Origin of the sequence: Pseudomonas sp. Pseusp11, from assembly GCF_047304405.1 — a bacterium.
In the GTDB taxonomy this organism is placed as follows: Bacteria; Pseudomonadota; Gammaproteobacteria; order Pseudomonadales; family Pseudomonadaceae; genus Aquipseudomonas.
The window spans coordinates 1-43,377 of record NZ_JBGLZF010000047.1; the positions used below are offsets into that span (position 1 = coordinate 1).

37 protein-coding genes and 3 tRNA genes are annotated in these 43,377 nt (G+C 60.3%); 21 read left to right on the forward strand and 19 right to left on the reverse strand.

Annotated features, from left to right (window positions below; translation table 11 throughout):
* The first annotated feature begins 129 nt into the window (after positions 1-129).
* The 10 genes from ACCC96_RS26005 to ACCC96_RS26050 all read left to right on the forward strand — a co-directional run bounded on the left by ACCC96_RS26005 (position 130) and on the right by ACCC96_RS26050 (position 10,488).
* A tRNA-Leu gene (locus ACCC96_RS26005) sits at positions 130-214 on the forward strand.
* Between the two features lie 78 nt (positions 215-292).
* A tRNA-His gene (locus ACCC96_RS26010) sits at positions 293-368 on the forward strand.
* A 400-nt stretch (positions 369-768) separates the two neighbouring features.
* Entirely contained in the window at positions 769-2,079 is a 1,311-nt protein-coding gene (tig, locus tag ACCC96_RS26015) for a trigger factor (RefSeq protein ID WP_019580008.1), read from the forward strand.
* Positions 2,080-2,172: 93 nt separating this feature from the next.
* Positions 2,173-2,808: an ATP-dependent Clp endopeptidase proteolytic subunit ClpP gene (gene clpP / locus ACCC96_RS26020; RefSeq protein ID WP_007940402.1), complete on the forward strand. Its 636-nt coding sequence runs from the start codon at positions 2,173-2,175 to the stop codon at positions 2,806-2,808.
* Positions 2,809-2,919: 111 nt separating this feature from the next.
* The gene (clpX, locus tag ACCC96_RS26025) at positions 2,920-4,203 is read left to right on the forward strand and encodes an ATP-dependent Clp protease ATP-binding subunit ClpX (RefSeq protein WP_019648407.1); all 1,284 of its coding nucleotides are present in this window, start codon (positions 2,920-2,922) and stop codon (positions 4,201-4,203) included.
* Between the two features lie 232 nt (positions 4,204-4,435).
* Positions 4,436-6,832, forward strand: coding sequence for an endopeptidase La (gene lon / locus ACCC96_RS26030; protein ID WP_007940400.1), 2,397 nt, complete (start codon positions 4,436-4,438; stop codon positions 6,830-6,832).
* A 151-nt stretch (positions 6,833-6,983) separates the two neighbouring features.
* Complete coding sequence (locus ACCC96_RS26035) at positions 6,984-7,256, forward strand: HU family DNA-binding protein (protein WP_002552737.1); 273 nt, start codon at positions 6,984-6,986, stop codon at positions 7,254-7,256.
* Between the two features lie 53 nt (positions 7,257-7,309).
* Positions 7,310-7,386, forward strand: a tRNA-Asp gene (locus tag ACCC96_RS26040).
* A gap of 102 nt (positions 7,387-7,488) precedes the next feature.
* Positions 7,489-9,360, forward strand: coding sequence for a SurA N-terminal domain-containing protein (locus ACCC96_RS26045; protein WP_019648408.1), 1,872 nt, complete (start codon positions 7,489-7,491; stop codon positions 9,358-9,360).
* A 282-nt stretch (positions 9,361-9,642) separates the two neighbouring features.
* Positions 9,643-10,488 carry a DUF2242 domain-containing protein gene (locus ACCC96_RS26050; RefSeq protein ID WP_413697304.1) on the forward strand — a complete coding sequence of 282 codons (846 nt, stop codon included), beginning with the start codon at positions 9,643-9,645 and terminating at the stop codon, positions 10,486-10,488.
* A gap of 352 nt (positions 10,489-10,840) precedes the next feature.
* On the opposite strand, the gene ACCC96_RS26055 is transcribed toward ACCC96_RS26050, so the two are convergent.
* Positions 10,841-11,881 carry an AraC family transcriptional regulator gene (locus ACCC96_RS26055; RefSeq protein WP_019648410.1) on the reverse strand — a complete coding sequence of 347 codons (1,041 nt, stop codon included), beginning with the start codon at positions 11,879-11,881 and terminating at the stop codon, positions 10,841-10,843.
* A gap of 3 nt (positions 11,882-11,884) precedes the next feature.
* A complete protein-coding gene (locus ACCC96_RS26060; RefSeq protein WP_413697305.1) occupies positions 11,885-13,015 on the reverse strand; it encodes a carbon-nitrogen hydrolase family protein in 1,131 nt (376 codons plus the stop codon).
* A 208-nt stretch (positions 13,016-13,223) separates the two neighbouring features.
* Between ACCC96_RS26060 and ACCC96_RS26065 the strand changes: the two genes are divergently transcribed.
* Both ACCC96_RS26065 and ACCC96_RS26070 read left to right on the forward strand, forming a co-directional pair.
* The gene (locus ACCC96_RS26065; RefSeq protein WP_413697306.1) at positions 13,224-15,263 is read left to right on the forward strand and encodes an FAD-dependent oxidoreductase; all 2,040 of its coding nucleotides are present in this window, start codon (positions 13,224-13,226) and stop codon (positions 15,261-15,263) included.
* A 202-nt stretch (positions 15,264-15,465) separates the two neighbouring features.
* The gene (locus ACCC96_RS26070) at positions 15,466-16,398 is read left to right on the forward strand and encodes a 1-aminocyclopropane-1-carboxylate deaminase/D-cysteine desulfhydrase (protein WP_413697307.1); all 933 of its coding nucleotides are present in this window, start codon (positions 15,466-15,468) and stop codon (positions 16,396-16,398) included.
* Here ACCC96_RS26070 and ACCC96_RS26075 read toward each other — a convergent pair.
* The 3 genes from ACCC96_RS26075 to ACCC96_RS26085 all read right to left on the reverse strand — a co-directional run bounded on the left by ACCC96_RS26075 (position 16,395) and on the right by ACCC96_RS26085 (position 19,117).
* The gene (locus ACCC96_RS26075) at positions 16,395-16,943 is read right to left on the reverse strand and encodes a cytochrome b (protein WP_019648414.1); all 549 of its coding nucleotides are present in this window, start codon (positions 16,941-16,943) and stop codon (positions 16,395-16,397) included. The two genes, ACCC96_RS26070 and ACCC96_RS26075, sit on opposite strands and share 4 nt — an antisense overlap.
* 191 nt (positions 16,944-17,134) lie before the next feature.
* The gene (phnX, locus tag ACCC96_RS26080) at positions 17,135-17,962 is read right to left on the reverse strand and encodes a phosphonoacetaldehyde hydrolase (protein WP_019648415.1); all 828 of its coding nucleotides are present in this window, start codon (positions 17,960-17,962) and stop codon (positions 17,135-17,137) included.
* Positions 17,963-18,007: 45 nt separating this feature from the next.
* Positions 18,008-19,117 carry a 2-aminoethylphosphonate--pyruvate transaminase gene (locus ACCC96_RS26085; RefSeq protein WP_413697308.1) on the reverse strand — a complete coding sequence of 370 codons (1,110 nt, stop codon included), beginning with the start codon at positions 19,115-19,117 and terminating at the stop codon, positions 18,008-18,010.
* 113 nt (positions 19,118-19,230) lie between these two features.
* On the opposite strand from ACCC96_RS26085, the gene ACCC96_RS26090 reads away from it, so the two are divergent.
* Positions 19,231-20,094, forward strand: coding sequence for a LysR substrate-binding domain-containing protein (locus ACCC96_RS26090; protein ID WP_413697309.1), 864 nt, complete (start codon positions 19,231-19,233; stop codon positions 20,092-20,094).
* A gap of 105 nt (positions 20,095-20,199) precedes the next feature.
* Here ACCC96_RS26090 and ACCC96_RS26095 read toward each other — a convergent pair whose 3' ends face one another.
* Positions 20,200-21,630, reverse strand: coding sequence for a type VI secretion system Vgr family protein (locus ACCC96_RS26095; RefSeq protein ID WP_413697310.1), 1,431 nt, complete (start codon positions 21,628-21,630; stop codon positions 20,200-20,202).
* A gap of 231 nt (positions 21,631-21,861) precedes the next feature.
* Between ACCC96_RS26095 and ACCC96_RS26100 the strand changes: the two genes are divergently transcribed.
* Positions 21,862-22,566 carry a YebC/PmpR family DNA-binding transcriptional regulator gene (locus ACCC96_RS26100; protein ID WP_007940960.1) on the forward strand — a complete coding sequence of 235 codons (705 nt, stop codon included), beginning with the start codon at positions 21,862-21,864 and terminating at the stop codon, positions 22,564-22,566.
* A gap of 154 nt (positions 22,567-22,720) precedes the next feature.
* Here ACCC96_RS26100 and ACCC96_RS26105 read toward each other — a convergent pair whose 3' ends face one another.
* The 9 genes from ACCC96_RS26105 to ACCC96_RS26145 form a co-directional block, all read right to left on the reverse strand.
* On the reverse strand, positions 22,721-24,025 hold the full coding sequence (locus ACCC96_RS26105) for a leucine-rich repeat-containing protein kinase family protein (RefSeq protein WP_413697311.1): 1,305 nt from the start codon (positions 24,023-24,025) through the stop codon (positions 22,721-22,723).
* Between the two features lie 81 nt (positions 24,026-24,106).
* On the reverse strand, positions 24,107-25,234 hold the full coding sequence (zapE, locus tag ACCC96_RS26110; RefSeq protein WP_413697312.1) for a cell division protein ZapE: 1,128 nt from the start codon (positions 25,232-25,234) through the stop codon (positions 24,107-24,109).
* Between the two features lie 221 nt (positions 25,235-25,455).
* On the reverse strand, positions 25,456-26,502 hold the full coding sequence (locus tag ACCC96_RS26115) for an ABC transporter substrate-binding protein (RefSeq protein WP_413697313.1): 1,047 nt from the start codon (positions 26,500-26,502) through the stop codon (positions 25,456-25,458).
* Positions 26,503-26,520: 18 nt separating this feature from the next.
* The gene (locus tag ACCC96_RS26120) at positions 26,521-27,636 is read right to left on the reverse strand and encodes an NAD(P)/FAD-dependent oxidoreductase (RefSeq protein WP_413697314.1); all 1,116 of its coding nucleotides are present in this window, start codon (positions 27,634-27,636) and stop codon (positions 26,521-26,523) included.
* Positions 27,633-28,985 (reverse strand): FAD-dependent oxidoreductase, encoded by a 1,353-nt coding sequence (locus tag ACCC96_RS26125; protein WP_413697315.1) that lies wholly within the window; start codon positions 28,983-28,985, stop codon positions 27,633-27,635. The genes ACCC96_RS26120 and ACCC96_RS26125 overlap by 4 nt, the downstream gene beginning before the upstream one ends.
* Before the next feature lie 121 nt (positions 28,986-29,106).
* On the reverse strand, positions 29,107-29,397 hold the full coding sequence (locus ACCC96_RS26130) for a (2Fe-2S)-binding protein (protein ID WP_413697316.1): 291 nt from the start codon (positions 29,395-29,397) through the stop codon (positions 29,107-29,109).
* Between the two features lie 7 nt (positions 29,398-29,404).
* Positions 29,405-30,199 carry an ABC transporter permease gene (locus ACCC96_RS26135; protein ID WP_413697317.1) on the reverse strand — a complete coding sequence of 265 codons (795 nt, stop codon included), beginning with the start codon at positions 30,197-30,199 and terminating at the stop codon, positions 29,405-29,407.
* A 6-nt stretch (positions 30,200-30,205) separates the two neighbouring features.
* Positions 30,206-31,075 carry an ABC transporter permease gene (locus ACCC96_RS26140; RefSeq protein WP_019648426.1) on the reverse strand — a complete coding sequence of 290 codons (870 nt, stop codon included), beginning with the start codon at positions 31,073-31,075 and terminating at the stop codon, positions 30,206-30,208.
* Entirely contained in the window at positions 31,072-32,097 is a 1,026-nt protein-coding gene (locus ACCC96_RS26145) for an ABC transporter ATP-binding protein (protein WP_064618870.1), read from the reverse strand. The genes ACCC96_RS26140 and ACCC96_RS26145 overlap by 4 nt, the downstream gene beginning before the upstream one ends.
* 241 nt (positions 32,098-32,338) lie before the next feature.
* Between ACCC96_RS26145 and ACCC96_RS26150 the strand changes: the two genes are divergently transcribed.
* Complete coding sequence (locus tag ACCC96_RS26150) at positions 32,339-33,175, forward strand: IclR family transcriptional regulator (RefSeq protein ID WP_018925445.1); 837 nt, start codon at positions 32,339-32,341, stop codon at positions 33,173-33,175.
* Positions 33,176-33,187: 12 nt separating this feature from the next.
* Here ACCC96_RS26150 and ACCC96_RS26155 read toward each other — a convergent pair whose 3' ends face one another.
* On the reverse strand, positions 33,188-33,940 hold the full coding sequence (locus ACCC96_RS26155; protein WP_413697318.1) for an anti-sigma factor family protein: 753 nt from the start codon (positions 33,938-33,940) through the stop codon (positions 33,188-33,190).
* Entirely contained in the window at positions 33,937-34,443 is a 507-nt protein-coding gene (locus ACCC96_RS26160) for an RNA polymerase sigma factor (RefSeq protein ID WP_019648429.1), read from the reverse strand. The genes ACCC96_RS26155 and ACCC96_RS26160 overlap by 4 nt, the downstream gene beginning before the upstream one ends.
* Before the next feature lie 258 nt (positions 34,444-34,701).
* On the opposite strand from ACCC96_RS26160, the gene ACCC96_RS26165 reads away from it, so the two are divergent.
* The 5 genes from ACCC96_RS26165 (at position 34,702) to ACCC96_RS26185 (ending at position 40,208) form a co-directional block, all read left to right on the forward strand.
* Positions 34,702-36,300, forward strand: coding sequence for an amino acid adenylation domain-containing protein (locus ACCC96_RS26165; protein ID WP_413697319.1), 1,599 nt, complete (start codon positions 34,702-34,704; stop codon positions 36,298-36,300).
* Entirely contained in the window at positions 36,297-37,631 is a 1,335-nt protein-coding gene (locus ACCC96_RS26170; RefSeq protein WP_413697320.1) for a hypothetical protein, read from the forward strand. The genes ACCC96_RS26165 and ACCC96_RS26170 overlap by 4 nt, the downstream gene beginning before the upstream one ends.
* 56 nt (positions 37,632-37,687) lie before the next feature.
* Positions 37,688-38,452: an enoyl-CoA hydratase-related protein gene (locus tag ACCC96_RS26175; protein WP_413697321.1), complete on the forward strand. Its 765-nt coding sequence runs from the start codon at positions 37,688-37,690 to the stop codon at positions 38,450-38,452.
* A gap of 122 nt (positions 38,453-38,574) precedes the next feature.
* Positions 38,575-39,666 carry a catalase family peroxidase gene (locus tag ACCC96_RS26180; RefSeq protein ID WP_413697322.1) on the forward strand — a complete coding sequence of 364 codons (1,092 nt, stop codon included), beginning with the start codon at positions 38,575-38,577 and terminating at the stop codon, positions 39,664-39,666.
* On the forward strand, positions 39,663-40,208 hold the full coding sequence (locus ACCC96_RS26185) for a cytochrome b (protein WP_413697323.1): 546 nt from the start codon (positions 39,663-39,665) through the stop codon (positions 40,206-40,208). Before ACCC96_RS26180 ends, ACCC96_RS26185 begins: the two co-directional genes overlap by 4 nt.
* Positions 40,209-40,308: 100 nt before the next feature.
* On the opposite strand, the gene ACCC96_RS26190 is transcribed toward ACCC96_RS26185, so the two are convergent.
* A complete protein-coding gene (locus tag ACCC96_RS26190) occupies positions 40,309-41,535 on the reverse strand; it encodes an MFS transporter (RefSeq protein WP_413697324.1) in 1,227 nt (408 codons plus the stop codon).
* Between the two features lie 96 nt (positions 41,536-41,631).
* On the opposite strand from ACCC96_RS26190, the gene ACCC96_RS26195 reads away from it, so the two are divergent.
* Positions 41,632-42,078 (forward strand): winged helix-turn-helix transcriptional regulator, encoded by a 447-nt coding sequence (locus ACCC96_RS26195; RefSeq protein WP_258669597.1) that lies wholly within the window; start codon positions 41,632-41,634, stop codon positions 42,076-42,078.
* Between the two features lie 60 nt (positions 42,079-42,138).
* Here the strand turns inward: ACCC96_RS26195 and ACCC96_RS26200 are convergent, their stop codons facing one another.
* On the reverse strand, positions 42,139-43,290 hold the full coding sequence (locus ACCC96_RS26200; protein ID WP_019648437.1) for a M14-type cytosolic carboxypeptidase: 1,152 nt from the start codon (positions 43,288-43,290) through the stop codon (positions 42,139-42,141).
* Between the last annotated feature and the right edge of the window lie 87 nt (positions 43,291-43,377).

A 43,377-nucleotide genomic window follows, 5' to 3' on the forward strand; every position in this document is an offset into this window, starting at 1 on the left:
GGCGTAGCTCAGTTGGTAGAGCACGGGATTGTGACTCCCGTTGTCGTGGGTTCGATCCCCATCGTCCACCCCATATTTCGAAAGGCGCCAGATTAACAGTCTGGCGCCTTTGCTTTAACAGCTTCAACTGCGGATGTGGTGGAATTGGTAGACACACTGGATTTAGGTTCCAGCGCCGCGAGGCGTAAGAGTTCGAGTCTCTTCATCCGCACCAAATAAAGCTTCACTCATGCCACTTGGCTTGATTGGGGCACAACAAAGAAGTTGTTTGGCTTCTTTGTCACGCAATATGGTGGGCGTAGCTCAGTTGGTAGAGCACGGGATTGTGACTCCCGTTGTCGTGGGTTCGATCCCCATCGTCCACCCCATATTCCGAAAGGCGCCAGATTTAACAGTCTGGCGCCTTTTTTGTTTCAGTGGTTTGAGTGTCGGCGGCTGCAGGTTGTGGGCCGCAGGGGCAGGTCGCTTCGTCGTATTTATGTTTCTCGATGATGCTCGATTTGCCCGCCGATCCCCTCGCGGGGTTGGCTGTCAGGGACGGATTGCCGAATCCTTCTATATATAGGAAGGTGGGTGCAGAGCCCTGGCTTGATTGGCTGTATTTGCTAACAGGGCGAGGCACAACCGTTTGTCCCCGCCTATAAATTGCCTGCTGTTTTTTTACCCGTTTTCAGTAGGGTGACTTCTTGAGTTTGACCCACTAGAATGCATGCCCTTGATTCTGGGGTCGGAAACGGCCGGCTAACGTCTGTGCAACGAGGAATATCCATGCAAGTTTCTGTTGAAAATACTTCTGCTCTTGAGCGCCGCATGAGCATCACCGTGCCGGCTGAGCGCATCGAGACTCAGGTCAACAAGCGTCTGCAGCAGACTGCCCAAAAGGCCAAGATCGCTGGCTTCCGTCCAGGCAAAGTGCCAATGAGCGTGATCCGTCAGCGTTTCGGGGCTGATGCGCGTCAAGAAGCTGTGGGCGACGTGATCCAGTCTTCCTTCTACGAAGCTGTCGTCGAGCAGAAGCTGAACCCGGCTGGTTCGCCTTCGATCGAACCTAAAACCCTGGAAGCGGGCAAGGACCTGGAATACGTAGCTGTATTCGAAGTGTTCCCTGAGTTCACCGTTGCCGGTTTCGAAGGCATCACCGTCGAGCGCCTGAGCGCCGAAGTGGCTGACGCCGATCTGGACAAGATGCTGGAAGTCCTGCGCAAGCAGAACACCCGTTTTGAAGTGGCCGATCGCGCTGCCCAGAACGAAGACCAGCTGAACATCGATTTCGTCGGCAAGGTCGACGGTGAAGTGTTCGCAGGCGGTTCTGCCAAGGGTACTCAGCTGGTGCTGGGTTCCGGCCGCATGATCCCTGGTTTCGAAGACGGTCTGGTTGGCGCTAAAGCCGGCGAAGAGCGCGTTCTGAACCTGACCTTCCCAGAGGACTACCAGAACCTCGACCTGGCAGGCAAAACTGCTGAGTTCACCGTGACCGTGAACACTGTTTCCGAGCCTAAACTGCCAGAGCTGACCGAAGAGTTCTTCGCTCAATTCGGCATCAAGGAAACCGGTCTGGAAGGCTTCCGCACCGAAGTTCGCAAGAACATGGAGCGCGAACTGCGTCAGGCGATCAAATCCAAGGTCAAGAATCAGGTGATGGACGGTCTGCTGGCCACCAACCCGATCGAAGTGCCCAAGGCTCTGCTGTCCAACGAAGTCGACCGTCTGCGCGTGCAGGCTGTTCAGCAGTTCGGTGGCAACATCAAGCCTGACCAACTGCCGGCCGAGCTGTTCGAAGAGCAAGCCAAGCGCCGCGTCGTGCTGGGTCTGATCGTGGCTGAAGTGGTCAAGCAATTCGACCTCAAGCCTGACGAAGCCCGCGTTCGCGAGATGATTCAGGAAATGGCTTCGGCCTACCAAGAGCCTGAGCAGGTTGTGTCCTGGTACTACAAGAACGACCAGCAACTGAACGAAGTCCGTTCGGTTGTGCTGGAAGAGCAAGTTGTGGATACTGTTCTGCAGAAAGCTAGCGTGACCGACAAATCGGTCTCTTACGAAGAAGCAGTCAAGCCGGTAGAAGCTCCACAAGCCGACTGATCGTTTTTGCGGTAAGAAGCACACACCATAAGCCAGCCTTCGTGCTGGCTTATGCGTATTCAAGACATAACTATTTGGGAGTGACTGCAGAGCATGTTCCGTAATTCGTATATTCAGCAGAACTCAGATATCCAGGCCGCAGGCGGCCTGGTCCCGATGGTTGTCGAGCAGTCTGCTCGTGGCGAGCGCGCCTATGATATTTACTCGCGTCTTCTCAAGGAGCGAGTGATCTTTCTGGTTGGTCCGGTAGAGGACTACATGGCTAACCTGATTTGTGCGCAACTGCTGTTCCTTGAAGCGGAAAACCCGGACAAGGACATCCATCTCTATATCAACTCCCCGGGCGGTTCGGTAACGGCGGGCATGTCGATCTACGACACCATGCAGTTCATCAAGCCAAACGTGTCGACCACCTGTATCGGTCAGGCATGCAGCATGGGCGCATTTCTGCTGACCGCCGGTGCCCCCGGCAAGCGTTACTGCCTGCCGAACTCGCGTGTGATGATTCACCAGCCACTGGGCGGTTTCCAGGGGCAGGCGTCGGATATCGAAATCCATGCCAAGGAGATCCTGTTTATCCGCGAGCGTCTCAACACGCTGATGGCCGCGCATAGCGGTCGCACTCTTGAAGAAATCGAGCGCGATACCAATCGCGATAATTTCATGAGTGCAGAAGCTGCGCGTGAGTACGGCTTGATCGACGAAGTGATCAGCCAGCGCCCTGTTTAAAATAAGCAGCCCAAAACAGGCTTGGTCGGCAGGTCCGACACCAGCGGGCTTGAAAAAGCCCGCAATAGCCTTCATCTTGTGTTGCAAGCCTATCGGATTTGGATCGAACGAATGACTGACACCCGCAACGGCGAGGACAACGGCAAGCTGCTCTATTGCTCCTTCTGTGGCAAAAGCCAGCATGAAGTGCGCAAATTGATTGCCGGCCCCTCGGTCTTTATCTGCGACGAGTGCGTCGACCTGTGCAATGACATCATCCGCGAGGAGGTGCAGGAAGCCCAGGCCGAAAGCAGCGCGCATAAATTGCCTTCGCCTAAAGAAATCAGCGGCATCCTCGATCAGTACGTGATTGGTCAGGAGCGCGCGAAAAAGGTTCTGGCTGTAGCGGTGTACAACCACTACAAACGTCTGAACCAGCGTGACAAAAAGAATGACGACGTCGAACTCGGCAAGAGCAACATCCTGCTGATCGGCCCGACAGGCTCGGGTAAAACCCTGCTGGCCGAAACCCTGGCCCGCTTGCTGAACGTTCCGTTCACTATCGCCGACGCAACCACCCTCACCGAGGCAGGTTACGTGGGGGAAGATGTCGAGAACATCATTCAGAAACTGCTGCAGAAGTGCGATTACGACGTAGAAAAAGCCCAGATGGGCATTGTCTACATCGATGAGATCGACAAGATCTCGCGCAAGTCTGACAACCCGTCGATCACCCGGGACGTTTCCGGTGAAGGCGTGCAGCAGGCCCTGCTCAAGTTGATCGAAGGCACGGTCGCTTCCGTTCCGCCTCAAGGTGGTCGCAAGCATCCGCAGCAGGAATTCCTTCAGGTCGACACCCGTAACATCTTGTTCATCTGCGGCGGTGCGTTCTCCGGTCTGGAAAAGGTTATTCAAAACCGTTCCACCAAGGGTGGCATCGGTTTCAGCGCAGAAGTGCGCAGCAAGGAAGAAGGCAAGAAAGTCGGTGAATCCCTGCGTGAAGTCGAGCCTGACGATCTGGTCAAGTTCGGTCTGATCCCGGAATTCGTCGGTCGTCTGCCGGTACTTGCCACGCTGGACGAGCTTGATGAGGCTGCGCTGATGCAGATTCTCACCGAGCCCAAAAATGCTCTGACCAAGCAGTATGCCAAGCTGTTCGAGATGGAAGGCGTGGACCTGGAATTCCGGGCCGACGCGCTGAAATCGGTCGCCAAACGTGCCCTGGAACGCAAAACCGGTGCCCGTGGCCTGCGCTCGATTCTCGAAGGTGTATTGCTCGACACTATGTATGAAATCCCCTCGCAGTCCGAGGTGAGTAAAGTAGTGATCGACGAAAGCGTTATAGAAGGCAAGTCCAAGCCTCTGTATCTCTATGAGAACAGTGAGCCGACTGCCAAGGCAGCGCCAGACGCTTAAGCGTCACACTGCTGGAATAAAGAAGGGGCCTTCGGGCCCCTTTGCTATTGTGGGAGACGGGGCAGCTAACCTGAATTTCTGGATGCGCCGGGATAAATACGGGCGCTACCGTAAGCTCTGATTTTTTAAGTGATTCTTTTATCCGCTTGTTTTTTTTGAAAACAGCCCCCATCTTGGTTTCAAGCTTACTTCCATCTGTTTACGGCCTTATGGCCGCCGTAGAGGCGAAATCATGAAGACGACCATCGAATTGCCTCTCCTGCCATTGCGTGATGTCGTGGTTTATCCGCACATGGTTATCCCGCTGTTCGTGGGGCGCGAGAAATCCATCGAAGCTCTCGAGGCAGCGATGACGGGCGACAAGCAGATCCTTCTGCTGGCTCAGCGGAATCCTGCTGACGACGATCCCGGTGAAGAAGCACTTTATCGCGTAGGCACCATTGCTACCGTTCTGCAGCTGCTCAAGCTGCCTGACGGCACCGTCAAGGTTCTTGTCGAAGGCGAGCAGCGGGGCGCCGTGGAGCGCTTCAGCGAAGTCGACGGCCACTGCCGTGCCGAAGTCTCGCTGATTGACGAAACCGAAGCCCCTGAGCGCGAATCGGAAGTGTTTGTCCGCAGCCTGCTGGCTCAGTTCGAACAATATGTGCAGCTGGGCAAGAAAGTCCCCGCTGAAGTCCTGTCGTCGCTCAACAGCATCGACGAGCCAGGTCGCCTGGTCGACACCATGGCCGCGCACATGGCCCTGAAGATCGAGCAGAAGCAGGAAATCCTCGAAATCATCGATTTGTCGGCCCGGGTCGAGCACGTTCTGGCGTTGCTGGATGCCGAGATCGATCTGCTGCAAGTCGAAAAGCGCATTCGCGGCCGCGTTAAGAAGCAAATGGAGCGCAGCCAGCGCGAGTACTACCTGAATGAGCAGATGAAGGCCATTCAGAAAGAGCTGGGTGACAGCGACGAAGGCCACAACGAAATCGAAGAGCTGAAAAAGCGCATCGATGCCGCCGGTCTGCCGAAAGATGCGTTGGCCAAGGCTCAGGCCGAACTGAACAAGCTGAAGCAAATGTCGCCAATGTCCGCGGAAGCGACCGTGGTGCGTTCGTACATCGACTGGCTGGTTCAAGTGCCATGGAAAGCCCAGAGCAAAGTGCGCCTGGACCTGGCCCGTGCCGAAGACATTCTCGACGCCGACCACTACGGTCTGGAAGAAGTCAAAGAGCGGATCCTCGAATACCTCGCCGTGCAGAAGCGCGTGAAGAAGATTCGCGGCCCGGTATTGTGCCTGGTCGGTCCTCCAGGGGTGGGTAAAACCTCTCTGGCGGAGTCGATTGCGCATGCCACCAACCGCAAATTCGTCCGCATGGCCCTCGGTGGCGTGCGTGATGAGGCGGAAATTCGTGGTCATCGCCGGACTTATATCGGTTCGATGCCAGGAAGATTGATTCAAAAGATGACAAAGGTGGGCGTCCGCAACCCGCTGTTCCTGCTCGATGAAATCGACAAAATGGGCAGCGACATGCGTGGCGATCCGGCGTCGGCGTTGCTGGAAGTGCTCGACCCCGAGCAAAACCACAACTTCAACGATCACTATCTGGAAGTCGACTACGACCTGTCCGATGTGATGTTCCTGTGCACCTCCAACTCGATGAATATTCCACCGGCGCTGCTGGACCGGATGGAAGTGATTCGTCTGCCGGGTTACACCGAAGACGAGAAGATCAACATCGCCGTCAAATACCTTTCGCCCAAGCAGATTGCTGCCAACGGCCTGAAGAAAGGCGAGCTGGAATTCGACGCCGAAGCGATCCGCGACATCATCCGCTACTACACCCGCGAAGCCGGTGTACGTGGGCTGGAGCGCCAGATTGCCAAGGTTTGCCGCAAGGCGGTCAAAGAGCATGCTCTGGAAAAACGCTTCTCGGTGAAGGTGACTGCCGAGATGCTGGAACACTTCCTGGGCGTGCGTAAATTCCGTTACGGCCTGGCTGAACAGCAGGATCAGATCGGTCAGGTCACCGGCCTGGCGTGGACCCAGGTGGGCGGCGAATTGCTGACCATCGAAGCCGCAGTCGTGCCGGGTAAAGGCCAATTGATCAAGACCGGTTCTCTGGGTGACGTGATGGTCGAATCGATCACCGCAGCCCTGACCGTTGTCCGCAGCCGTGCGAAGAGCCTGGGGATTCCCCTGGACTTCCACGAGAAGCGCGACACGCATATCCACATGCCTGAAGGGGCGACCCCGAAAGACGGCCCTAGCGCCGGTGTAGGCATGTGCACGGCCCTGGTGTCGGCATTGACTGGCATTCCTGTAAGAGCGGACGTCGCCATGACCGGCGAAATCACCTTGCGTGGTCAGGTGCTGGCGATCGGTGGCTTGAAGGAAAAACTGCTGGCTGCTCACCGTGGCGGAATCAAGACGGTGATCATTCCTGAAGAGAACGTACGCGATCTGAAGGAAATTCCTGACAACATCAAGCAAGATCTACAGATTAAACCCGTTAAATGGATTGACGAGGTCCTGCAAATTGCGCTGCAATACGCGCCGGAACCCTTACCGGATGTGGTTCCGGAGATCGTTGCAAAGGATGACAAACGCGAGTCTGACTCTAAGGAAAGAATTAGCACGCATTAGTACGCATTTGCCTGGGGGGCTTCCTTGACAGTTTTTTAGAGCCCTTGTTATAAAGCGGCTCTTAAGTGTCTGTAGGCCATTCAGCACTCGTTTTTTTTGCTTTCACCAAAAAACTTAGAATCAAACTCAAATAGATATAAGGGGACTTAGAGTGAACAAGTCGGAACTGATTGATGCTATCGCTGCATCCGCTGATATCCCGAAAGCTGCTGCTGGCCGTGCGCTGGACGCTGTAATCGAATCCGTCACTGGCGCTCTCAAGGCTGGTGATTCTGTTGTTCTGGTTGGTTTCGGTACTTTCTCCGTGACTGATCGTCCAGCTCGCATCGGTCGTAACCCACAGACCGGTAAGACGCTGGAAATCGCAGCAGCCAAAAAGCCAGGTTTCAAAGCCGGTAAAGCACTGAAAGAAGCTGTCAACTAAGTTCGATTCAGGTTTTTGCCTATCCGGGTCGGGGTCATTCCTGACTTGGCAGCGGAGCGGTAGTTCAGTCGGTTAGAATACCGGCCTGTCACGCCGGGGGTCGCGGGTTCGAGTCCCGTCCGCTCCGCCAGTTACGAGAAGGCGCATCCTCGGATGCGCCTTTCTTCTATCCGGATTCTACCCACGCTCCACGGTTGCCTAATTTTGAAGTTCAACCGTTTCTGGGGGACGCATGCTGCAGAATATCAGGGACAATTCACAAGGCTGGATTGCCAAGACCATTATCGGGGTCATCGTTGCACTGATGGCTTTGACCGGTTTCGACGCTATTTTCAAGGCCACGACGCACAAAAATGACGCGGCCAAGGTCAACGGCGAAGAAATCAGCCAGAACGAGCTGAGCCAGGCGGTCGATATGCAACGCCGTCAGCTCATGCAACAGCTGGGCAAGGATTTCGATGCTTCCTTGCTCGACGAAAAAATGCTGCGCGAATCGGCCCTCAAAGGCTTGATCGATCGCAAACTGCTGCTGCAAGGCGCAGAAAAATCGAAATTCGCTTTCTCCGAAGCTGCTTTGGATCAGGTGATCCTGCAAACGCCTGAATTCCAGGTGAACGGCAAGTTCAGCCCCGAGCGTTTCGACCAGGTGATCCGTCAACTGGGCTACAGCCGTCTGCAATTCCGTCAGATGCTGGCTCAGGAAATGCTGATCGGTCAGCTGCGCGCTGGCCTGGCCGGTAGCGGTTTCGTCACCGATGCACAGGTGTTGGCCTTCGCCCGTCTGGAAAAACAGACCCGCGATTTCGCCACCGTGAACATCAAGGCAGACCCGGCGGCAGTGAAACTGACCGACGATGAGGTCAAGGCCTACTACGACGAACACGCCAAGGAGTTCATGACGCCGGATCAGGTGGTCATCGATTACCTTGAATTGAAGAAGGCATCCTTCTTCGATCAGGTCAGCGTCAAGGACGAAGACTTGCAAGCGGCGTATCAGAAAGAAACCGCGAACCTGTCCGAGCAACGCCGGGCTGCGCACATTCTGATCGAAGTGAACGACAAGGTGACCGAGGCGCAAGCCAAGGCCAAGATCGAAGAAGTTCAGGCGCGCCTGGCCAAAGGCGAGAGTTTCGAGGCCCTGGCCAAGGAGTTCTCCCAGGATCCAGGTTCGGCGAACAACGGCGGTGACCTCGGTTTTGCCGGTCCGGGCGTCTACGATCCAGCGTTTGAAAAAGCCCTGTATTCGTTGGCCAAGGATCAGGTCTCGGAGCCGGTTCGCACTGACTTCGGTTTCCACCTGATCAAACTGTTGGGTGTCGAAGCGCCTGAAGTGCCAACGTTCGCCAGCCTGAAAGACAAGCTGACCCGCGAGTTGAAAACCCAGCAAGTCGAGCAGCGTTTCGTCGAAGCGACCAAGCAATTGGAAGACTCCTCGTTCGAGTCCTCTGATCTGGCCCAGCCGGCACAAGACCTGAAGCTGACCGTTCACACGTCCGCGCCATTCGGCCGTGAAGGTGGCGAAGGCGTTGCGGCCAATCGTGCCGTGGTGACCGCTGCATTCAGTCCTGAAGTCCTGGATGAGGGTGCCAACAGCACCGCCATCGAGCTGGATCCGGAAACCGTGATCGTGCTGCGCGCCAAGGAGCACCGCAAGCCTGAGCAACTGCCGCTGGAAAGCGTGGCTGCCAGCATCCGCGTGCAATTGACCAAGGAGCACGCCAGTGCCGCTGCCAAGACCAAGGCCGATCAACTGATCGCCAGCTTGCGTGATGGCAAGACCGCACTGGACAAGGCGATCGATGGTCAGAACTGGAAAGTCACTGCAACCGCGACTCGCGCTCAGGAAGGGGTCGACCCAACCGTGCTGCAAGCGTTGTTCCGCATGCCCAAGCCAGTCTCCAAGGACAAGCCGACCTTCAGCAGCGTGACCCTGGCCGATGGTAGCCTGGTGGTCGTGCGTCTGAACGGCGTGAATGAAGGCGCTGCGCCGACCGAAGAAGAGAAGGCTCAATACCGTCGCTTCCTCGCCTCGCGCATTGGCCAGCAAGACTTCGCGGCCTACCGCAAGCTGCTGGAGCGTGAAGCTGAGATCAAGCGTTTCTGATGCCTGACTGAGCTTTGCGCGACATAAAGGACCCCAGCCGAAAGGTTGGGGTTTTTTTTATGGGGGACACGAAAAGATCGCAGCCTGCGCTAGCGCTTTCAGGGGATCGCGGTCATCTTTAGGCGCTGCCGCAGGCTGCGATCTTTTGATTTTTGCTCCGGCGGGACTTTCTCCTGATATCACGGTCAATGAGTCTGTAGCCTTTTTTAGACACAATCGATACTCCGCTAAGCATCGATCTGTTGCACAATACGCCCCGAACCGTTTTTCTCAGGATGTTCAATGTTTAAATCAATTCCCATGCGTGTTGTCGGGCTGGCCTTGGTGCTGGCCGCCGCTGCCGGTTGTTCGTCGAAGAAAGCCGCTGTCTATGAGCATGAGAACTTCGACGACTCCGGGACGTTTTCGCGCAGCTACCCGGTGACCGATGCACAAACCTGCGAAGCCGCCCGTCGGGCCTTGCTCAGCCAGGGTTACATCATCACCAGCAGCGATCCGAAACTGGTCAGTGGACACAAGAGCTTCCAGCAGACCGGCGAAACCCATATGGAGATCAGCTTCAGTGTGGTCTGCGCCGATGACGGCAGCGAGGGGCATCATGCGACCATGTTCGCCAACGCCCTGCAGGACCGCTATGCGCTGAAAAAGACCAACAACTCCGCCAGCCTCGGCGTCGGCGTGTTGGGGTCGGTATCGATGCCGATCGGCTCGTCTGACGATTCGATGGTCAAGGTCGCCAGCGAAACCGTGTCTTCGGCCAAGTTCTATGAACGCTTCTTTACTCTGGTCGAATTGTTCCTGCCGCCGGAAGCGAAGAAGGCCGCGCACATCGTCGAGAAGCCGAAAACCGAACTTGGGGTGCCTGAAGCCAAGGCTGCACCGGCTCAGTTGGCGCCAACCCCGGCACCGGCGGCAGAACCTGCGCCAGCGCCGGCAGCCGAGCCCGCACCTGCCGCCGCGCCTGCCACTTCGCAGCCTGTTGCGCCGCCTGCTGAAACCGCGCCGATTACCCCGACCAAGAGCACCGAGCCGACGTCGTCCACGGAAACGGTCACTCCAGTAGCGGACTCGAGCACTCTGCCGCCGCCAACCGAGCCGATTTCGGCGATACCTGTCTCCGGCCAGTAATGGGCTTGCTTGTTATGGGGGCGGGTCAGACGATACCGCTCCCGTAACGTCTTTCAAGACTGATCCACATCAAGTCGGGCTGTTTTCCCACAGCCCGTATCGAAAAATCCAGTGATAAATTCCTGACCACCTGCTACGTTTTATTCAGTAGCGACGTAGTGTCGTGCCAGCGTCATTTTTCTTTCATGCGGGCACTTTATGCTCGGGGTGCTGGTCATTTATTCAGACGGTTTTTTCAACAAGCGATGGGGGTTTAATAATGGACGATTATCAAGAAGAACTGCTCGAGTATCAGGCGTTTGAACTGGACCCACTGGAACCGGCCGAAGACGCTACTGAGCTGTAATTACAATTACGCGGATTGACGATGACTGCGGCGAAACTCGCCGGGCGTCTGGCCATTCCAGCGTTTGAAGGCGCGCTGAAAGGCTTCGGCTGAGGCAAACCCCAGCAGGTAGGCGATTTCGCCGAACGCCAGTTCAGTGTCGCGGATGTAGGTCATGGCCAGGTCGCGGCGTGTATCGTTGAGAATTGCACGAAATTGCGTGCCTTCCTCGGCGAGTTTGCGGCGCAAGGTCCAGGTTGGCAGCTTCAGGCGTGCCGCCACTTCTTCCAGGTCGGGTTCCCGGCCACCATTGAGCAACGGGCCCAGCAACTGAGTGATGCGTTCACGCAGGCTGCGGGTACGTGTCAGTTGCTCAAGTTCCCGTTCACACAGTTGCAGCAGGTGCCGCCAGGTGCTCGGGCAGTGCTCCGGGTTGCGCTGGGCGAGGCTATCCAGGCTCAGGCGCAGTTGATTCTGTTCGGCGCCAAACTGGATCGGACAGTCGCCGAGTACGGCATAGGCATCACGGTAATCCGGAGCGTCAAATTCGATCTCGATTCGTTCGGCGCGCAGCGGGGCAGGGCTCACGCTGGACAATTGCTGCAACCAGCCAGCGATGATCGAGTCCACCACGAAGCGGTTGTAGGCGTTGTAGGGGCTGATCGAATAGAACCGCAGCCAGGCGCCTTGGGCGTCTTCGTGAAAGCTCGACTGGCCGCGATAGTTGGAGCCGTACAGCGCTTCGAAACGAATCAGGCAGCGCGCCGCTTCGCGCACGGTGGGGGCCTGGGCGGCGGTGACGCCGGCGAGGCCGGCCTGACTCAGGCGACTGAGCTGGCCCATGCGCAAACCCAGCGCCGGGTCGTCGGTCAGTTGAATGGCGCCGTGGCCCAGGCGCATGTAGCGCGGGATCGACAGGCGGGCGCCGGCTTCAGCCAGTCGCGCGGCGTCGAGGCCGTACTGTTCCAGCAACGGTTGTGGGTCCAGGCCATGGCTGCGCACGGCGTCGGCCAGGCTATGGACGAAGCCCACCGACAGATCCCCGAGGCGCATCGGCTGCGGTTTCATCGCTTACAACCAGAGGTTCAGCAATTGCGCGCCGCGGGCATCGCCGTCGGCGAAATGCTGCCCGTTGCTGCTGAGGAAGCTTTGACCGGCGCTGCTCTTGTCCCAGAACTGACCACGCAGGAACACGCTCATGCCGGCGATGCTCTGGCTGGCCGGTGGTTGGGCGGTCAGCGTCAGCCGCTGCCAGGCCTGACCTTCGCTGAGTTCGCCGGCCTTGAGGCTGACAGAGCCCGGCGCGGGCAGGCCTTTATAGCCGCGCCACGGTTGATCCCAGGACCCACGCCCGACGACGAACGCCGGGACCGCCACCAGTTGCGCGCCTTGGTCGTCAAGTTTGCGGTAGTTGTCGGGGTACCAGCTGTCGCTGCCGATCAGCACGCCGAGGCGTCCGGCCGGGGTGTCGACGACGTTGACCGGATGATCGGAATTGCCTTGGAGCGTGCCACGTCCAGCGAACGTCGGGTGCACTTGTCGCTGGGGCTGGCCGATTGGCAGGCCGTCGCGACCGAACACCACGCTGCTGTTGTACAGCGCGCCGTGGCCGATGTGCAGGGTGCCGTCGCTGACGCTCGGCTCGGGCAGCACGATGGAACCGGCCACCAGGGTCACGTGGAATTCTTTCGCCAGGCCACCGAACAGCGCCTGGTAATCCTTGGCCATGCGTTTGGCTTTCATCCGCAAGTGCGCGTCGTCGAGACGGTTGCTGCCTTCGGCGGTGATCAGGGCGCGGATGAACTGCAGCGGGTTGCTCACCGCCAGCCAGTTCAAGGCTTCCTTGAGGGTGGTGGCCTGGTACAGCTCGTCTTTCTCGCCGCTGACCATCAGCCAGGTGCCGATATGTTCAGGCAGTACGACGATGGTTTTTTCATTCAGCAGGCCCTGGTCCTGGGCCTTCTGCAAATAGGCCGCGAGCTTGCGGCGCAGGCGTTCAGGGCTTTGATAGTCGGTGGGGAACAGTTCGGGCTGGATGCCCAGCAGATTGCCACGATCGGCGGGCGTGCCCTGATCGACCGCAAGATTGATGCGCAGGTCCGACAGGTAATGACCCACCGGACGGTCCGCGGCCCACATCGCGTAGGTCGTCAGAACGGCGATCAACGCCATGGAGAGGGTCAGGTACAGAAGTTTGCGCATGGAAAACAGTCAGCGGCCGTGTGCAGGGTTCGCGACTAGGGTAGGGCCCATGCCTGCGCTTGCCAAGGGGCGCTGCGCATTTGGATCAATAAGTTGTCAGTTACGGTCATTGAGTGACAGCGGTGCGACTCTTAGTCTGTCGAACATGACTGACGGGGGCCGAAGAGCTCCTGCAAATTTTCCGTGATCGTTCGATGTGGAGTTACCGATGGCCGCCGCTCATTACCCGCACCTGTTGGCCCCGCTGGACCTGGGTTTTACCACGTTGCGCAACCGTACCCTGATGGGTTCGATGCACACGGGCCTCGAGGAAAAACCCGGCGGTTTCGAACGCATGGCCGCGTACTTCGCCGAGCGTGCCCGTGGCGGCGTAGGCCTGATGGTCACCGGTGGTATCGGCCCCAATGATGAGGGCGGGGTTTACTCCGGCGCCGCCAAGCTGACCACCGAGGAAGAAGCGCTCAAACACCGGATCGTCACCCGCGCGGTGCACGAGGCGGGCGGCAAGATCTGCATGCAGATTCTGCATGCCGGGCGTTATGCCTACAGCCCGAAACAGGTGGCGCCGAGCGCGATCCAGGCGCCGATCAACCCGTTCAAGCCTAAAGAGCTGGACGAGGAAGGCATCGAGAAGCAGATCAGCGATTTCGTTACCTGCTCGACCCTGGCGCAAAAAGCCGAGTACGACGGTGTCGAGATCATGGGTTCCGAAGGTTATTTCATTAACCAGTTCCTCGCGGCCCACACCAACCATCGCACTGACCGCTGGGGCGGCGCCTACGAAAACCGCATGCGCCTGCCAGTGGAAATCGTCCGTCGGGTGCGCGAAGCGGTCGGCCCGAACTTCATCATTATCTTCCGCCTGTCGATGCTCGACCTGGTGGAAGGCGGCAGCACCTGGGAAGAAATCGTGCAGTTAGCCAAGGCCATCGAGCAGGCGGGCGCGACCATCATCAACACCGGCATCGGCTGGCACGAAGCGCGGATTCCGACCATTGCCACCAAGGTGCCCCGTGCAGCGTTCAGCAAGGTCACGGCGAAACTGCGTGGTTCGGTGAGTATTCCGCTGATCACCACCAACCGCATCAACACCCCGGAAGTCGCCGAGCAGATCCTGGCCGAAGGCGATGCCGACATGGTGTCGATGGCGCGGCCGTTCCTCGCCGACCCGGACTTCGTCAACAAGGCGGCGGCCGGCCGTGGCGATGAAATCAATACCTGCATCGGTTGCAACCAGGCTTGCCTGGATCACACGTTCGGCGGCAAGTTGACCAGTTGCCTGGTGAACCCGCGGGCCTGCCATGAAACCGAACTCAATTACCTGCCGGTGCAGCAGATCAAGAAACTCGCCGTGGTTGGCGCCGGTCCTGCGGGGCTGTCCGCCGCCACCGTGGCCGCCGAACGCGGTCATCAGGTGACGCTGTTCGATTCGGCCAGTGAAATCGGCGGCCAGTTCAACATCGCCAAGCGCGTGCCGGGCAAGGAAGAGTTCTTCGAAACCCTGCGCTACTTCAACCGCAAGTTGCAGACCAGCAACGTCGAGCTGTGCCTGAACACCCGTATGGACGTGGCGCAGCTGGTCGAGGGCGGTTACGACGAAATCATCCTCGCTACCGGCATCGCGCCACGGGTTCCGGCGATTCCGGGTGTCGAGCACGCCAAGGTGTTGAGCTACCTGGACGTGATCCTCGAGCGTAAACCGGTGGGCAAACGCGTCGCGGTAATCGGCGCTGGCGGTATCGGTTTCGACGTGTCGGAATTCCTCGTGCACGAAGGCGTGGCCACCAGTCAGGACCGCGAAGCGTTCTGGAAGGAGTGGGGCATCGATACGCACCTTGAAGCGCGTGGCGGTGTCGCGGGCATCAAGGCTGCGCCGCATGCGCCGGCTCGTGAAGTGTTCCTGCTGCAACGCAAGACCTCCAAGGTCGGCGATGGCCTGGGCAAGACCACTGGCTGGATTCACCGAACCGGTCTGAAGAACAAAAAGGTGCAAATGCTCAACAGCGTCGAGTACCTGAAGATCGACGACGAAGGCTTGCACATCCGCATTGGCGAAAGCGGCGAACCGCAGGTGCTGCCGGTGGACAACATCGTGATCTGCGCCGGGCAGGACCCATTGCGCGAGTTGCATGACGGTCTGGTTGCGGCCGGGCAGAACGTGCACTTGATCGGCGGCGCGGACGTGGCGGCGGAGCTGGATGCCAAGCGTGCGATCAACCAGGGTTCGCGGTTGGCGGCTGAACTCTAACGTTCGCAGCTATCCCTTGTAGCAGCTGGCGCAGCCTGCGTTCGGCTGCGCAGCAGTCGCAAAATCAGCCATCGCGGTATTCCAGATAAACCGAGGTGTCAGGATTGACGACTGCTTCGCAGCCGAACGCAGCCTTCGGCAGCTGCTACAGGGTTCGTGCTGGCTGATAGACTCCTGTTTTTCGTCAGAACGTAACGCATCAATGCTTTTTCCTCCTGCCGACTGGCTCCCCCAAGCCCCTCTCGAACCCCTTCACCTCGACTGGCTCACCACGGCCGGCATCGACGTCGCCATCCTGCGTCTGGACCAGATCGACCCGCTGATCAGCGGCAACAAGTGGTTCAAACTCAGCGAACACCTGAAAGCCGCCGACCAGAACGGCGCCCAAGGCATCATCAGCCTGGGCGGTGCTCACTCCAACCATCTCCACGCATTGGCGGCGGCGGGCAAGCGCTTCGGTTTCACCACGGTCGGTTTGCTGCGCGGGCATCCGCAAGACACCCCGACAGTAAAGGACTTACAGGCGTTCGGCATGCAGTTGCACTGGCTGGGTTATGGCGGTTATCGAGCGCGGCATGAGCCGGGTTTCTGGCAGCCGTGGCGGGCGCAGTATCCCGAGCTGCAACCGGTGCCGGAAGGTGGTGGCGGCTTGCGTGGGGCGAAGGGCTGCATGCAGCTGGTGGCACAGGCCCGCGAGCAACTGAGTGGTCTGGGCTGGAGCAACTACGACGGTTGGTGGCTGGCTTGCGGAACGGGTACGACTTTGGCTGGGTTGGTGCTGGCCGAGGCGGGTGAACACCCGGTGTATGGTGCGCTGGCGGTGCCCGATGATCATGGCGTGGCGCAGCAGGTCGAGATGATTGTGCAGGAAGCCGGTTGGGTCGATCCCTTGTATGAACTACTGGACGCCAGCCGTGGCGGTTTTGCCAAGGTCGATCCGCAGCTGCTTGCATTCATCGAGCAGACCGAACAGGCCAGCGGCATTCTTTTCGAACCGCTGTACACCGGCAAAGCGCTCATGGCACTCAAGCAACAGGTCGAAGCCGGTAAATTTCCTCAGGGCACGCGTCTGATCTTCATCCATACCGGCGGCTTGCAGGGCCGCCGGGGATTCGAACAAGGTGGTCGCGACTAACCGCGTTTAGGCATCATCCGCAGCAGGGTGTTATCGCGCACCACATAGTGGTGGTAAAGCCCGGCCACGGCGTGCAGCCCGATCAGCCAATAACCGATGGTGGCGCCGAGCTCATGCCAGCCCTGGAATTGCTTGGCCAGCGGCTTGTTTTCTTCGATCAGCAATGGCAGGTCAACGCCATAGAACATCACCCGATGCCCCTCGGCGCTGGTAGTCAGCCAACCCAGAACCGGCACGGCGATCATGAAAATATACAGTGCCCAGTGCATCAGCTTGGCGAGCACGCTTTGCCACTGAGGCGAGGCCGGGAAGATCTGCGGCGCTGGCCCGAGGCTGCGGGCGAACAACCGTAACCAGACCAACGCGAACACGGTCAGGCCGAGCATGAAGTGCGCTTCCTTGATCAGCGTTCGGCCGCCACTGCCTTTGGGAAAGATCCCGCGAAATTCGATACAGGCGTAGACCAGTATTAACAGAACCAGCATCAACCAGTGCAACGCGATCGATACGGTGCTGTAGCGTGATTCGGAATTCTTCCAGGGCATACGGTGTTTCCTCACAATTCTGGTCTGAAGTCACCGTTCTTGTTCGACGGCGTGCACTAACTGTAATCCTGTTTCGCAGGATTTGCCCGAGGCAAATGGGCCGTTCAATGCTCTAAATCAAGTGATCGACCACAAAAAAGCGCCAGCTCCATCAAAGGAACTGGCGCTTTTTTATGAGGCGAGAGGTGCAATCAGTTGGTTTGCGGCATTTCGCCGTTGGCCAGGCGCTTGTTGATGTCGGCGATCACCTCGGGCAAGTCGGTGATGGTGTCGATCATGTAGTGCGGTCGCGAGCCTTCGAACAGGGCATGAATGCGCTTGCGTTCGCTGGCCAGTTTGTCGCTGCTTAGCGCGCGATAACCTTCGTAGTCCAGACCCAGCGCGTTACCGGAGCAGATCAACGCCACGGTCCACATGCCGGCACGGCGACCTTCGAGAATGCCCGGCACCGTGTCGTCGATCTTCACGCAGGCCGCGACGTCGTCGATGCCCAGCGCAATCACATTGGCCAGGGCCTGAGCGGGCCATGGGCGGCCGTTGGGCACTTCGTCGGTGGCGACCACGTGATCAGCGACATAGCCGTTGGTGGCGGCCAGTTCCGCCACTTTGTCCATGACCTGTTTCGGGTAGCCGGAGCACGAGCCGATCTTGATCCCTTGTTGGCGCAGGTTGGCGATGGTGTCCAGGGCGCCCGGAATCAGCGCCGAATGTTCGGCGATTTTTTCGATTTGCAGCGGCATGAAGCGTTGGTAGATGGCGGTGACGTCATCGTCGGTCGGCGTGCGGCCGAACACCTGGCGATAACGCTCGGCAACTGACGGCTGATCGCACAGGGTGCGGATGTGGTCCCACTTGCCCATGCCCATCGGCCCACGGGCTTCTTCGATGGAAACCTGGACGTCGAACTCGGCGAAGGCTTCGACGAAAATCTGCGTCGGGGCGAAGGAACCGAAATCGACCACAGTGCCGGCCCAGTCGAGGATGGCGGCTTGCAGTTTGGTTGGGTTGCTGTAGTTCATGTCTCATATCCTGTCTTGGGGAATTGTGATCCAGATCGTGGTGGATCAGATGTCGATGACTTCCATCTCGCTCAGCACCTCGGCGACGGCCGCCACTGCTGCGTGCATTTCGGCCTGGTTGACGTGGCCGATGCAGCCGACGCGGAAGGTTTCGACCTGGGTCAGTTTGCCGGGGTAGAGGATGAAACCCTTGGCCTTGACCCGTTCGTAGAATTCCTTGAACTGATAGCGAGGGTCTTTCGGCGCGTGGAACGTGACGATAATCGGCGCCTGGATCGCGGCGGGCAGGAAGCTGCGCAGGCCCAGTTTGGCCATGTCATCGAGCAGCACCTGGCAGTTGTTGGCGTAGCGCTGATGCCGGGCCGGCAAACCACCTTCTTCGTTGTATTGCAGCAAGGCTTCGTGCAGCGCCGCGACCACGTGGGTCGGCGGGGTGAAGCGCCATTGACCGGTTTTGGCCATGTAGGCGTGCTGATCGAACAAGTCCATCGCCAGTGAGTGCGAGTTGCCGGCGGCGTTCGCCAGCGCTTTTTTGCGCGCGAAAACGAAGCCCATCCCCGGCACGCCCTCCAGGCATTTACCCGAGGCGGCGATCAGGGCGTCGAACGGCACCTGTTGTGCATTGATCGGCAGCGCACCAAACGAGCTCATCGCGTCGATGATCAGGCGTTTGCCGTGCTGCTCGATGACGTGGGCGATTTCCGCCAGCGGGTTGAGAATGCCGGTGCTGGTTTCGCAGTGAATCAATGCAACGTGGGTGATGCTGGCGTCGGCCCGCAGCAGGCGGTCGACGGCGGCGGCGGTGGTCGGTTGGTCTTCGGCGGTTTCGAAGGTGCTGAACGAACGGCCGAGCACTTCGCAGATCTTCGCCAGGCGTTTGCCGTAGGCGCCGTTGATCAGCACCAGCACTTTACCGTCCCGAGGCACCAGCGTGCCGATCGCCGCTTCGACCGCGAACGTGCCGCTGCCTTGCAGGGGCACGCAGTGGTGGCTGTCGCCGCCGTTGATGATCACCAGCAATTGCTCGCACAGGCTGGCGGTCAGTTGGTTGAAGCGGTCATCCCATGAACCCCAGTCGACCATCATCGCCTGACGGGTGCGCGGCGATGTGGTCAATGGGCCGGGAGTGAGCAGGATGGGCTCGGCAGTACGCATTCTTGTGTCCTTGCAAAAGCTCAGTGGGATGAAACTACGGGGCATAAATTGCAATTCGGAGTGCTATCAATCAAATTGTTTGTTGTTATGCCAACCATCAGCGAGAGTTATTCATGAACCTGTTCCAGCTGCGCGCCTTCGACGCTGTGGCCCGCGAGGGCAGCTTCACTCGTGCCGCAGCGCGCCTGTTCATCAGCCAACCGGCGGTCACCGGGCACATCAAGGCGCTGGAGGAGCACTACCAGATCACCTTGCTGCGCCGCACCGCGCGGCGCGTCGAACTGACGGAAGAGGGCACCAGACTCGCGGCGATCACCCGGGCGATGTTCGGCCTGGCCGAAGAAGCGCAGGCGATGCTGGAGGCCAACCGGCAGCTACTCACCGGGCGCCTGGAAGTGGCGGCGGATGGCCCGCACATGGTCATGCCGATGCTCGCCAGCCTGCGTGCGCGTTATCCGGGGATCACCGTGAACCTGCGGTTGGGCAATGCCCAGGAAACCCTCGCGGCGTTGCTGTCCGAGCATGCCGACGTGGCGGTGCTGACCGAAGTCGAGCCGCGCAAAGGGTTGCATCTGCAAGGGTTGAGCGAGTCGAGGATTTGCGCGTTGGTACCCGTTGGCCATCCGTGGGCGCAGAAGTCGCAAGGGCTGCCGCTCAAGGCGCTGGACCAGGTGATCATGGTGTTGCGCGAGCCGAGTTCGATTACCCGGCGCACGTTCGACGAGGCGTGCGTTCAAGCCGGGGTCAGTCCTCGGGTGTTGCTGGAACTGGACAGTCGCGAGGCCGTGACCGAGGCAGTGGCCGCCGAGTTGGGCGTGGGCGTGGTGTCGTCGGTGGAAGTCAGCCACGACCCACGGGTGGCGGCGGTGCCGATCATTGGCGAGGGGCTGGTCAATCGGCACATGATCGGCTGCATGGAGCGGCGGCGGGATTTGCGCTTGATACAGGCTTTTTTTGGGTTGGCGCCCGTCGGGTAGAGCGCGGCGGCGCGGCTATCGCGGGCAAGCCACGCTCCCACAGGTTTTGCGTCGTACACAAGGTTGGCGGCCAGCATAAATTCCTGTGGGAGCGTCCCGGTAAAATCATGGCATGGGATCCGAGCGGTTGATCAGCCAATCGAGCAGTAGATGCGCATCGCGGCGTGGTTCGGGAGCGGGCCGGGAAGGCTGGAGGTTGCTCATGCCGGCACACAACACTGGCCGGTCCGGGTCGCTGTCGAGAAAACTGACCAACACTTCGGTGCCGGCCATGGGCAGCCTGGACGGATCGATCCGACCGTCCGGTGCTGCGAGGGCGACCGGTAGCCAGAGTCCAACGGACTCATCCGCCTCGAACCCCGGTTTCGGCCACAAGCAGACCTGTATTCGGCCTTGCTCATCGAGTGCCGCCGGTTGCCCGACGGGGCCCAGCACCCGGGCGGTCTGATAGCCCGGGATGCTCGGCCTGACCTGTTTGAGCGCCGGCCTGAATACCGTTGACCAGGGAATGGCGGTGAAACGATTGCTGTAGCGCCGGGCCATGTCATGGCCGGGCTTGTCTTCGACGAGAATCGACGGCTGCTGCCCCTGGTGCTGGATGTCGGTGAGCAGCCACTGATCGTTGAAACTCGAGAGCGGGTGCTGCGCCACTTGTACGATTCGTCCGCTGCGTAGCTCATTCTGGGTGCTTTGGCCGTGGATCTGCCGATGCTGGCAACGCAGGCGTTCCAGCAAGCGGCGGCCGAGCTGTTCGCGATGAAGTAGTTCAGGCGCAGGTCTTGCCGTAACCGGGCCTGTTATGGCGAACGGGTGGTTGGCCGCACCGTCGCCGATCAGGTGCGCGCCGCGGTTTCTGGCATCCCATTGCGCCGGGGCGGGGGCCGGGTCATGGCGCTGGAACAGTTCGCTGATCGCCGGCAAGAGCGGGTCGTTGAACACATCGGCATGGAACGGCATCAGCAGCGGTTCCTGCGGGAAACTCAGGCTGTCATCGGCCAGGACCAGCACGTGCCCGTCATGCTGATGTTCGAAGTGGAAGTGGATGCCTTCTTCTTCACACAGCCGCTGCATGAAGGCCAGATCGCTCTCATCGTACTGAATGCAAAAGGGCCGCAGCGGGTAGTGGCCGCAGGTCAGGTCGAAGCGATAGCTGTGCTCGGGCAGCTGATGCTTCTCCAGCAACTGACGCACGATCGCCGGCACGCTGAGACGATGAAATACCCGACGCGAACTGTGCAGCTGAAGTCGTTGAACGTGGGGCACGAGCACCAGCGAGTAGCCGACCCGATGCGGGCCGCGATGTTCGCGACTGACGCTGTGGATCACGCCGTGAATGCCTTGGTCGGCCGACAGCCTCAGGAAAGCCGGTTGTTGCAGCAACCGGTCCAGGTTCATCGCCGGTGCGAGGCCGATCACCTCGATGTCGAATCGATAGGGCTGGTTGAGGCCTTCGCGGCCATTGAACTGCAACACCTGCAAACTCAAACCGCCGTCGAGGAGTGTCAGGGTGTAGGGGCTTTCCTTGTCGTTGTGCATCGAACGCGCTTCTGCCTTGGAGAACGGGCGCAGAGGGTACGAAACCACAGCCCTGAAGCGTCACCGAAAATCGACTTTTCAGAATTGCCCTACAAGCATTGGTGAAGATGTCGACCGGTCATGGGCTGAAGATGTTGGAATTTTTGGTCGATTGGCATCTTTAGGCCGTATAAACTTGCGCTACGCGTCGGCCAATAGATGTCTCGGCGCCACAGATCAAGAGAGTGAGTAATGGGCGCACAGTGGAAGGTTAAACACAAAGAAGCGGCAGCCAACGCCAAGGGCAAGATCTTCGGCAAACTGGTGAAGGAAATCACCATTGCTGCGCGCAACGGTGCCGATACCGCCACCAACGCACACCTGCGTCTGGTGGTCGAACAGGCGAAAAAAGCCTCGATGCCTCGCGAAACCCTGGAACGCGCGATCAAGAAAGGCTCCGGCCAGCTCGGCGAAACCGTGCAATACCATCGCGTGACGTATGAAGGGTTCGCACCGCATCAGGTGCCGCTGATCGTTGAATGCGTGACTGACAACATCAACCGCACCGTCGCTGAAATCCGCGTCGCGTTCCGCAAGGGCCAGTTGGGCGCTTCCGGTTCGGTGGCCTGGGACTTTAACCACGTCGGCATGATTGAGGCGTCCCCGGACAGCCCTGACGCCGATCCGGAAATGGCCGCGATCGAAGCCGGCGCCCAGGATTTCGAGCCGGGCGAAGACGGCGCGACGCTGTTCCTGACCGACCCTGCGGACCTGGATGCGGTACAGAAAGCGCTGCCGGAGCAAGGCTTCACCGTGTTGTCGGCCAAGTTGGGTTATCAGCCGAAGAACCCGGTGAGCGGCTTGAGCGACGAGCAGATGGCAGAAGTCGAAGCGTTCCTCGAAGGCCTCGATAACCACGATGACGTGCAAGACATGTTTGTCGGGTTGGCGGGTTAAGCGATTCTGACCGTTGTGATTTAACCTGTGGCGAGGGAGCTTGCTTGTTGCGAGGGGGCTTGCTCCCGTTCAGTTGCGCAGCAGCCGTCGCTTTTGGGGTCGCTTCGCAACCCAGCGGGAGCAAGCTCCCTCGCCACAGGTTCTACTTTTGCCGCTAGTTGAACGCGGCCAATTCCCGCACCACCTCACTGAACCCCGGTCGTGCCAACACATCCGGCTGACAGCAGCGCTGTTGTAAATCCTCTAACGCGACCCGCTGTCCAGCGCTCAACCCCGAGTCGATCCGCTCCAGCAATTCTCCCAGCAAAATCCCGAACGCCCGTACCTCGATCCGTTGCAGCGCGCGGCTTTCAAGGCTGTCCGAGGTGGCATGGAAAGATGCCGCGCCAAAATCCCCCAACAGACAATCGCCATGTTCGTTCCACAGAATGTTGTGGCCATAGAGGTCGCCGTGGGTGATGCCTTGGCGATGCAGGTGTTCGGCCACCGAGGCGATGCCACTGGCGATGCGCATGGCCACGCCGGCGCTGAACCGGGTGTCGTCGGCATAGATGTCGCGGGAGCACGACGCCAGGCTCGGCAGGCTGGCCAGGTTGCGGTAGCTCGGATCGATCAGTTGCATCACCAGCCCGGCCTGCGCCTGCGGATGCCCGACGATCTGCCCTTCGACCCGGATCAGGTTGGGGTGGATACCGGCGGTGATGCAGGCGTTCATTTCGTGCAACGGCGAGCCGTCGCTGGTCATTTCGCCTTTGTAGAGTTTTACCGCGACCTGTTTTGTCTGCTCCCACAACGCCTGATGAATGACCCCCGACGCGCCTTCGCCGAGTTTCTGCTCCAGGCTCAGCTCGGACCAGGGAATGCTCGTCGTGGCTTCAAGTGCGGCCGCATCGGCTTCGGTTTCCAATGGGTTACCGGCATACGCCAGCCAAGTCAGGCTCGGCAGGCTCAGCAGCCATTCGGGAAGCTCGGTGAGCTGATTGGCGGCAATGCGGATCAGCTCAAGTCGATGACAGTGGCTCAGACTCTCGGGCAAACGCTGTAGCCGGTTGCCGGCGAGCATGAGTTTTTGCAGGTGCGGGCGCTCGCCCAGTTCGGTGGGCAGATCCGTGATGCGGTTGTCGGTCAGGATCAGCCAGCGCAACAGCGGCGGCAGGGCGGCGGCCGGCACGTGTTCGATGGCGTTGGCCTTGAAACCGATCATCGTCAGCGCCGTACACTGGCCGAGGCAGGCGGGCAGTTCGGTGAACTGATTGTCCGAGCAGAACAGCACGCGCAAACGGGTCAGGCGGTGCAGATCGTCCGGCAGGCTGCGCAAGGCGTTGCCGCTGAGGTTGAGCACTTCCAGCGAGTCCGCCAGGTCGAAGATTTCCCGGGGGAATTCGGTCAGGCCACAGACCAGGTCCAGGCGGGTGATACCCGACAGTTGGCCGGCGCGCAGTTGTGCGAGGGTGTGCATAGGCAGGTTCGCTATTGATCTGAGGGAAGGCGCGGGGGCCTGGAAATGGGCGACATGATAGCGGGAAAGTGGTGGTGGCTGTCAGGCGAGTTCCCTGACCTCCAGCAACTGCCCCAGCCGGCTGCGCGTGCGCGCCAGGTCGATGGCATCGCCATCCAGGCATTCGCGCAATGACTGGTGGCCGAGCAGAATCAGGTGTTTGTCCTGGTCGTACAAGACGTCGATCAGGTTGATGAAGCGTTGTTGGGCGGCGATTGAACAGTCGGCGAGGCTGGGCAGTTTGTCGATGATCCAGCGGTCGAAGCGCCGGCACAGTTCCAGGTAGTCCATGACGGCGGTGGGGTGTTCGCACAGGTCGGCGAAGGTGAAGCCGATGGTTCGCCCTTCGCAGTATCGGGCTTGTAGGTGTCGTGTCCCGACGGGCAGCCGAATGGGTGGTGCGTCGTGTTCGAGCAGGTGCAGCGCCTGACGCTGGCTCACCGTGGCCGGCCAGACGTACTGGCCCTGGGTAAACAGCTGCTGCGCATGGGGTCGCGCCTGACTGCGGTAATCATGGGGGCCGCCGACTTCCATCACCTGCATGCGCGTGTTGATCAGGTCGATCACCGGTTTGAAACGGGTATGGTAAAGCGGGTTGGGCAGTAAACCTTCCGGCGGGTAGTTTGAGGTCACCAGCAGCAGAATCCCCCGGCGAAACAGCGCCTTGAACAGCCGGGTGATGAGCATCGCATCGCCGATGTCATGCACGTGGAATTCATCGAAACACAGCACCCGGCAGTCTTGCAGCAGTTCGTCGAGGGTGGTTGCCAGCGCATCGGGCTGATCGCGATGGCTGAACATGCCCTGGTGCAATTGCGCAAAAAACTCATGGAAGTGCAGGCGCTGTTTTGCCGTGACGGGGATGGCCTGGAAAAAACCGTCGAGCAGCCAGCTCTTGCCGCGCCCGACCGCACCATGGAGGTAAAGCCCGGGGAGTGGCGCCGATGACCCCGGCAGCGCCGACGCGTGCTGCGCCATGCAGTCGATCACGCGCAACTGGCTGTGGCTGAGGGTATAGCCCTGAAAATGGGCCTTGTGGCGGAAGTAGTCGTGGATCACCCGGCCTTGCGCGCTGCCACTGGTTGGCGCCGCGAATGCCTTGCCGAAAAAACGGCGTAGCGCGGACCCGCGTGGTGTGAGTTGCGGACGGTTGGGCGGTCGTACGGCCAATGTGATGTCACCCCGTAATCTTCAGGCCGGCTCCCCCTGAGCCGCGGCGGTGTAGTTTAACCAAGTGGGTAATAAACCGACCACTCTGGCAATTGTGGGTTGCCGCAAAAAGATCGCAGCCTCCGGCAGCTCCTACAAGGATCGATGCTCACCGACATATCGCGGATGAACACCACCCCCTGTAGGAGCTGCCGCAGGCTGCGATCTTTTGATCTTCGAGGTTAGCGCTCGATACTGCGATTCCACCGGTCATTCCACGCCGGGCGCTGTTCGTTGACCTGATCCCAATCGATGGCAATCGCCGTTTCCAGATAGTGCTTCATCGCCTCGACCTGACCGCGGGTCTTGTCGGTGGTTGGCGTATTCGGGTTCGACGGAATCTGATCGCCGTCTTCAAGCGCCGCAGCCTGTGCTTCAGGTGTCAGCAAGAAGGCTGCGAGTTTCTGCGCCAGTTCCGGTTGGGTGTTGTTGGCGATGGCGCATTCGGCCACGTTGAGCACCACCGAGCCTTCCTTCGGCTGCGCATATTCCACCGGCATGCCCTTGAGTTTCAGCGCGGTGACCTGGGTCGGGGTCAACGGGAACAGCGCCGCTTCGTCGGTCTGGAGCATTTCGGAGATTTTCGCCGAGCTCGGAATGTACTCCAGCACGTTGCGCCCGACGGTGTTCGGCCAGGCCTTGAACCCCGGTTCGACGTTGGTTTCGCTGCCGCCCTGAATCCGGTTGAACATCAGGAAACCGTGCAGGCCGAAGGTCGAGGAGGCCATCGACTGGAACACTAGTTTGTCCTTGAAGCGCGGATCGGCCATGTCCATCCAGGAGGTCGGCGCGTTCCAGCCTTTTTCCTTGAACAGCCGCGTGTTGTACGCCAACCCGGTAACGCCGAGGCTGACCGCCACCGCTTGATCCTTGATGCGGCCCTTGGGCGGAATCTGCGCCAGGGTCGGGCTGTCTTCGAGTTTGTCGCACAGGCCCATGGCAATGGCGCGGTACATGATGCCGTCGTCGAGGAACATCACGTGCAATTGCGGGTTGCCTTTGCTGGCCTGGACCTTGGCCAGGATATCGGCCGAGGTTCCCGGCACGATCACCACTTTGACGTGATTGGCTTTTTCGAAAGCCGGCAGCACCTTGTCGGCGTAGAGCCGCTCCATGGTCCCGCCGTTCATGCCCAGGTAAAGCGTCGGCTCGGCGTGGGCCTGAGTGACCGTGAGCAGGGCGCTCATGCAGGACAAACCGAGCAGTGCAGTGCGTTTGAGGTTATTCATTGGCGCGACCTTCCTCTATCAAGCTACGGAGATGGAGTGAAACCGGGTGATGGAAAACGCATCCAGCGGCGTCTTTGACGCGCCGCTACAGATGATCTCGGTGAGCGCCTGGCCCACCGCAGGCCCGATCTGAAAGCCCGCGCCGGCAAAGCCGAATGCGTGCAACAGACCGGGTTGGGTGCTGCTGTGACCGATCACCGGTTGGCGGTCGGGTAAATAACCTTCGGTGCCGCTCCAGGTACGAATCGCCTGGGCGCCTTCAAGAAACGGGTAGAGCTCGACGGCCTGACGCAGGATCTCGATCACCGCGCTCTGACCAGGCCGGGCGCGGGCACCATCAAGGGCAAAGCCCTGGCCGCCGCCCAACACACAATTGCCCCGCGCGACCTGACGGGCGTAGATGCCGCCGCCCTCGACACCGGTACTGGCATTCATCACCAGCGGCAAGGGTTCGGTGACCAGCATCGCCGGGTGCCCGGCGTGCATCGGCACCGCTTCGCCGAATTGCGCGGCAAGGTTACCGGCCCAGGCGCCGGCGCAGTTGAGCAGCCAGGGTGCGTGCAGCTCGAGGCCGGATTGAGTGCTGACACGAAAGCGCTGACCATCGTGTTCCACCGCCGTGACTGCGCATTGCTCATGCACCTGCGCGCCGTGCCGACGTGCCGCTTGGGCAAACGCTGGAGACACCAGACGCGGGTTGGCGTGGCCATCGTCCGGACACAGCGAGGCACCGACCGCGACGTCTCCGACCCACGGAAAACGTGCACGCAACTCATCGCGATCAAACAGCTGCAAATCAAGGCCGAACCCCTGGCTGCTGGCGGCGTAGTCCTGCAAGGCGTGCAGGTCGTTGAGGCTGCGGGCGAGTTTCAAGTGGCCGCTGCGCTGGTACTCGCCGTCGATGCCGATCAATTGCGGCAGCTGTCCCCAGATTTCGTGGGCCCGTTGCGACAACGGCAATTGCGACAGCGGCCGGCCCTGACGACGCACGCCGCCATAGTTCACGCCGCTGGAATGCGAACCGCAAAAATCCCGTTCCAGCAGCGCCACGCGTCGGCCGGCCTTGCTCAGAAACAGGGCGGCGGAGGCCCCGACAATGCCGCCGCCAATGATGACTGCCTCGACCTCGATCATGGCTCGACCTCCAGACCGAACGGCAAGGGTTTGATCGGTGCCTGAGCCCGCAACCGACCGATGTCGGCTACTGAACGCCGACTTTCGCAGGCAATGATTTCCGCGGCGGCGGCCCCGCACATCCGGCCCTGACAGCGACCCATGCCGACCCGGCAATGGGCCTTGACCCGGTTGATCTCCCAATGACCTTCGCGCACCACCTGGCGGATGTCGCCGGCGCGTACTTCTTCGCAGCGACAGATCATCAGGTCATCCGCAGCGTCGGCGGCCCAGCTTTCGGGGAAGGCAAAGGCGCGCTCCAGGCCCTGGCGGAATCTGCCGATTCCTTTCAGCGACTGTTCCAGCTGGGTGGTACGTTGCGGCGGGATCAGGTGACCGCTGTCTTCGAGCAGCGCCAAGGCTGCCCGTTCGCCGGCCATTTCCGCCGCGTCGGCGCCCATGATGCCGGCGCCGTCACCCGCCAGGTACACCTCGGCGACACTGCTGCGCCCGGCACTGTCGCGCTGTGGCAGCCAAGCGCGGTTGAGCGGGTTCCAGGTGAATTCGCAGCCCAGCAGGTCGGCGAGTTGGGTTTCGCTGCGCAGACCATGGGCGAAGGCGACAGCGTCGCAGTCGATTTGATGTTGGCCTTTTGCGTTGCGCCAGATCAGCGATTGCACACGCTGTTGGCCATCGATGCCTGACAGGCTGGCGCCCTGATGCACCGGGATGCCGTGGGTGGTCAGCCAGGTGCGGTAATAGAGGCCTTTGGCGAGGGTAGCCGGTTGCGACAACAGACCGGGCAGGGCGCGGGCCTGAGCGCTGAACGGCGAACTGTCGAGCACCGCGACCACGTTGGCACCGGCCTTGGCGTATTGATAGGCCACCAGGTACAGCAACGGTCCGCTGCCGGCGAACACCACGCGTTCACCAATGGCACAGCCCTGAAACTTCAAGGCGATCTGCGCCGCGCCGAGGCTGTACACCCCCGGCAACGTCCAGCCCGGCACCGGCAGAATCCGGTCGGTGGCACCCGTGGCGACAATCACCCGGGAGAACGCCACGCGTATGGCACGGCCATCGTGCAAGGTGTCGAGTGCGTTGGCCTCGGCGTTCCATACCAGCGTGTCGGGGCGGTAATCGAGTTGTTCGCGCAGTGCGTCGATGGTTTGATGCAGCGCGTTGGCCTTGGGGGCTTCGAAGCCATACAACTTGACGGGCGAGCGCTTGAAGTTCGCCGGTTGCCGCCGATAAATCTGCCCGCCACCGCGAGCTGCTTCGTCCAGCAGAATAGGGCGCACGCCGTGGGCGACGAGGGTTTGTGCGGCACGGATTCCGGCGGGGCCGGCGCCGATGATGACGGGCTTCATACAAACCCCACCACATTAAAGATCAAAAGATCGCAGGCTTCGCCAGCTCCTACAGGGGATCGCGTACGGCGTAGGAGCTGCCGAAGGCTGCGATCTTTTGGGGACGCCGGATAAATGGATGTCATACGCAACGCCCCGGTTCGCGGCTGACCTGCTGGCCGGTCTCAAGCAGCGTCGAGCAGGCCCGCACCCGGCGGCCATCGCCCAGGCGTACCCAGCAGTCCTGACAAGCGCCCATCAGGCAGAAGCCGGCGCGGGGTTCGGCGCTGAAGTCGCTGCCACGCAGGTGTTCGCTGCAGGTCAGCACGGCGGTCAGCAGGGTGTCGCCGAGCAAGCCACTGGCAGGCACGCCGTCGAGGGTAAATCCCAGGGCCGGGCGGTCGCCTTCGGCCAGTCGTTTCAGCAGAGCCATGGCGCCCTCATTGTTTACCCACCAGAACCCGATCCAGGCCGTAGACCCGATCGAGCAGAATCATCGTCAGCGCGGTCAGCGCGATCACCAGGGCCGACACCGCCGCCATCATCGGATCGATGGATTCGGTGGCGTACACGTACATGCGCACCGGCAAGGTTTGCGTGGCCGGCGAGGTGATGAAGATCGACAACGTGACCTCGTCAAAGCTGTTGATGAACGCCAGCAGCCAGCCACCGGCGACCCCTGGCAGAATCATCGGCAAGGTGATTTGCCGGAACAGCGTGAAGCGTCCGGCACCCAAGGATTGCGCGGCGTGTTCGGCGCTGCGGTCCAGGCCGATGGCCGACGCCAATACCAGTCGCAACACATACGGCGTGATTACCAGCACATGCGCGAAGATCAGCCAGGCGAAGCTGCCGTTGACGCCCATCAGCGCGAACAGGCGCAGCAACGCCACCCCCAGCACCAGGTGCGGAATGATGATCGGCGACAGGAACAGGGCGTTGAAAAAGTCCCGTCCGGGGAACTCGAAGCGGGTGATCGCCAGCGCCGCCGGCACCGCAATCAGCGTCGCCAGACTGGCCGCGCTGAAGGCCAGGATCAGGCTGTTGTAGAACGCATCGACAAAGTCCGCGCGTTCGAACACGGCGCGGAACCAGCGCAGGGAGAAATCCGTGGTCGGCAGGCTCAGGGTGTTTTCCGGGGTGAAGGCGACGAGGCACACCACCACCAGCGGCGCGAGCATGAACAGCACCACCAGGGCATGGAACAGCAGGGCGAAAGGACCGTTTCTGGACATGACGAATTATCCCAATGACTTCTTGTAGCGGCCTTCGATCATCCGGTTCCACGACAGCATGATCAGCAGGTTGAGCAACAGCAGGGCCACGGCAATCGCGGCGCCCATCGGCCAGTTCAGCTCCGACAGGTACTGGTCGTAGATCAGCGTGGCGACCATCTTCAGCCGGCGTCCGCCGAGCAGGCCGGGAATGGCGAAGGAACTGGCCGCGAGGCCGAACACGATCAAGGTGCCGGAGAGCACGCCGGGCATGACCTGCGGCAACACCACTTTGCGTATCACCGTGAAGTGGCTGGCGCCCAGTGACAGCGCAGCCTGCTCGGCGGCCGGGTCGAGTTTTTGCAGCGAGGTCCAGACCGGAATGATCATGAACGGCAGCATCACGTGGACCAGCGCGATCACCACTGCGAACGGCGTGTAGAGCAGCTTCATCGGCGAGCCACCGAAGGCTTGCAAGGTCTGGTTGACCAGCCCGTCGGCGCCCAGCAACAGGCTCCAGCCGAACGCCCGCACCACCACCGAAATCAGCAGCGGCGTGAGGATCAGAATCAGGAAAATCGAACGCCACGGTGCGCCCATGCGACTGAGGATGTAGGCCTCGGGCACGCCGATCAGCACGCAGAGCAGGGTGGTCAGGGCGCTGATCCACATCGTGCGCAGAAAGATCTCGTAGAAGTACGGATCGCCCAGCAGGCTGCTGTAGTGGGCGAAGGTGTAGGCGTCGCTGTTGATCCCCGCGCTGTAGTCGAAGACGTTCAACGACAACACCAGCGTCAGCAGCAGCGGGATCGCCAGCAGGCCGACGTACAACGCCAGGGCCGGCGCCGACAACACATACCCTTGGCGTCCCTGGCGGATGGCGGCGAGCGTATTCATGCCGACACCTCGTCGACACTCAGCACCCGCAGCAGTGCCGCGTCCCAGTCGAGGCCGACCGCCGTGCCTTCGGCCAGTGGCGCCGAGCCGTCGTTGCGACGCACCACGCAGAGTTCGCCCAGGGTTGTTGTTACGCCATACAGCCATTGGCTGCCGAGGAAGAAGCGGCTGGCGATCTTGCCTTGCAGACGACCATGGCCTTTTTCCCGCAGATCGATTTTTTCCGGGCGCAGGCTCAGCGTCAGTTCACCGTTGCCGGTGTTGCACACCTGAACCACGCCGGCGCCATCTCGCTCACCGGGCAGCAGATTGGCTTTGCCGACGAACCCGGAAATGAACTCGGTGCGCGGATGTTCGTAGAGGGTGTAAGGGGCGTCGATCTGGGTGATGCGCCCGGCCTGCATCACCACCACCCGATCGCTGATCGACAGCGCTTCGGACTGGTCGTGGGTGACCATCAGCGTGGTGATCCCGACTTCACGCTGGATGCGGCGGATTTCGAACTGCATCTCTTCGCGCAAATTGGCGTCGAGGTTGGACAGCGGTTCGTCGAGCAGCAACACCGGCGGCTCGATCACCAACGCCCGGGCCAGTGCAACACGCTGGCGCTGGCCGCCGGAAAGCTCCCGTGGATAACGCTCGGCGTGCTGGTGCAGGCGAACCAGTTTCAGCACCCGGTCCACCCGTTGCTGCAACTCGCCATTGGGCACTTTGCGCATGCGCAGGCCGAAGGCGACGTTGTCTTGTACGGTCATGTGCGGGAACAGCGCGTAACTCTGGAACACCACGCCCAGGCCTCGGCTGGCGGGTTTGGCGTGGGTGATGTCGCGACCGTCCAGCACAATCCGCCCGCTGCTGACTTCGACGAAGCCGGCGATCATTTGCAGGGTGGTGGTTTTGCCGCAGCCGGAGGGGCCGAGCAGTGAGACGAACTCGCCTTTTTCCACCGACAGGTTGGTGGCGACGACTGCGTCGATCTCGCCATATCGTTTGCCGAGGTTTTCAAGCTGCACAAAGGCCATGACTGCGCTCCACCTGAGATTGTTATGCGTCGCCAACGGCGCGCTTTTTTGTATGGGCAGATACGAAAAGATGTTGCGGGGGGTGTTGGCGCTCGACGTGTCGGCTGCCGTTGTTGTTCGAATCGCCCCTGTATGGACGCAGAGTAGGACGAAGAATAGGATGGGCTCAATAACCTATTTCACTGAAGCGATGACTATTTTCAGTTTTATTCAGTGAGTAAATTTATTGATGAGAAATCAAATGTCAGATTCCACTGATCGGAATGAAAACAAAAATGAAGTCGGTGTCGGTGCGGTCTCAAGACTGTTTGCGGTGCTGCGCAGCCTGGGTGACACCGTCGAGGGCGGCGAACGCGTGACGCAACTGGCGCAGCGCATCGGTTTGTCGCAACCGACTACCCACCGCTTGCTGCGCAGCCTGATGGACGAGGGCATGGTCGAACAGGACGCCCGCAGCAAGCGCTATCGCCTGAGCCTGGAGTTTTTTGCCTTGGCGGCCCGCGCCGGCAATACCAACAACCTGCGCGAACTGGCGCGGCCGGCATTGCTGCGGTTATCGGCATCGTTGGGTGATTCGCTGTTTTTACTGGCGCGCAGCGGCTTTGATGCGATTTGTCTGGACCGCAGTGAAGGGCCGTTTCCGATCCGCACATTTACCGGCGACATCGGCGGGCGGGTGGCGCTCGGCGTGGGTCAGGGCAGCCTGGCGATTCTGGCATTCCTGCCGCAAGAGGAACGCGACACGGTGATTCACTACAACTTGCCGCGGCTCAAGGATTTTCACCTGTATGACGAAGTGTTCCTGCGCTCGGAAGTCGAGAATGTGCGCGCGCTCGGGTACGCCGGGCGCAACACCGGCGTGTTGCAAGGCATGGCCGGCGTAGCGGTGCCGATCCTCGATCGCGACGGCCGGGCGGTGGCGGCGTTGAGCGTGGCCACGATCAGTGATCGCCTGGGGCCGGATCGTTTGCCGACCGTGGTGGAAATGCTCAAGCGCGAAGCGGCGTTGATCGGGCCGCGGATCAATCCGTTCGACCCGCTGTTGCGCAGGCCTTCGCAGGTGTTTGGGCAGGGGTGACCACAACCCGGATCAGAACTTCAGTGTCTGCTTGAGCATCTGCGCCGCCGGTGTGTCACTCGGGCTGACCATCGCGTAGTTGTACCCGGCATCCGACCAATATTCGGCCTGCAGTTCGCCGTCGCTGCGGCTGCCACGGGGCAGGAGGAAGTTTTTCGGCCCCGGTGGCCGGACGTAGAAGCTGACTTTGTGGCCGCCCTGATCTTCGTAAACCACCATCGCCGCCGGCCCTTGTTCGGTACTGAGCAAACGGCCGCTGACCGGTCTGTAGCCAGCCCCCGCCAGGTTCGGCAGACGATGGGCCTGGCTGAAATAGCGGTCGAGCCAGCCCTGCATGTCGCCATCGTCGCTGACTTGGTAATCCGCCGGCAGGATGCCTTGCTGGGCAATCAGTCGGTAGGCCTGCATCGCATCGGCCATCGGCAGTGGGGGGCTGACCAGAGTCATCTCCCGCGCGTGCCAACCGCCCAATCCGCCGACGCTGACCGCAATCAACAACACCGCGGCACTGGCCAGATGACGGCGCGACTGGCGTTTGAGGCGCTGGCGAATCAGCGCCGGGTCAAGTTGCGGGTTGGCCGGTTGCTGCAAGGCGCCGCTCAGGGCCGCGCGCAATTGCTGGGCGTCCTGCTGCCAGGCGCGCACTTGCGCGGCCACCTCGGCATTGCTGGCCAAATAAGTGTCCACCTGATGTCGGTCGGCATCGCTGAGTTGGTGATCGACGTAGGCGTGCAGGTCACGCTCGCTGGGCGGCATGCTGATCATTTGAGTCTCCGCAGGGAAGGGCGGGTGATTTCGCCGTCGCTGAGCTGGCGCAAGGCCTGGCGCGCGCGGGACAGGCGCGACATTACGGTGCCGGTGGGGACGTCGAGAATCTCGGCGACCTCCTTGTAACTCAAGCCTTCCACCGACACCCAGAGCAGCAGCGCGCGCTGTTCGGTGCTGAGCTGATCGAAGGCTTGTAGGGTCGATTGGGCGATTACCGTGCGTTCTACCGAAGGCTGCGCATCGTCGCGCCCGGTAAAGAATTCGAGCATCCGCGCATACCGCCGGGATCGGCGGTGGGCGTCGAGAAACTGCCGATAAAGAATCGAAAACAGCCAGGCCCGCAGGTCGCCCTCCGGACGTTTGGCGCTCCAATTCGACAGCGCTCGTTCCAGGCTTGCCTGCACCAGATCGTCGGCACTGCTGGGGTTGCGCGTCAGCGACACGGCGAAGCGCCGCAGCCTGGGAATGATTTCACGCAATTGTCCGTCGATGTTGTTCATGGAAAAGGCGTGTTCTCTGGCTGTGATGAATGGCACTGACAAGAAGGACGCCGGCCACCGTGGTTTATTCCTTCGTCGGGGAAAACCATTACTTATTTGTGTAGGAGATTTCTGAGGGGTTTGTAATCCATGTAATGGCATCGAACTTCGCGGCTCAACCCATGCAGCAAGCTCAGGCAGTCAGCCCAGCCTCTCATCAGGCTGCGCAGAACCACCCGTGCTTGAACGTAAATATTGAGCCTGAAGAGAATTTTTTTTATGCAAGAGTGCAAAATTTCCCTTGAGTCGGCATCGATTTGTTCGCTGCTTCCGGACAACAACACCGATGACATGTGGCCGCGGTTCGGTCGTGGGCCGACGGTTGAGCCTGAGTATCTTCTGATCCATCACGCCATCGAGGCGCAAGCTGCCACCAGACCTCAGGGCATTGCCGCCCATTGTGAGGGCGAAACCATCACCTATGGTGAACTGAACCGGCAGGCCAACCGACTGGCCACGCTGTTGCGTCAGCAGGGCGTCGCCCCGGGCGATCACGTGGCCTTGTTTGTGGAGCGTTCGATCCCGATGCTGGCGGGAATGTTGGCCGCATTGAAAGTGGGTGCTGCCTACATCCCTCAGCACGTAGGGATTACTCCCACCGCGCAATTGCGTCACATCATGGACGTGGCCTCGACGCGGGTGGTGCTGACACTGTCGAGCCTCGAGTCGCGAATTCCCCTGACGTCGCAGCAACACTGCATTTGCCTCGATGAGTTCATGGCGGTTGCGTCAACACCCGCTGATGACCTGAATGTGGCCTGTTCGCTGTCATCGACCCCGGATCGATTGTGCTTCGTGCTGTTTACCTCCGGCACCACCGGCCTGCCCAATGGGGTTCGGGTGACCCACCGCAATGTGTGCAATATTTTGCTGACAGCCCCTGGCAATCTCGGCATGCGGCCTGGGCTCAAGGTCGGACAGATACTTAACATCGCCTTTGACATGGCGGCCTGGGAAATACTCGGGTGTCTGGCTCATGGTGCGACCTTGATGATCCGTGGCAAGGACATCGCCCAGACGGCCGAACAATGCGATGTGCTGATCGCTACGCCTTCGATACTCGGCACACTCGATCCATTGCGGTGTCAGCAAGTCAAGGTTGTGGCCCTTGCCGGGGAGCCATGCCCGCAGCCCCTGGCTGATCGCTGGTCCTCGTTCTGCACTTTTTACAATGCCTGCGGCCCGACCGAAACCACGATCGTCAACACCATGCAGCATTACAGGGGCGCAGGTGCATTGACGATCGGCAAACCCACGCCCAACAACACGGTGTACGTGCTGGATGAGGCGGGCCAGCTCTGTCAGGCGGGTGAGCAAGGTGAGATGTGGGCTGGCGGCGACTGTGTGACCGCCGGTTATTTGAGTAACCCGACGCTGACCGCCGAACGCTATCGGCCCGATCCGTTTCTGGGGCAGGGCCGGATGATGTTTCGCACACGTGATCTGGGGCGCTGGACAGCGAACGGCGAACTTGAACACCTGGGACGTGTCGATGATCAGGTCAAGGTCAGAGGGTTTCGGGTGGAGCTCGACTCTGTTTCTGCGGCTCTGGAGTCATCTGATCGCTGCGAGCGGGCGGTCACGTTGAAACTCGATAGTCGCCATCTGGTGGCCTTCGTCTATCCCGTTACCACGGACATCGATGATGCAAGACGACGCTGTGAAGAGCGGCTTGCCTACTATAGCGTCCCTTCGCTGATCCTCGCCGTGGAGCACATTCCGCTGACCTCACGCGGCAAGGTCGACAAACGCTTGCTGCTGGAGCGGGCGATGACGCACCAGGCCGGCGCGACGACCCGGCAAGGGGTGAGCGCATGAAGGGGGGGAATCCGGATACCGCACTGCCGGTCAAGCGCGTGCTGTGGCGGCGATTGGGGACGTTGCCGATATTTTCGCATTACAACCGCCTCGTAGCGCTGGTGCTTGCACTCAATATCGCGGCACTGGCGCATGGGTTGACCGCCGGGCAGTGGTGGACATCCACGGGGATAGTCCTTGAGGCGTTGTCGGGATTGGTGGTGGCGAATCTGTCGCTGGCGATTTTGATTCGCCAGCAATACATCATCAATCTGCTGTTCTGGCTGGCAACCCGGGCGCCCACTTCCTGGCCGCTTGCGATACGCCGCTCACTGGCCAAGGTTTACCACTTCGGCGGCTTGCACAGTGGCGGGGCGTTGGCGGCGATTGGCTGGTTCGCGGTGTTGATCGGCTCCCTGGCCTGGCATTGGACTGAAAGCTTGGGCGGCGTTTCTCTGGCGCTGCTCGGGGTGAGCACCGGGTTGCTGGGGATCTTGCTGCTGGTGGCCGTCATGGCTCATCCGCGGATTCGCGGGCGTTTTCACAACGGCTTCGAGCGCATGCACCGCTTTGGTGGATGGACCGCACTCGCCCTGTTCTGGGTATGGAGCGTTCTGTTTGTCCGGGACCAGAACCCGCAGGCCTCCGTGAGCGAGGCGCTGTCGACGTCGGTGGCATTCTGGATGCTGATTGTGCTGACGTTCAGCATCGCCTTGCCATGGTTTCGTCTGCGCAAAGTGCCGGTGCAACTGATCAAGCCTTCTTCTCATGCGGTAATAGCCCGTTTTGGCCATGTCACGCCGTTTGCCGGCTCCTCCAACGCCATCAGTCTCAACCCGCTGATGGAGTGGCATTCCTTTGCCAATATTCCCGCACCGGGTGAAGCGGGTTTTCGCCTGATCATTTCCCGGGCAGGTGATTGGACCGGCGAGTTCATCGAACAAATGCCGACGCATGTCTGGGTCAAAGGCATTACCACCGCTGGCGTGGCGCACATCGAAACCCTGTTCAAATCGGTGGTGTACATCGCCACGGGCAGCGGCATCGGCCCGGTGTTGCCCCATTTGTTGGCCGGGCAAGTACCGATACGGCTGGTCTGGTCGACCCGCAGCCCGCGAAAAACCTACGGTGACGAACTGGTGGAAGAGATCCTGCGGGCCAATCCTGATGCCTTGATCTGGGACACCGATGTGCTCGGCAAGCCAGACCTTGTGCAACTGGCTTATGACGCGGTTCGCTCGTTCGGTGCCGAGGCGGTGATCTGCATTTCGAACCAGACGCTCACCCAGCGAGTGGTTGAGGAAATGGAAGGGCGGGGCATTCCGGCGTATGGCGCAATCTGGGATTCCTGAAGTGTGCCAAGAGCGTTTTTCATTCAAACATTTCACATCTATTTAATGAGATCACCATGCACACATTGATCGAACGTCATGATCGAGTCGTATTGATTCGTCTTAATCGCCCGCAGGCCAGGAATGCTTTGAGTTCGGCCCTGATGCGCGAACTGCTGGACACGTTGCAACGGTTGGACCGTGACCCCGGAGTCGGCTGTTTCGTGATCACCGGGACGGCAGATTTTTTTGCGGCTGGCGCCGACATCAAGGAGATGTACGGAAAATCTTACCTGGACATGGTCCATGAGGATTATTTCGCCGATTGGGAAGCCTTTGCCGCGTTACGTACGCCCAAGCTGGCCGCTGTTGCCGGTTATGCATACGGTGGTGGCTGTGAGTTGGCCATGATGTGCGATCTGATCTTTGCTGCGGATAACGCTCGTTTTGGCCAACCGGAAATCAGGTTGGGAGTGATGCCTGGAATGGGCGGGACCCAACGTCTCACACGCCTGATAGGCAAGTCGAAGGCCATGGACATGATTTTGACCGGACGCTCGATGTCGGCCGAAGAGGCCGAGCGGGCAGGGTTGGTGTCGCGGGTAATCGTTGCCAGCGATCTGCTGGAGCAATCCTTGGCCGCAGCGCAGATCATTGCCGGTTTCGCTAAAACCGCCACACTCGCTGCGCGCGAGTCAGTGGACCGGGCGCTGGAGTCAGGGCTGCGTGAGGGCCTTCTTTTCGAGCGAAGAGTGTTTCATGGTTTGTTTGCCACGGGGGGGCAACAGGAAGGTATGCAGGCTTTTTTGCAGAAGCGTGAGCCGATTTTTAACCCGGTTTGACCAACCTTGAGGATTCGTTGCTAGCGGTGCTTTGAAAGAAACTACAGTTCAGGGGGAATAATCCTACGTGACGTTCGTCTCATAGCTCTTTTCCCCTGTGGCCCACGGCCCCGGAGACTTTCATGGTTGATCGCTCATCTACAACAGGGCCGTCTCGGCCACCCCTGAGCACCGCGAGCCTGACGTTGCGCCTGACCGGCATCGCCGTGGTGGTCGCCGCGCTGGCCGGGGCTTTTGCCTACGTCAACGGCACACTCGACCCACAGCGCCTGACGCCGAAAGCGTTGATCAATGTGCTGGAGAAAAACAACGGCGTGCACCCGGGGTTCCGTCGTAACCACGCCAAAGGGGTGTGCGTGATCGGGCATTTCGAGAGCAGCGGCCTGGTGCGCGAGTATTCCAGCGCCCAAGTGTTCAGTGAAGCGCGGACCCCGGTGGTCGGGCGTTTCGCGCTGCCTGCCGGCAACCCTTACGCGCCGGACAACAGCGTACCGATCCGCAGCCTGGCGTTGCGCTTTACCCAGGCCAACGGTCAGCAGTGGCGCACCGGGATGAACAGCATGCCGGTGTTCCCGGTGGGCACGCCCGAGGCGTTCTATCAGCTGCAACAGGCGCAGTCACCGGACCCGGCCACCGGCAAACCGAACCCTGCGGCGGTGCCGGCGTTCTTCGGTTCTCACCCGGAAGCCGCGCCGTTTCTTGCCTGGATCAAGACCGCCAAACCTTCTGCCAGTTATGCGACCGAGACGTATAACAGCGTCAATGCGTTTTACCTGGTGAACGCAGCGGGACAGCGGCAAGCGGTGCGTTGGAGCATGACCCCGGTTGCTCAGGATGCGGCGGGCGCGATGGCACCGGAGGGTGCTGACTTCCTGGAGAAGGATCTGGCTCAGCGCTTGTCCGCCGGACCGCTGCGTTGGCAGTTGAACATCACCCTGGCGAACCCCGGGGACCCGGTCAACGATGCGAGCAAGACCTGGTCCGGCGACCGAAAAGTGCTGAACGCCGGCACGCTGGTGCTTGAAAGTACCCAGCCGCAACTCAATGGCGAGTGTCGCGACATCAACTACGACCCACTGGTATTGCCCAGCGGTATCGAAGGTTCCGACGACCCGCTGCTCGCCGCTCGTTCAGCGGGTTACGCCAGTTCCTATCTGCGTCGCACCAGCGAAGTGAATCAGTTGCCCAACGCCAAGCAGGAGGCTCATCAATGAGCGCTCAACCGAACCATTTCGCTCCCCTGGCGCGGCTGCTGCATTGGCTGATGGCGCTGATGATCATCGCGATGCTGTTCATCGGCGCCGGCATGGTGGCCTCGGTGTCCGAGCGTCACGAGTGGCTGATCCACCTGCACAAACCGTTGGGCATCGCCATTCTGCTGTTGGTGGTCGTGCGTCTGGCCGTGCGTTTTTCGACCCGGCAACCACCGCTGCCGGCGGACCTGCCGGGTTGGCAGGTGTTCGCGGCGAAGGCTTCGCATGTCTTGCTGTACGCCTTGATGCTGATTTTGCCGCTGCTGGGCTGGGCGATGATTTCGGCGGCTGGCGATCCGGTGATGCTCAGCAGCTCGTTGCAACTGCCGTCGATCCTGCCGGCGAATGCGCAGGTGTTTGCGTTTTTGCGCAAGGCGCATGGGTATCTGGCGTACCTGCTGTTCCTGACTGTACTACTGCACCTGGCGGCGGCGTTGTTTCACGGTTGGGTGCGCCGCGATGAGGTGTTGGACAGCATGTTGCGGGGCAGGGACCGTGGATGAGTCGGGGGACTGCCGATAACTGTGGCGAGGGGGCTTGCCCCCGTTGGGCTGCAACGCAGCCCCAAATGCGGTTGGTCAGACGCTCCTGCGTCTGATCGATTTACGACTGCTGCGCAGCCGAGCGGGAGCAAGCTCCCTCGCCACAGGTGTTGGGTGTTTTGGTGGCGAGCGTCAGCCACCAATAGATCAACGCTACGGCGTTGATGCCCGCACCCAGCCAGCACACCGCGATCCAGCCGCCCCAGGCATACATCGCCGTCGAACCGATCGAGCCCAAGGCGCTGCCGATCGAATAGAACAGCATGTAGCCGGCGGTGAGTCGGCTTTGTGCTTCGGGGCGTACGCTGTAGATCATGCTCTGGCTGGTGACATGAACGGCCTGTAAACCCAGATCCAGCGTAATCACCCCGAGCAGCAGCGCCCACAGCGAGGATTGAGTGAGGGCGATGGGCAGCCATGAGGCGAGCATCAGCAACAGCGACAGTCCGCTGGTCCATTGACCCAGGCCACGATCGGCCAGATGCCCGGCGCGAGCAGCGGCCAGTGCGCCGGCAGCCCCGGCCAGCCCGAACAGCCCGATTTCGGTGTGGGACAGTGAAAGCGGCGGGGCGCTCAACGGCAATACCAAAGGGGTCCACAGCACCATGGCGCTGGCGAACGTCAGCAGGGCAAGGGTGGCCCGTTGACGCAACACCGGTTCTTCCTTGAACAACGTGAAGACTGAGCCGATCAGCGCGCCGTAAGCGCTATTCGGTCGCGCGTCTTCGTGCCTGGGCAGCACACGAAACAACAGCAGCGCCATCACCAGGGTCAACCCGGCGGACAGCAGATAAATCGAACGCCAACCAGCCAGGTCGGCCATGCCGCCGGCCACCGTTCGTGCCAATAGAATGCCGACGACAATGCCGCTGGTGATCACGCCTACCACACGTCCACGTTGCGCCGGGATGGCCAGCGTCGCGGCGTAGGCCACCAGGACTTGCGTCACGACCGCCAGTAGCCCGGTCAGCGCCATGCCGAGCAACAGCCAGGTGCTGCTCGGCGCTAACGCGATCATCAACAAGGCCAGTGCCGACAGCAGGGTTTGCAAGACGATCAATCGGCGACGGTTGAGCAGATCTCCCAGAGGGACCAGCAACAACAGGCCCACGCCATAACCGATCTGAGTGAGGGTGATGACGATACCGATGGTTGCCGGGTGCATGGCGAAGGCTTCGGCCATGGCATCGAGCAATGGTTGTGCGTAATACACATTGCCGACGGCCAGGCCGCAGGCGACGGCAAACAGCAGCACCACGGCGCCGCTTAACGGGTGGTCAGGTTTCATCACAGGCTTCCTTGTGTGGTTTCAATATAAAACCAGTTGTACGGTAAGGAGTCTGGTTTTATATTGCAACCACATTGGTTGCCGGCGGACGCGGTCATGGTTAAACGTACAAGCATGGAAGGCGCCGAATGCCCGGTCGCTCGTTCACTGGATGCGATTGGGGATTGGTGGTCGCTATTGATCGTGCGCGATGCGTTCGATGGCCTGCGACGCTTCGGTGAGTTCCAGCGCAATCTGGGCATGGCCAAGAACATTCTTTCGGCACGCCTGCGCACATTAGTGGCCCACGGGATTTTCGATCTGGTGCCGGCGTCGGACGGCAGCGCGTATCAGGAATATGTGCTGACGGAGAAGGGCCAAGGCTTGTTCCCGTTAATCATCGGGTTGCGGCAGTGGGGCGAGGCGTTTTTCTATGAGGTGGGGGAGGCGCATTCGCGGGTTGTCGATCGTGAGAACGGTCGACCGGTGCGGCCGCTGGAATTGCGCGCCGAGGATGGGCGGCTGTTGGGGCCCCAGGATTGTGTGCGGGTTCCGGTTGAGTAAAAGATCAAAAGATCGCAGCCTGCGGCAGCTCCTACACTGCGATCTTTTGATCTCAAATAATCAACGCAGAGCATCGACCATGTCGGCAATGGTCGTCAGCACATCCTTGCCCAACTGCTTCGAGCGCTTACCAGACCAGCCAGTCAGCGCATTCGGCGCGTCGTTGTTGTCCTTGAAGGGCATTTCAATGGTAAAGGACAGGCAATCGAACTTCTGACCGACGCTGTTGCAGGCCAGGGTCATGTTGGCTTTGCCCGGTTCGTCGCGGGTGTAGCCGTGTTTGGTCTGAAAGTCCTTGGTCAGGTGCTTCAGATGGCTGCGGAAGCGCTCTTCGAGTTTTTCGATCCGCGGTGTATAGCCGGGGTTGCCTTCGCAACCGGCGGTGAACACGTAGGGAATTTCTTCATCGCCATGGATGTCGAGGAACAGGTCGACGCCATACTTTTCCATTTGCTGCTGAACGAACAGCACTTCCGGGCTGATTTCCTGGCTGGCGTTCTGCCAGGCGCGATTCAGGTCCTGGCCCATGGCATTGGTGCGCAAATGACCGTGGAAGGCGCCGTCCGGGTTCATGTTCGGCACCAGGTACAGGTCGGCGCTGGCCAGGAGCTTATTCAGCACCGGATCGTCGTGTTTCTCCAGACGCTCGATCACGCCTTCCATGAACCATTCGGCCATGTGTTCGCCGGGGTGTTGTTGGGCGATGATCCAGACCTTGCGCTGACCTTCGGCGCCAGTCCCTTTGCGCAACAGCTGGATGTCACGACCCTCAACGCTCTTGCCGGTGGCCAACAGTTCGGTGCCAGCCTTGGTCTGTGCCTGTTCGATCAGCCAGTCGTGACGGCCACGGCTGTAGGGTTCGAAGTAGGCGAACCAGGCATGGGTGGCAGTGGCTTCAAGGCTGAAACGCAGGCAGTCGCCTTCGAAGATGGTCGGCACCCGGAACCAGTTGACGTGGTCGTAGGACGCCACCGCCTGATAACCATCCCAGGCCTTGTTGTATGAGGACTTGCTGGCGTTGTTCAGACGAAACCAATGCTCCTGACCAACATGCAGGCCGCTGGCCTTGAAATGGAACCACTGGAAATGCTGGCTGCGAGTGTCTGGCCTGATGGCCAGCAATGCTTGCAGAGGATTGCTGATGTCCAGCACATCAATGTTGCCGCTGTCGAAGTTAGCGCTGATGTCGAAAGAAGATTTAGCCCCGGCCATAATCAATTCCTGAATACGATTTTTATGGCTGCTACTTTACACGCAAGAGGGGGAGAAACCGGGGGAAATTACGGGGGTGTAGAAGGG

Bases quoted from the DNA above. Each gene is read 5' to 3' on its own strand.
- tig (WP_019580008.1), top strand. From the start codon at position 769: ATGCAAGTTTCTGTTGAAAATACTTCTGCTCTTGAGCGCCGCATGAGC.
- clpP (WP_007940402.1), top strand. From the start codon at position 2,173: ATGTTCCGTAATTCGTATATTCAGCAGAACTCAGATATCCAGGCCGCA.
- clpX (WP_019648407.1), top strand. From the start codon at position 2,920: ATGACTGACACCCGCAACGGCGAGGACAACGGCAAGCTGCTCTATTGC.
- lon (WP_007940400.1), top strand. From the start codon at position 4,436: ATGAAGACGACCATCGAATTGCCTCTCCTGCCATTGCGTGATGTCGTG.
- ACCC96_RS26045 (WP_019648408.1), top strand. From the start codon at position 7,489: ATGCTGCAGAATATCAGGGACAATTCACAAGGCTGGATTGCCAAGACC.
- ACCC96_RS26050 (WP_413697304.1), top strand. From the start codon at position 9,643: ATGTTTAAATCAATTCCCATGCGTGTTGTCGGGCTGGCCTTGGTGCTG.
- ACCC96_RS26055 (WP_019648410.1), bottom strand. From the start codon at position 11,881: ATGAAACCGCAGCCGATGCGCCTCGGGGATCTGTCGGTGGGCTTCGTC.
- ACCC96_RS26060 (WP_413697305.1), bottom strand. From the start codon at position 13,015: ATGCGCAAACTTCTGTACCTGACCCTCTCCATGGCGTTGATCGCCGTT.
- ACCC96_RS26065 (WP_413697306.1), top strand. From the start codon at position 13,224: ATGGCCGCCGCTCATTACCCGCACCTGTTGGCCCCGCTGGACCTGGGT.
- ACCC96_RS26070 (WP_413697307.1), top strand. From the start codon at position 15,466: ATGCTTTTTCCTCCTGCCGACTGGCTCCCCCAAGCCCCTCTCGAACCC.
- ACCC96_RS26075 (WP_019648414.1), bottom strand. From the start codon at position 16,943: ATGCCCTGGAAGAATTCCGAATCACGCTACAGCACCGTATCGATCGCG.
- phnX (WP_019648415.1), bottom strand. From the start codon at position 17,962: ATGAACTACAGCAACCCAACCAAACTGCAAGCCGCCATCCTCGACTGG.
- ACCC96_RS26085 (WP_413697308.1), bottom strand. From the start codon at position 19,117: ATGCGTACTGCCGAGCCCATCCTGCTCACTCCCGGCCCATTGACCACA.
- ACCC96_RS26090 (WP_413697309.1), top strand. From the start codon at position 19,231: ATGAACCTGTTCCAGCTGCGCGCCTTCGACGCTGTGGCCCGCGAGGGC.
- ACCC96_RS26095 (WP_413697310.1), bottom strand. From the start codon at position 21,630: ATGCACAACGACAAGGAAAGCCCCTACACCCTGACACTCCTCGACGGC.
- ACCC96_RS26100 (WP_007940960.1), top strand. From the start codon at position 21,862: ATGGGCGCACAGTGGAAGGTTAAACACAAAGAAGCGGCAGCCAACGCC.
- ACCC96_RS26105 (WP_413697311.1), bottom strand. From the start codon at position 24,025: ATGCACACCCTCGCACAACTGCGCGCCGGCCAACTGTCGGGTATCACC.
- ACCC96_RS26115 (WP_413697313.1), bottom strand. From the start codon at position 26,502: ATGAATAACCTCAAACGCACTGCACTGCTCGGTTTGTCCTGCATGAGC.
- ACCC96_RS26120 (WP_413697314.1), bottom strand. From the start codon at position 27,636: ATGATCGAGGTCGAGGCAGTCATCATTGGCGGCGGCATTGTCGGGGCC.
- ACCC96_RS26125 (WP_413697315.1), bottom strand. From the start codon at position 28,985: ATGAAGCCCGTCATCATCGGCGCCGGCCCCGCCGGAATCCGTGCCGCA.
- ACCC96_RS26130 (WP_413697316.1), bottom strand. From the start codon at position 29,397: ATGGCTCTGCTGAAACGACTGGCCGAAGGCGACCGCCCGGCCCTGGGA.
- ACCC96_RS26135 (WP_413697317.1), bottom strand. From the start codon at position 30,199: ATGTCCAGAAACGGTCCTTTCGCCCTGCTGTTCCATGCCCTGGTGGTG.
- ACCC96_RS26140 (WP_019648426.1), bottom strand. From the start codon at position 31,075: ATGAATACGCTCGCCGCCATCCGCCAGGGACGCCAAGGGTATGTGTTG.
- ACCC96_RS26145 (WP_064618870.1), bottom strand. From the start codon at position 32,097: ATGGCCTTTGTGCAGCTTGAAAACCTCGGCAAACGATATGGCGAGATC.
- ACCC96_RS26150 (WP_018925445.1), top strand. From the start codon at position 32,339: ATGTCAGATTCCACTGATCGGAATGAAAACAAAAATGAAGTCGGTGTC.
- ACCC96_RS26155 (WP_413697318.1), bottom strand. From the start codon at position 33,940: ATGATCAGCATGCCGCCCAGCGAGCGTGACCTGCACGCCTACGTCGAT.
- ACCC96_RS26160 (WP_019648429.1), bottom strand. From the start codon at position 34,443: ATGAACAACATCGACGGACAATTGCGTGAAATCATTCCCAGGCTGCGG.
- ACCC96_RS26165 (WP_413697319.1), top strand. From the start codon at position 34,702: ATGCAAGAGTGCAAAATTTCCCTTGAGTCGGCATCGATTTGTTCGCTG.
- ACCC96_RS26170 (WP_413697320.1), top strand. From the start codon at position 36,297: ATGAAGGGGGGGAATCCGGATACCGCACTGCCGGTCAAGCGCGTGCTG.
- ACCC96_RS26175 (WP_413697321.1), top strand. From the start codon at position 37,688: ATGCACACATTGATCGAACGTCATGATCGAGTCGTATTGATTCGTCTT.
- ACCC96_RS26180 (WP_413697322.1), top strand. From the start codon at position 38,575: ATGGTTGATCGCTCATCTACAACAGGGCCGTCTCGGCCACCCCTGAGC.
- ACCC96_RS26185 (WP_413697323.1), top strand. From the start codon at position 39,663: ATGAGCGCTCAACCGAACCATTTCGCTCCCCTGGCGCGGCTGCTGCAT.
- ACCC96_RS26190 (WP_413697324.1), bottom strand. From the start codon at position 41,535: ATGAAACCTGACCACCCGTTAAGCGGCGCCGTGGTGCTGCTGTTTGCC.
- ACCC96_RS26195 (WP_258669597.1), top strand. From the start codon at position 41,632: ATGGTTAAACGTACAAGCATGGAAGGCGCCGAATGCCCGGTCGCTCGT.
- ACCC96_RS26200 (WP_019648437.1), bottom strand. From the start codon at position 43,290: ATGGCCGGGGCTAAATCTTCTTTCGACATCAGCGCTAACTTCGACAGC.